At 40.1% G+C, this 50,163-nt stretch carries 43 protein-coding genes and 1 riboswitch; of the genes, 35 read left to right on the top strand and 8 right to left on the bottom strand.

Going from position 1 to position 50,163, the window contains the following annotated elements; translation table 11 throughout:
* Positions 1-121 precede the first annotated feature (121 nt).
* Complete coding sequence (locus tag BM098_RS07815; RefSeq protein ID WP_089832115.1) at positions 122-898, bottom strand: DeoR/GlpR family DNA-binding transcription regulator; 777 nt, start codon at positions 896-898, stop codon at positions 122-124.
* Positions 899-1,229: 331 nt separating this feature from the next.
* Between BM098_RS07815 and BM098_RS07820 the strand changes: the two genes are divergently transcribed.
* The 10 genes from BM098_RS07820 to thiT all read left to right on the top strand — a co-directional run bounded on the left by BM098_RS07820 (position 1,230) and on the right by thiT (position 13,057).
* Positions 1,230-1,682, top strand: a complete 453-nt coding sequence (locus BM098_RS07820) for an RpiB/LacA/LacB family sugar-phosphate isomerase (RefSeq protein ID WP_089832117.1) — start codon at positions 1,230-1,232, stop codon at positions 1,680-1,682.
* A complete protein-coding gene (gene glpX, locus BM098_RS07825; protein WP_234987451.1) occupies positions 1,675-2,643 on the top strand; it encodes a class II fructose-bisphosphatase in 969 nt (322 codons plus the stop codon). Before BM098_RS07820 ends, glpX begins: the two co-directional genes overlap by 8 nt.
* A 231-nt stretch (positions 2,644-2,874) precedes the next feature.
* A complete protein-coding gene (locus BM098_RS07830) occupies positions 2,875-3,312 on the top strand; it encodes a MarR family transcriptional regulator (RefSeq protein WP_159430146.1) in 438 nt (145 codons plus the stop codon).
* Positions 3,313-3,314: 2 nt separating this feature from the next.
* A complete protein-coding gene (locus BM098_RS07835) occupies positions 3,315-3,953 on the top strand; it encodes a nitroreductase family protein (RefSeq protein ID WP_089832120.1) in 639 nt (212 codons plus the stop codon).
* Positions 3,954-4,406: 453 nt separating this feature from the next.
* Entirely contained in the window at positions 4,407-5,135 is a 729-nt protein-coding gene (locus BM098_RS07840; protein WP_089832122.1) for a MurR/RpiR family transcriptional regulator, read from the top strand.
* A gap of 151 nt (positions 5,136-5,286) precedes the next feature.
* On the top strand, positions 5,287-7,842 hold the full coding sequence (locus tag BM098_RS07845; RefSeq protein ID WP_089832124.1) for a glycoside hydrolase family 38 N-terminal domain-containing protein: 2,556 nt from the start codon (positions 5,287-5,289) through the stop codon (positions 7,840-7,842).
* Between the two features lie 19 nt (positions 7,843-7,861).
* On the top strand, positions 7,862-9,478 hold the full coding sequence (locus BM098_RS07850) for a PTS transporter subunit EIIC (RefSeq protein ID WP_089832126.1): 1,617 nt from the start codon (positions 7,862-7,864) through the stop codon (positions 9,476-9,478).
* Between the two features lie 105 nt (positions 9,479-9,583).
* Positions 9,584-10,906 (top strand): 6-phospho-alpha-glucosidase, encoded by a 1,323-nt coding sequence (locus BM098_RS07855; RefSeq protein ID WP_089832191.1) that lies wholly within the window; start codon positions 9,584-9,586, stop codon positions 10,904-10,906.
* 70 nt (positions 10,907-10,976) lie between these two features.
* Positions 10,977-12,098: a glycerate kinase family protein gene (locus tag BM098_RS07860; RefSeq protein WP_159430147.1), complete on the top strand. Its 1,122-nt coding sequence runs from the start codon at positions 10,977-10,979 to the stop codon at positions 12,096-12,098.
* Positions 12,099-12,276: 178 nt separating this feature from the next.
* Positions 12,277-12,384, top strand: a riboswitch (TPP riboswitch).
* Positions 12,385-12,472: 88 nt separating this feature from the next.
* The gene (gene thiT / locus BM098_RS07865; protein ID WP_089832130.1) at positions 12,473-13,057 is read left to right on the top strand and encodes an energy-coupled thiamine transporter ThiT; all 585 of its coding nucleotides are present in this window, start codon (positions 12,473-12,475) and stop codon (positions 13,055-13,057) included.
* Between the two features lie 85 nt (positions 13,058-13,142).
* On the opposite strand, the gene BM098_RS07870 is transcribed toward thiT, so the two are convergent.
* On the bottom strand, positions 13,143-14,072 hold the full coding sequence (locus tag BM098_RS07870) for an LCP family glycopolymer transferase (protein WP_089832132.1): 930 nt from the start codon (positions 14,070-14,072) through the stop codon (positions 13,143-13,145).
* A 109-nt stretch (positions 14,073-14,181) separates the two neighbouring features.
* On the bottom strand, positions 14,182-14,946 hold the full coding sequence (locus tag BM098_RS07875) for a helix-turn-helix domain-containing protein (protein WP_089832134.1): 765 nt from the start codon (positions 14,944-14,946) through the stop codon (positions 14,182-14,184).
* 227 nt (positions 14,947-15,173) lie between these two features.
* On the opposite strand from BM098_RS07875, the gene BM098_RS07880 reads away from it, so the two are divergent.
* Positions 15,174-15,860: a hypothetical protein gene (locus BM098_RS07880; protein WP_143423390.1), complete on the top strand. Its 687-nt coding sequence runs from the start codon at positions 15,174-15,176 to the stop codon at positions 15,858-15,860.
* Between the two features lie 80 nt (positions 15,861-15,940).
* On the opposite strand, the gene BM098_RS07885 is transcribed toward BM098_RS07880, so the two are convergent.
* Entirely contained in the window at positions 15,941-16,489 is a 549-nt protein-coding gene (locus BM098_RS07885; protein ID WP_089832138.1) for a hypothetical protein, read from the bottom strand.
* 240 nt (positions 16,490-16,729) lie between these two features.
* Between BM098_RS07885 and lexA the strand changes: the two genes are divergently transcribed.
* The 10 genes from lexA to BM098_RS07935 all read left to right on the top strand — a co-directional run bounded on the left by lexA (position 16,730) and on the right by BM098_RS07935 (position 28,101).
* Positions 16,730-19,162, top strand: a complete 2,433-nt coding sequence (lexA, locus tag BM098_RS07890; protein ID WP_089832140.1) for a transcriptional repressor LexA — start codon at positions 16,730-16,732, stop codon at positions 19,160-19,162.
* A gap of 273 nt (positions 19,163-19,435) precedes the next feature.
* Positions 19,436-21,157, top strand: coding sequence for a methyl-accepting chemotaxis protein (locus BM098_RS07895; protein WP_089832142.1), 1,722 nt, complete (start codon positions 19,436-19,438; stop codon positions 21,155-21,157).
* A gap of 105 nt (positions 21,158-21,262) precedes the next feature.
* On the top strand, positions 21,263-21,589 hold the full coding sequence (locus tag BM098_RS07900) for a DsrE family protein (RefSeq protein WP_089832143.1): 327 nt from the start codon (positions 21,263-21,265) through the stop codon (positions 21,587-21,589).
* Between the two features lie 290 nt (positions 21,590-21,879).
* Entirely contained in the window at positions 21,880-23,853 is a 1,974-nt protein-coding gene (locus BM098_RS07905; protein WP_159430148.1) for a BglG family transcription antiterminator, read from the top strand.
* A gap of 14 nt (positions 23,854-23,867) precedes the next feature.
* Positions 23,868-24,326, top strand: a complete 459-nt coding sequence (locus tag BM098_RS07910; protein ID WP_089832147.1) for a PTS sugar transporter subunit IIA — start codon at positions 23,868-23,870, stop codon at positions 24,324-24,326.
* A gap of 16 nt (positions 24,327-24,342) precedes the next feature.
* Complete coding sequence (locus tag BM098_RS07915; RefSeq protein ID WP_089832149.1) at positions 24,343-25,689, top strand: PTS galactitol transporter subunit IIC; 1,347 nt, start codon at positions 24,343-24,345, stop codon at positions 25,687-25,689.
* Between the two features lies 1 nt (position 25,690).
* The gene (locus tag BM098_RS07920) at positions 25,691-25,972 is read left to right on the top strand and encodes a PTS sugar transporter subunit IIB (RefSeq protein ID WP_089832151.1); all 282 of its coding nucleotides are present in this window, start codon (positions 25,691-25,693) and stop codon (positions 25,970-25,972) included.
* Positions 25,973-26,032: 60 nt separating this feature from the next.
* Complete coding sequence (locus tag BM098_RS07925; RefSeq protein ID WP_089832153.1) at positions 26,033-26,878, top strand: class II fructose-bisphosphate aldolase; 846 nt, start codon at positions 26,033-26,035, stop codon at positions 26,876-26,878.
* 4 nt (positions 26,879-26,882) lie between these two features.
* Positions 26,883-27,581: a triose-phosphate isomerase gene (locus tag BM098_RS07930; protein ID WP_200795839.1), complete on the top strand. Its 699-nt coding sequence runs from the start codon at positions 26,883-26,885 to the stop codon at positions 27,579-27,581.
* A 7-nt stretch (positions 27,582-27,588) separates the two neighbouring features.
* Complete coding sequence (locus BM098_RS07935; RefSeq protein ID WP_089832155.1) at positions 27,589-28,101, top strand: YjbQ family protein; 513 nt, start codon at positions 27,589-27,591, stop codon at positions 28,099-28,101.
* 109 nt (positions 28,102-28,210) lie between these two features.
* Here the strand turns inward: BM098_RS07935 and BM098_RS07940 are convergent, their stop codons facing one another.
* Positions 28,211-28,696: a competence protein ComK gene (locus BM098_RS07940; RefSeq protein ID WP_089832158.1), complete on the bottom strand. Its 486-nt coding sequence runs from the start codon at positions 28,694-28,696 to the stop codon at positions 28,211-28,213.
* 270 nt (positions 28,697-28,966) lie between these two features.
* Between BM098_RS07940 and BM098_RS07945 the strand changes: the two genes are divergently transcribed.
* From BM098_RS07945 to BM098_RS07950, 3 genes are all read left to right on the top strand, one after another.
* Positions 28,967-30,391: a sodium/glutamate symporter gene (locus BM098_RS07945; protein ID WP_089832160.1), complete on the top strand. Its 1,425-nt coding sequence runs from the start codon at positions 28,967-28,969 to the stop codon at positions 30,389-30,391.
* Between the two features lie 232 nt (positions 30,392-30,623).
* On the top strand, positions 30,624-30,785 hold the full coding sequence (locus BM098_RS13715; RefSeq protein WP_234987452.1) for a hypothetical protein: 162 nt from the start codon (positions 30,624-30,626) through the stop codon (positions 30,783-30,785).
* Between the two features lie 90 nt (positions 30,786-30,875).
* Positions 30,876-31,688 (top strand): formate/nitrite transporter family protein, encoded by an 813-nt coding sequence (locus BM098_RS07950; protein WP_089832162.1) that lies wholly within the window; start codon positions 30,876-30,878, stop codon positions 31,686-31,688.
* 321 nt (positions 31,689-32,009) lie between these two features.
* Here the strand turns inward: BM098_RS07950 and BM098_RS07955 are convergent, their stop codons facing one another.
* Genes BM098_RS07955 through dhaS form a run of 3 tightly spaced genes read right to left on the bottom strand, consistent with a single transcriptional unit; the run spans position 32,010 to position 34,492 of the window.
* Positions 32,010-32,939 (bottom strand): alpha/beta hydrolase, encoded by a 930-nt coding sequence (locus BM098_RS07955; protein WP_089832164.1) that lies wholly within the window; start codon positions 32,937-32,939, stop codon positions 32,010-32,012.
* A gap of 12 nt (positions 32,940-32,951) precedes the next feature.
* Positions 32,952-33,935, bottom strand: a complete 984-nt coding sequence (locus tag BM098_RS07960; RefSeq protein ID WP_089832167.1) for a dihydroxyacetone kinase subunit DhaK — start codon at positions 33,933-33,935, stop codon at positions 32,952-32,954.
* Positions 33,932-34,492, bottom strand: a complete 561-nt coding sequence (gene dhaS / locus BM098_RS07965) for a dihydroxyacetone kinase transcriptional activator DhaS (RefSeq protein ID WP_089832169.1) — start codon at positions 34,490-34,492, stop codon at positions 33,932-33,934. The genes BM098_RS07960 and dhaS overlap by 4 nt, the downstream gene beginning before the upstream one ends.
* Positions 34,493-34,678: 186 nt before the next feature.
* Between dhaS and BM098_RS07970 the strand changes: the two genes are divergently transcribed.
* The 11 genes from BM098_RS07970 (at position 34,679) to BM098_RS08020 (ending at position 50,012) form a co-directional block, all read left to right on the top strand.
* The gene (locus tag BM098_RS07970; protein WP_089832170.1) at positions 34,679-35,785 is read left to right on the top strand and encodes a glycerol dehydrogenase; all 1,107 of its coding nucleotides are present in this window, start codon (positions 34,679-34,681) and stop codon (positions 35,783-35,785) included.
* A 72-nt stretch (positions 35,786-35,857) separates the two neighbouring features.
* A complete protein-coding gene (dhaK, locus tag BM098_RS07975; RefSeq protein WP_089832171.1) occupies positions 35,858-36,838 on the top strand; it encodes a dihydroxyacetone kinase subunit DhaK in 981 nt (326 codons plus the stop codon).
* A 13-nt stretch (positions 36,839-36,851) separates the two neighbouring features.
* Positions 36,852-37,436 (top strand): dihydroxyacetone kinase subunit DhaL, encoded by a 585-nt coding sequence (gene dhaL, locus BM098_RS07980; protein ID WP_089832173.1) that lies wholly within the window; start codon positions 36,852-36,854, stop codon positions 37,434-37,436.
* On the top strand, positions 37,433-37,801 hold the full coding sequence (dhaM, locus tag BM098_RS07985; RefSeq protein WP_089832175.1) for a dihydroxyacetone kinase phosphoryl donor subunit DhaM: 369 nt from the start codon (positions 37,433-37,435) through the stop codon (positions 37,799-37,801). The genes dhaL and dhaM overlap by 4 nt, the downstream gene beginning before the upstream one ends.
* A gap of 227 nt (positions 37,802-38,028) precedes the next feature.
* On the top strand, positions 38,029-39,531 hold the full coding sequence (locus BM098_RS07990) for a response regulator transcription factor (protein WP_089832177.1): 1,503 nt from the start codon (positions 38,029-38,031) through the stop codon (positions 39,529-39,531).
* On the top strand, positions 39,528-41,297 hold the full coding sequence (locus BM098_RS07995) for a sensor histidine kinase (protein ID WP_089832179.1): 1,770 nt from the start codon (positions 39,528-39,530) through the stop codon (positions 41,295-41,297). Before BM098_RS07990 ends, BM098_RS07995 begins: the two co-directional genes overlap by 4 nt.
* A 195-nt stretch (positions 41,298-41,492) precedes the next feature.
* Entirely contained in the window at positions 41,493-42,803 is a 1,311-nt protein-coding gene (locus BM098_RS08000) for an ABC transporter substrate-binding protein (protein ID WP_089832181.1), read from the top strand.
* Between the two features lie 100 nt (positions 42,804-42,903).
* Positions 42,904-43,776: a carbohydrate ABC transporter permease gene (locus BM098_RS08005; protein WP_089832183.1), complete on the top strand. Its 873-nt coding sequence runs from the start codon at positions 42,904-42,906 to the stop codon at positions 43,774-43,776.
* Complete coding sequence (locus BM098_RS08010) at positions 43,773-44,600, top strand: carbohydrate ABC transporter permease (protein ID WP_089832184.1); 828 nt, start codon at positions 43,773-43,775, stop codon at positions 44,598-44,600. Before BM098_RS08005 ends, BM098_RS08010 begins: the two co-directional genes overlap by 4 nt.
* Positions 44,601-44,682: 82 nt before the next feature.
* On the top strand, positions 44,683-46,893 hold the full coding sequence (locus tag BM098_RS08015; protein WP_089832186.1) for an alpha-galactosidase: 2,211 nt from the start codon (positions 44,683-44,685) through the stop codon (positions 46,891-46,893).
* A complete protein-coding gene (locus BM098_RS08020; RefSeq protein WP_089832187.1) occupies positions 46,893-50,012 on the top strand; it encodes a beta-galactosidase, LacZ type in 3,120 nt (1,039 codons plus the stop codon). The genes BM098_RS08015 and BM098_RS08020 overlap by 1 nt, the downstream gene beginning before the upstream one ends.
* The last annotated feature ends 151 nt before the right edge of the window (positions 50,013-50,163 follow it).

Genomic DNA, 50,163 nt, shown 5'->3' on the forward strand with positions numbered 1-50,163 from the left:
TGATGTTCAGGCGAAATGTCAATAGCCTTTACTACACTTAACATTGTAGCAAAGGCTATTTGTCGTGCCGACCTACCTTATGGATTGGCGCTTACGAAACGCCGGTTTAGCTGTTTTTATTTTAGTGATCAATTAAGTGAACATTTGCGGCTTCAATTTTCTCTGCCGCTGACTTTTCTACAACGTGATCCGTAATAATCGTATCAATCTCTTCTAACGTCGCAAAGGATGAAATAGAGTTTGTATTAAACTTTGAATGGTCTAAGAGAGCGACGACATGTTTCGCTCTTTGGACCATGTTTTTCTTTAAGTCGGTCTCATAGAAGTTAAAGTCGGTTAAGCCACTCTCACAGGAAAACCCACTTGATGAAGTAAACAATAAGTCAATGTTATTTAACATATCCATCGCTTGAATACCAACCGAACCTTCTAACGCCATCGAACCAGGTCTTAAAATCCCACCAATTAAAATTACATTAAAGTACGGGTTTTCTTTTAATTCAATCGCACTCGACATCCCGTTAGTCATAATCGTGAGTTTCATATTGAGTTGTTTCATTTCTTTTGCCAGCTCTAAGGCTGTTGTACTGGCATCAAGTAAAATGCAGCTCTTATCTTCAATCAGTGATAGGGCGCGTTTTGCGATGATTTGCTTTTCTTTTAAATTTGTCTCTGACCGCTTCTTAAAACTGCCTGTCGGTGTCGTTTGTTCTTTCATAATCGCCCCGCCATGTGTGCGTGTCAGTAAACCTTCCTTTTCCATTTCCTTTAGATCGGTGCGCAGTGTCACTTCAGAAACATCAAGTTCCTCAGAGAGTTGTTTCACTGTGACCCGTTTTCTTTCCTGAATAAGGTTATGGATATGAACACGTCGTTCTTTTGTGAATCGTTTTGTCATTTTGTCACCTCTTAAGCGCGGACCTTACGGTCCTGTGTTTGTTTATATTTATTGTAACGTCCATTAATGAAATAATAAGTCAGCTATTGTAACGGCTTGTGGTATAAATATGAGTCGTTCAAGTTATGTCCATTATACCATTGATTGTTGCTTCATGTGAAAGGTATCTGTCTTTTGCCGGTTTCAGTTTAACATGTATAGCGCTAAAAACGAAAATAATATGTCAATACCATAAGTTATCGAAAGATAACGAAAAAAATATTTACATAAACGAAATGTAATGATATATTAAAATCATAAAACGAAACCAAACGAAAGTAGGTAATAATGAATGAAGGTAGCTATCGCAAGTGATGCTGAAAGTTTTTTTATGAAACGGGAAATGAACCGCTATTTACGCCCAGCGGCGCTTCAGATAAATAATTTAGGCAGTCAGACACAAACAAAAACGTCACTCAAACAATCGCAACAAGAAATGATTGAAGCACTACAAACTGGCACCGTAGACCGTGGTATTCTTCTAGTGACATCAGATAAAGCTGTCACCTTTAACCAAGCATGTATCCGTGCGGTGCATGGTTTAGATCATGCTGCGGAAATAGTGGATGAGGATGTCAACCTATTAATCATGGTGACAGATAAAATGACTAAAAAAGCAATGGTCGAAACGATGCTTACTTTCTTAGCCGTCGCTGATTTTGATACACCGGCTAATTCTTCATTAAAACCAGCGTTTGTTAGTGAAGCGGCTGTTGATACGAACCAGGTGAGAACTTGTGATTAAAGCTCTTGCCTTAGAAATCCTACAAATTAGTGAACAAGCGGCTATTGCAAGCTTCCCTTTTATCGGAAGTGGTGATAAAAACGGCGCTGATGATGCCGCAACAACAGTGATGCGTGCCGGTTTAAATGCTTTACCGATTGATGCGAAAGTGGTGATTGGTGAAGGGGAATTAGATGAAGCACCAATGCTACAGATTAATGAACAATTAGGTCAAGGTGGCCTCTCAGTAGACATTGCGGTGGACCCGATTGAAGGGACGGTGCTGACGGTTAATAACCAAAGTAACGCCTTAACGACGTTAGCCCTCGCACCGCGCGGCACGTTACTTCATGCGCCAGATATGTATATGGAAAAACTAGCCGTTGGTCCAAACGGAAAAGAAGCTGTTGATATAAACTTATCGATTGAGACAAACCTGCAAAACTTAAGTAGCGCTTTAAATAAACCGCTAACGGCATTAAATGTCGCGATTCAAAACCGGCCGAGACATGAAGCGCTTATTAATCGCATCCGCATGTGCGGGGCCAAAGTTCAACTCTTTGATGAGGGAGATGTGACTTATGCGCTCGCTACCGCCATGGAACAGACCGGGATTGATCTCTTTATCGGCACCGGCGGTGCACCAGAAGGTGTCGTCGCAGCCGTTGGGCTCAAGTGTCTCGGTGGTAAAATGCAAGGGAAACTAAAACCGGTCTCGGATGAACAAGTGAATCGTTGTTTTTTAATGGGTGTGACTGATTTAGATAAAACACTCGAACATAGTGACTTAGTCAGTAGTGATGACTGTATCTTTGTCGGTACCGGGATCACCGATAGTATCCTTATGAAAGGCGTAAAGCTAGCTAAAGACACTGTCTATCAGACAGAATCACTGTTACTTTCAAGTCAAGACCAACATAGCCGGTTGATTAAAGCGAGCTACCTTAAAAGTGCTGTGACGTCTCTATCATTAACCTCGTAATAGATAGGCTTGTCTTTTTTTAGAATGAAAGCCATTATATAAACGGACGAAGAAAAAGCTGATGATACTCATACTGAGACTAATCAGCTTTTTTATTTATGATAATCGCGATGGTCTTTTTAACGCAAGTATATATTTAATGAACGGAAGTGCAGATGAGTTGACTTATTTATTAGAAGTTTTATAATTGACCTATCAACAGTTGACTTATCATATATGGAGGTGGATGTGATGACTCACAATCACACAGAGCTGTTCTTTTTATTAAAACAAGTGGATTTACAACTGACCCAGTTATTCGACGATAAGCTTAATATTAGTTTAACCCGCTATGAAATCATGCGTCTACTTGATCATAAAAAAGCTGTCACACAGACATACTTACAGCGTAAACTAATGATTAACCAAGCGGCGATTACTCGGCATGTGAAAGTACTTGAAGAAAAAGACTTACTAACCCGCATGCGTAATCCAGATAATAACCGGGAAGTGCTTGTGACTGTAACACCAGAAGGACAAGCTTTACTTAGTCAGTGCGAATTAAGTAAAGCGACAATGATGCAGCAACTGTTTGACAATTATACAGGTGAAGACATTGATTTTGTGATTGACTTCTTAACAACCTTAAAACGTTCATCACGTCAGATGCTTGACCAAGAGGAGGAATAATTATGACACATAACTTTGTAAACAATGATTTTTATAACATTTTAGACGGGCGCCGTTCAATCCGTGTCTATGATGAAACAGTAAAGATACCAAAAGAAGAAATGAGCGCGATGATTAAAGAAGCCGCAAAAGCGCCATCATCAGTTAATATGCAGCCGTGGCGGATGGTCGTCGTTGAAAGTGATGAAGCAAAAGCGACACTAAAACCTTTGATTCGCTTTAACACGAGACAAAACGATACCTCAAGTGCGATGATACTCATCTTTGGTGATTTGGAATGCTATAAGTACGGTGAAATGATTTATGATCAAGCGGTCAGTGAAGGGTTAATGCCTAAAGAAGTACGTGACCAACAACTTGAAACAATTGTCCCGCTTTATGAGAGCTTACCGACAAATGCCATGAACGACCTTGTAAAAGTTGATTCAAGTTTACTTGCGATGCAACTGATGTTAGTCGCGCGTGCATATGGATATGATACAAATCCTATCGGTGGATTTGAAGCTGATCAATTAGCGGAGGCTTTTGATCTCGATCCCAAACGTTATGTGCCCGTCACGATTCTTTCAATTGGTAAAGCGAAAGAATCAGGGTATGAGTCAGTTAGACTGGCGCCTGAAGTTATCACGGAGTGGAAATAATAGCTAAAGTAAGTGCACGAGTAATTGAGAGATAGATAAAGAGTCATAGAGTCAATCAAAGCGAAAAGCTTTCTTTTTAGGGAGCTTTTCGCTTTTTCGTTGAGAAATTAACTCGGTAAAACTTCGCACACCTAATAGGCTAACGTCTATTTAAGCCATAGATGTCGTAAACCAGGCTAAAGGTGTCCCGTGTTCATTTATCCAAACATGATATAAGCTATCTAAAATAATACGCTTTAGCTACCCACTTTTGATAAGCGACAGTCATGACCTGGGTCTCAATTATATAACTAGATAGATGGCGGATAAAACTAAGCAAAATAAGCGATCCATCACTTGATCGATAACACAAGCTAAAAGATATAAAACCTCATGTTCGTCTTGTCAGGTTACTAAGGAAGCGGTAATCTAGTAGATAGTATAAAAGTGACAATCGCAAAGGGAGGAACAAAAATGTACCGCGTGATTCATCAATTAAAAGAACGAAACTTTGACCGAACCATCACAAAGAGTGAAAAAGCCGTACTCGACTATTTAGAAGCGCATTTTAACCAGGTGCCAAATTACACAGTTGTTAAAATCGCCAGAGAAAGTTATACGTCTCAAGCCACGATTAATCGCACCGCTAAATTACTTGGATTTAAAGGCTTTAGTGAACTTAAGTATGCGATTAAAGAAGATGTGGATATACTCTCAAGTGAAACACACACCTATATTAGAAATACCGAATACATCCTCTCCAAAATCAATTTTTCACAAGTAGATACGCTGGTAAAACATTTGTATCAACACCGGAGAACGATTCTTATCTTTGGTTTAGGTGCTTCTAGTGTCTCTGCACAATATATGGCCAGACAATTTTTATACTTCGGGATCCCAGCGATTGTTGTCTCTGAACTTCAAATGTTGAATCAATTTAAAGGCTATACCTTACTAATCCTCTCAAGCTCCGGTGAAACGCAGCGCTGCCTTCAGATGCTTGAGAATGCTAAACGCGCTGATATGTATATTCTATCGATTACTAAAAAAGATTCCTCCATTAGTGAGAATAGTATGTATAGCTTTGTTCACGATGTCCCAGTAGATAAAATGAATAGTATCTCCCGGGAACAACAATTACATATCATTTTAATGATTAATGAAGTCATCAACAAACTTAAACTCAATGACTTTAATCATTGATTAGACATTGACTGACATAACCAAAAAGAATTCTTTCTCACAGGAAGTTAAAGAATTCTTTTTATTTTGGATAATTATCCACCTCTTTGAAACACACAAGTGAATGTAAGCGCTATACTAAGAATGTAATCAAACACATAAGGGGGACATCATGAGCCGAGATATTAAGATTTTAATGCATACACATTGGGATAGGGAGTGGTACTTTACTAAAGATGAAACGAAGGTGTTATTAAGAAATCACATGCAAGATGTTATGGACTATTTAGAAGACAATCCTGAAACGATTTATATTTTAGATGGTCAAAGTGTGATGATTGATGACTACTTAGAACTTGAACCAACTGAAGAACCACGGTTAAAACGACTGATTCAATCAGGTAACTTGCGCGTTGGACCATGGTACACCCAAACCGATCTGTTACTTGTTCATGGTGAATCTATTTTTAGAAACCTCTATTACGGAATTAAACGGGCCCGAGAATTCGGTGAACCAATGCTTGTCGGTTATGCGCCAGATACATTTGGCCATGCGAGTCAAATGCCGCAAATCTATCAACAGTTCGGGATTGAATCCACTTTCTTTTGGCGCGGATTTAGCGAGCTTAAAGCAGAGAAGTCAGACTTTTTATGGGAAGGTGTTGATGGCACACGGATTTTTGGTATCAACCTAGCAACAGGTTACCAAGGAGCCAAGTACTTAGAAAGTGATCCCAAGTTATTAAGTGAGAGAATGGCGAAGTTAATGCACGTTTTAGATACGTATTCCGCTTCTAATAGCCGACTCATTATGAATGGTCACGATCAAATGCCGCTGCAACGTGATATTAAACAGGTGATGACGGAGATAGAAAAGCTGTATCCAGAAGATAACGTCTCACTGACCGATTTTGAAGGGTACCTTCAAGGACTAAATAAAGATGAACTTGAGATTGTTAGGGGTGAGCTGACCGATAGTAAGCATGCCCGGATTCACCGAACAATCGGCTCAACGCGGATGGACATTAAATTATTAAACAATGAAATTGAAACGAAGCTGTATCACACCTTAGAGCCACTTGCCGTTATTGGTGAACGTGTTGGGATTCCTTATCCACATGGTGTCGTTGAAAGAATTGCCAAATTATTATTCGGCGCCCATGCACATGACTCGATTGGTGGTTGTAACAGTGATAGTGTCAATCAGGATATTAAACAGCGCCTGATTAACGCTAAAGAAATGGTTGATACCCAAATTGAACTGCATTTAAGATTACTCACAATGGCGAATAAAGCAACAAACAATACAATTGTCATCGTGAACCCATCACCAGAAAAGCGTGCTGGTGAAATGGTCTCACTCGAGCTGATTACCCGGACAAAGAACTTTGATCTGTATGATGAGTCAGGGCAACAGGTTGATTACGTTCTAGATCATCAACAAAGTGAAGATGCCGGTTTAATTGACCGTCAAGTGGCGGCAAGACTGAAAGATATTACCGTCTACCGCACGAACATTTATGTGAAAGTGGATGAGATGCGCGGATTATCTGCCCGTTACTTCACGTATGAAGAAGTTGAAACAAAAAGAGCTGAAGTAAAACAAACGAAAAATGCGATGATTAAAAATGATTTTGGTCAGTTGTTCATTGAAGACAATCAATTACATTACCGCCATAAGAAAACGAATCGTGTCTATCACAATGTACTCTCAATTGAAAATAGTGGCGATGCGGGTGATAGTTATGATTACTCACCACCGGTGACCGATTGGGTACTGAACACTCAGGCAGAAGCTGACTTGTCGTTTACGATTGAAAAGACAGCGCTATCAGAAGTCATCAAGCTTACACTCGCTTTTAGCGTGCCAAGTAATCAAACCGAACGAGAAAATAAACAAACAACCGCGCGTGTAGAATTTACCGGAACGTGCCGCTTATTTGAAAACGACCCAAAAGTCTACGTTGAACTGAATCACACCAATACAACCGCTGACAGTCGTTACCGACTAGTCTTTCGTACAGGTATCATCACTGATGAGGTAAAAGTTGATGGTTATTTATCTGACCAACTAAAACCGGTCTATTTATCGGAACCGTTAGCTATCTGGGAACAAGATAACTGGGTTGAAAAACCTGTCAGTATTGAAACGATGCAAAGCTACCTGTCTTTAAAAAGAGATCATCAATTCAATCTCTACACTAAAGGACTAAAAGAATATGAAGTTGTTGATGGGAACGCGTATGTTACCTTGTTTAGAACATTTTCGCATCTAGGTAAACGAAACCTTATCAATCGCCCTGGTCGCCCGTCAGGTATTGAAATCAAAACACCAGACAATCAACTAAAAGACACAAGCTTTACGTTTAACTGTGCGTTTGATTTTGAACAAATCGAGACACAAAATAAACAGGCAAACCGTTATCTTACACCACTTATTGGTTATCAGCGTAAGGAATTTAATCGCTTTAATCTTAATCCAAGACCAAAGGTGAAACTAGACGACACTGACGTGACCCTTAACTTAGGGCAATGTGTGGTCTCAGCCGTCAAATGTACCGAAGACAATCAGTTATTGATTCGGTTATATAATCCGATGGACCAACCGGATACACTAACGCTTCCTGAAGGTTCAAAGCGTGCGAATGCGATGGAAGAACCGCTTCAAGACGTCAAAGAAGTAACAGTAAAACCACAAGAAATTATGCAGTTTATTATCCATCAATAATAAGAAAAGAGGCAGTTATATGACAAACTTTAAAAAGAATTTCCAAAGCTTCGGTAAGTCGCTCTTATTCCCAATCAGTTTACTGTCATTTATGGCGATTTTCCTTGGGCTTGCCGCCGCACTACAAAATCCAAATATTATTGAGTTTATGCCATTTTTAGATAATACCTTACTACAAAACATTTTAGGAATGATTAGAAAAATATCCGCTTTACCATTCGGTTATTTACCGCTCTTATTCGCCATGTCGATTCCTTTAGGTATGGTCAAACGTGATAAAGAAGTGGCTGTGTATGCCGGTGCAGTAGGCTATATTGCGATGCTGATCGGAATGAACTACTTCCTCTCGCTTCAAGGTTATACAGCGGAGACAACATCGATTAATTACTTAATGGATACTGAAGGCTTAAGCCAAGTCGATGCGACGTTACTCAATGCCCGCTTTACGAGTACACTTGGGATCTTTGTTTATAACACCAACGTGATTGGTGGTATTATCGCTGGTTTAATGGGCGTTTTCTTACACAATAAATTTAGACAAACAGAATTACATGCGGCACTAACATTTTATAGTGGTAAACGCTTCGTCCCAATTATCTCAGCTTTAGTTATGGTTGTGGTCGGGATTGCGTTAACCTTTGTTTGGCCGGTTGTGAACGCTGGGATTGTTAGTATGGGTGAATTAATCAGTGAAACAGGACTGTTTGGTACTTTCCTTTATGGTTTCACCGAAAAAATTATTAACCCAACCGGCTTACACCATATTTTAAATCAAACGTTTAGATTTACTGCTCTTGGTGGGGTAGAAAATATTGATGGCAATTCACTTGTCGGTGCCCTACAGATTTACTTGTATCAATTAGATAACAACTTACCATTCTCAACCGATGCGACGCGTTTCTTAGCACAAGGTAAGATTCTGCACATGGTGTTTGGTATGCCAGCGGCGGTGCTTGCGATTTACCGCATGGCATTACCAGAAAAACGTGAAAAAGTTTTAAAGTTCTTCCTAGCTGGTTTAACTGCCGTTATTTTAACGGGTATTACTGAACCAATTGAATTTACCTTTATCTTTATTTCACCAGTCCTTTGGGTGGTCAATGCCATCTTTGCGGGGCTATCATTCATCGTTCCAGCCATTTTCGATGCTGGGATTGGTAATATTCAAGGGGGGATCATTGACTGGTTAGTCTTTGGTGTCTTCCAAGGACTTGAAACAAAATGGTATATCTACTTGATTGCCGGACCGATTTTCTTTGCGATGTATTACTTCAGTTATACCTTTATCATCCGTAAGTTTAACGTCTTAACGATTGGTCGCAAGAAGACTGACTTTGAAGATAATGAAGAAGATGATACAGAAGACGTGCCAGTAAAAGAACAGGACCGTAAAATGGCTGAAAACGTGATTGAAGGTTTAGGTGGTCTTTCCAATATTGTTGATGTCGATAACTGTATTAGCCGCTTACGTGTAGAAGTAAAAAATGGTGACCTTGTTAAAGAAGAGTATTTAAAGAAAACGAATCCCAATGGTATTGTGCGTCCGGATGCTAATACGGTACACGTTGTCTATGGTGGCCGGGTCTCTAAGATGCGCAACATTGTTGATAACTATATGTATGAACAAAAAGCTTAGTAATAAGCAGTAAGGCCAAAATATACATGATTTTAGTAGGTTCAAGCAGTGAATGGCTGGTTAACCCAGTCGTTCACTAATAAAAATAGAAAAGGGATGTTGATGATGAAAAAGAATAATATTGTACTCGTTGGTGGCGGTTCTACATGGACGCCAGGTATTTTAAAAGCAATGACGACACATTTAGACCAGTTTGCTCTAAACCGGGTTGTGTTATATGATGTGAACGAAGAGCGCCAAGAAGTGATTGGTGAGTTTGCGAAGATTCTCTTTAAAGAAGAAGCACCAGAAGTAGAGGTTTCTTATACAACTGACGCTGAAGTCGCTTATAAAGATGTTGATTTTGTCTTTTGCCAGATGCGTACGGGTGGCTTTGATATGCGTGAAAAAGATGAAAAGATTCCACTCGAGCACGGTGTGATTGGTCAAGAAACATGCGGACCTGGTGGCTTTAGTTACGGTCTTCGTTCGATTCGTGATATGGAAGAAATGGTACGTGACGTGCGCCGGTTAAGCCCAGATGCCTGGATTTTAAACTATACCAATCCAGCGGCGATTGTTGCCTTAGCACTCGATAAGATTTTCCCTAAAGAAGACAAGATCTTAAATATTTGTGATCAGCCGGTGAATTTACTCCGGTCGTATTCAAAACTGATTGATCATGATGTGAATAAATTAGAACCGGTTTACTTTGGTCTTAATCACTTCGGTTGGTTTACGCATATCTATGATGAAACAGGACGTGACCGTGCGCCTGAATTAAAAGAGATTATCTCAAATGGTGGTTTCCGCCCCGTTGACGCAGAACAACGCGATCAATCATGGCTTGAGACGTATGCGATGGTTGAAGATATGTTGAAAGACTTCCCTGATTATTTACCGAATACCTATTTACAATATTACCTCTATCCAGAGTATAAAGTGAAAAAACTAGATCCAAATTGGACGCGTACAGATGAGGTAAGAGCAGGGCGTGAGAAGAAAGTCTTCGCAGAATGTCGTCGTATTGTCGATAACGGAACCGCAAGTGACTCAAAAGTCGTTCATAACGATGCCCATGGTGACATGATGGTGGAAGTGGCCGCATCGATTGCCAATAATGAGCGTAAAACGTTCATCGTAATGGTAAGAAATGAAGGTATTATCGCAAATCTACCGAATGATAGTATGGTGGAAGTGGCAGCGACGCTTGGTGTGAACGGCCCACAACCGTATGCGGTTGGAGAAATTGATACCTTTTATAAAGGCTTAATTGAAAACCAACATGCGTTTGAAAAGCTTACCGTTGAAGCTTATATGGAAGGCTCATATACAAAAGCACTTCAAGCCTTAACGCTTAACCGTACGGTTGTGGATGCGAAGAAAGCTCGGATTGTACTTGATGCCTTAATTGAAGCAAACAAAGATTACTGGCCAACATTAAACTAATAGGTGAAAGAGACAAAAGAGTATGGCACACATTCGTCATACTCTTTTGATTTAGAAAGGAATGAAACATATGCGCATCTTGACAGCGATTGATTCATTTAAAGGGTCGATGACAAGTAAAGAAGCAAACAAAGTGGTGAAAGAGACTTTAACAGATCATGACGTCGTTAGTTTTACTGTTGCTGATGGTGGGGAAGGAACGGTTCAAGCGTTTGTTGAGGCTGAAGGTGGAGACTATATCAAGCGCCCAATCACCAATGTCAATGGTAAGACAGTGTTAGGAACGTGGGGCTTTGTGAAAGAAAGTCAGACAGCTGTGATTGAAGTGGCGGAAGCGGCAGGAATTATTCAAGCAGATAAAACGACGTTTCATCCACGTCATCATACGAGTTTTGGTGTCGGCGAACAAATTAGCCAAGCACTTGATTACGGAGCTAAAACGATTATTTTAGGACTCGGTGGTAGTGCCACGGTCGATGGTGGGATCGGGATGATGATGGCACTTGGCGTAGAATTTTTAGATGAAGCAAATCAAGCACTACCCATACTCCCAGTTGATTTAAGTCAGGTGAAAAAGATGCAGACAGAGGGGTTAGATTCTCGGGTGAAAGATGTTAACTGGTTAATCGCAAGTGACGTTACTAATCCGTTACTAGGTCGTAACGGGGCGACGCATGTATTTGGTCCGCAAAAAGGCTTCTCACAAGAAGAACTTATAGAACAAGAACGTGCCATGAGGCAGTTTAGCCAAGTAGTAAAAGACACATTACACGTGTCTTGTGCTGATATGCCCGGTGCAGGAGCAGCTGGTGGGATTGGGTTTAGTTGTTACAGCTTTTTCGGGGCAACGTTTCAAAGTGGTCTCAGTCTTTTAAGTGAGCGCGGGAAACTAAAAGAAAAATTGCGCGCAGTTGATTTAGTTATTACAGGTGAGGGGAAGTTTGATAGTCAGTCTCTCGCAGGGAAAGTCCCAATTGGGATCAGTCGACTAGCTAAAGAGCAAGGCATACCGACAGTAGTCTTTGCTGGTAAGATTGAACAAGGTTTAACCTCATTAAAAGAGGAAAACATTTTAGTGACATTGCCGATTGTAAACGAGCCAATGACACTTGAAACAGCCATCGTAAATGGTCCAAGCCTATTAAAAGAGGCGCTCGAAAGGTTTCAACAAATACTGCGGTTGACAATTTAGAAAATGAATAAGGAGATTATCTGCATGTTTTAATTCCTATCTGCATATAATACTGATAAAAATATGCAGATAAAAGGAATGACCTAGTAGTTTTTGTTTAGCAACGATTTTTAAGCCTCAGCTCTTGCATTTTCAGAATAGCCTGATATAATCAAACTAACAAGAAGAGTAATTGAATCAAGCCTTCAAGGGGAGCTGATAACCGTCAGCTGAGAGTAAGTATCGATACTTAGACCCTCTGAACCTGTTAGTTAATACTAGCGTAGGGATGGTGGCTTTTTTGATGGCGTTTTAAGTAATGTTAGGGTCCTCCATCAGGAAGCATCCCTTGGCATTGCTTTTTTTGTTGCACAAATTTCAAGGAGGAATGTTTGATGCAATCAAAACGTACATTATTTATCATTGAGGTCGCGATATTTTCAGCGCTGGCGCTGATTTTAGACCTCGTCCCGTTCTTATCATTTAAAGTTTGGGCCCAAGGAGGTTCGATTTCTTTTGCGATGATTCCGGTGTTCATTATGAGTTATCGCTGGGGACTTAAAGGCGGGTTACTTTCAGGCTTACTACTCGGAGTCTTACAGATTGTTTCGGGTACTGCTTGGATTGCCCATCCAATTCAAGGGCTTCTAGACTATCCGATTGCCTTTACCGTATTAGGTTTTGCGGGACTGTTTAAAAACCAAGCGGCACAGGCTTTACAGAACGGTTCAAGAGGAAGTTTTGTAAAGTGGGTCATTGTTGGCGTCTCACTTGGCAGTACGCTTCGTTTTGTCAGTCATTATTTAGCCGGCGTTGTCTTTTTTGATTCTTTGATTGATGGGATGAATATTTGGCTTTACTCATTTGTTTATAATGCGTCATATATTATTCCGTCGGCAATTATTAATATTATCGCGGTGGCGTTTCTCTTTAGTAAGCGACCATCACTCGTTAAAAAACCGATGCGTCACGCAGCTTAATGGACCCTTAGCACGTGATAACGGAAAAAGTTACAAAAAACAAACAGCGTGTCGACCGATTTTTTGGTCGACACGCTGTTTTTAATTATGATTCAATTAAATCATGGACTCTATTGATCTCGTCTTCAGTGACAATGTAATAATAAATACCGTTGATCATCGTGCCAGACCCCTGCATTTGATAGTCTTCAAAGTTTGAAGCTGTCTGGCGATAGTCTTGGAACAGTGAAGTCATATCACTAAAAGTCATATTGGTACTGACATTGTCACCAAGCACATCAAGTAAATCAGAAATGCGGGTGATGTTCTCAATTTTAGCTCCTTCAGCTACAATCCCTTCAATGACTTTACGCTGACGTTCTGTCCGGCCAAAGTCACCGCGCGGGTCTTCTTTTCTCATCCGGACAAAATTCATTGTTTCAGGCCCTGTTAAAGTAATATCCCCTAACGGGAAAGTATCGCCACCTTGTGAGAAAGCTAGCTCATTATTTACCGTAATAGGACCAACTAAGTCAACGAGTTCTGCCATCCCGTCCATATTCACTCGCGCAAAGTAATCAATATCAATATCTAAAAAGCTTTCAACTGTTTCAATCGCCATATCCGGACCACCAAACGCATGGGCATGGTTAATCTTATCTTCTTCCCCGCGACCCACAATCGTCACCCGCGTATCACGCGGAATACTGACGAGTTGAATCTTGTCTTCATTAGGGTTTAAGGTCATCACAATTATTGCGTCAGATCGGCCACTGACCGACGACTCTGAGTCAATACCGAGTAAGAGTATATTGATATTGTCTTTATTTTCGATTTTTTCTTTTGTCTTTTCGGTATCAATCACATGATCTGAAACCTGTTCATGCATATTATCATCGATGTTATTTTTGACTTCAGTATATAAATGAAAACCATAACCAACGATAGAGACTAATAAGATGAGTAAGATAATAATGGGGGTTAAAATCCACCATTTCTTTTTATTTTTTTTCTTGTTTGCATGATTCTTTTCCATATTAAAACTTCTTTCTGTGACATATTTTTCTTTCTAGTAGTAAGATTATAACAAATATTGTGTAATTCACAAGCATTATTAAGTAATTCTCATGTAACTTTCATGATTGCTAGGAAGCTGTATACTGCTTACGGTAGTCTGAGGCGGTCATATTGGTATATTTGAGAAAGTTACGGTTAAAGGTGCGTAGTGTTTCATAACCACACTGACGGGAAATCTCTGTGATGGTTAACCCACTGTGGGTGAGCTTATTTCTTGCTTGGTAAATACGGTATTGGTTTAAGTAATCCGTAAACGAGAGTGACGTCATCTGTTTAAAAACTTGCGAGATATAGGCGTAATCGTAGCCTAATAGGGTGGAGATTGCTTTTAAAGAACAAGACTTATCATAATGGTCTTCCACATATAATAAGAGCTCATGCAAGAGCGTTGTATTGACTGTCACTTGTTTTTCGGTAAAGTTTGACTGACTGATCAGTTGAGATAGTATGTCATAAAGAAAAGCTTTTTGGTGATAGATGGTCCTAAGTTCGCTTAGCTTAGGTAACATTCGATAATCAATCACAGGAGAAGTCGCCAGTCGGTCTTTATATTGCTGATCAAAGTCGCTGATTAAATCATTGGAGAATAACACAATGGTCACCGTTGTATCGTTCACTGATGTAATACGGTGCATTTGATGACTATGAATAAACAGAAGTTGTTCTTTTTTAACCGTGTAGCTTGTGTTGTTGACATCAACTTCAATCACACCATCATGAACGATTAAACATTCATATGCCGCATGAAAGTGAGAAGGAAACTGCAGGTTATGGACGTGATCATATAAAAAGGTTGCTGGATTCGTCAACCCGTGGGTTTGAAAGAAAACCATGTTAATCCCTCCCAAAAAGTTTTAAAAAAGTGTTTCTTTTCATTATACTATAGTCAGACGTTTATGGTTGAAAAAAGACAGAAAAAGAGCGAACTATTCTATTAGACGTCGACATATTCAAAAAAGTGACATGTTTTTATGAAAGAAATGTTGAGCGAAGGGCTAGGCACTTATTTGGTTAGATGGTAGTATGAATATAGGTAAAAATGAAAAAGGTGGTGGGGATGTTGAGCGTACTTGATTATATAATGGAACAAAGTGCTAGCGTCTCTCTTTTTATCCAGCTCATTATTCTTGTCATACTCGTTGTTCTGTTAAGAAAAACCACTCAATTAGTTGATTATAAATACATAGTAACGATTAATACGCTTAATGAACGATACGAACATATCCTAACAACACGTATCGCTACGATAAATAATCAAGCCAGTGACTGCTCACTTCAAGACTATCTCTTAGATAGACAACCAACGGTTTATCACGGAGAAGTTACCAACAATCAACTGGTGATTGATAAAGAGCATCGTCAATACACCTTGTCTAAACGAGAATTGGAACCGTTCTTCTTTGCGCTCAGCCAGATCAAAACAGTTATACAATCAAAAAGTCCTCATCGACGGCCGTACTTGATGTTAGAGATGCAAAATCCGCTTCTTTTAGTGTCGCTCATTGACAAAAATCAGTGGGACCAGCTTGAACACGTATTTACAAGAAAACAACTGGCACCGGTTGTCTATTTAGCCGTGCGACAGGTTGAGTTAGCCTGGGACCAACTGTTGGTCACAGATCAACTCTATGTTCGCGATGTGTTTAAAGATTATGGTCGAAGTGGTATGGAGAAATTAGCGGTCTATTTAACAAGACGTGAACGCCGGGTATTAAAAGCGTTAGAGAAAAAAATAAGAACAAACTAATACACCTGTTTCTACTAAGGTATTTAAAAAGAAACAAGCACCTCTTGGTAATGACCGTTGAGGGCTTGTTTCTTTTTGGTTTACATATTGTTAAGCTCTTCTAAACGTGCTTGTGCATCTTCGTAGTGAACATCTGAGTCAATGACTTTTTCAAACTCGATCTTAGCCATGTCATAGTATTCAATCTCAAAGAATTTTTCTCCGTCTTTAAATGCTTGACGCGAGGTGATCATTTCACTGTTATTTGTCCGCGCTTCAGCTGCTTTTTCTGGGACACCGTCAAGTTCGATGATTTCAAAATCAGTCAGGGTATTGCTGTAAGTGTTAACATCAAGGTCACCACTCATGAAACTTTCTGAGAGTGCATCCACTTCTGTGATTAACTTTTCAGCAGTCTCTGCTTTAATGGTGTCAATCTCTTCTTTTGTTAAGTCAGCGTCAGTTAAAGCTGTAAGCGCCCCGTTGATTTCAAAATAATGGCCATCTTCAATCATCGTATTAATCTCTTGTTGTTTCTCATCAGCGACCGTTACGTCTTCTGTGTTATCTGACGTTGATGCGTCATCTGTATCAGCTTGGCATCCAACAACGAGAAGTGCGACGGCAAGTAATGCGAGGAGTTTTTTCATATACTTCCCTTCTTTCTATTTTTGTCTGTTTTCTAGTATAGCATAATCGCATTGATTTATTAATGATTTAGCTAATCGTTGGAATAGTAAAAATATTGGGAGTTTTTTTATAAATCGAATAATGACTAATCGGATGTTTCAACGCTATATATTCATCAGGAAAATATATGCCAAAAAACCTACGGATATGGTAAACTAAGGGTAACGAACCTAAGTAAGGAATAGATGGAGGCATAACCAATGAAACTGAACGTCGAACAACGTAAAATTGTCGAATTAGAACCGACCGGTCACATGTCAGTCAAAGGCGTGGCTGGCTCAGGAAAAACAAGTGTCGCTATTCGACGGTTAGCTTTTCTACAAGAGCATTATTGCTTTGAACCAGATGATAAGATATTGCTTGTGACATATAATAAAACGTTACTTAATTTCATCCAGCACCAGTTTAAACAACTGGAAGAAGAAGCTGAGTATACATCATTTTTACGTGAACACGAAGCTGATATTACGATTACGACAATTGATAAGCTGATGTTTCACTATTTTAAAAAGCGAAGTGCCCGGTTAAACGTCACGCTTAAACCACTGACAAATAGGCGACAATTACTAAAGATATTAAATCAAGCCATCTTTGAGATGAAAGATGGCTTTCAAGACGTCAGTATCTTAAGTCCAAAATATCAGAACTTTTTGCATGATGAAATCCAGTGGATGAAAGCGTGTGATATTAACGATGTCGAAGTTTATCAGGACATTGACCGCATCAGCCGGGCAACGGGCAGTAAAGGGATGCCGCAAAAACTAACAAAAAACTCAGATACAAGAGCAGCCATCTTCTCCTTAAAAAACCACTATGATACGTTAATGGTTGATCACGGTTTTGTTGATTTTCCGTCATTAAATTTAATGGCCCTGCGTGAAGTAGAAGAGCACCAACCAGAACACTTCACCCATATTATTATTGATGAAAGTCAAGATTTAACGAAAGTCCAACTGATGTTTATCTCCCGGGTCCAAAACGATAAACCCCATCACTCAATCATGTTTGTCGCAGATAATACACAGAGTATTTATAACTTAAGCTGGCTCGGAAAAGGGCGCCCTTATACAACGATTGGTTATGATATGAGTGGCCGGTCACGGACATTGTCAAAGAACTACCGGACAACGACAGAAATTTCAAAGGCAGCCTATGGTTTAATTGAACATGACGAAGCGATTATGGGAAATGTTGATTTTGTTAAACCAGCGCTCATTGACCGTCATGGTCATGCGCCGATTTACCGGTACTTTAAAAATCATACGACTCACTTAGCGTTTTTAAAAGATGAGATCAATCAATTGATGGGTGATTATCACTATAAAGATATTTGTATTGTCGCCAAAGAAAAGCGCTTCTTAGAAGATATTGAACAGTATTTATCAGCTGAAGGTGTGCCGGTTCATCAGCTAAAAGTCCAGACACCTGATTTTGATAAAGATGCCGTTAAGTGCCTGACAATGCATTCGATTAAGGGGTTAGAATTTAAAGTGGTTATACTTGTTGACTTGGACGAAGGTGTGATCCCGAATTTTAAGTACACCGATATTGGTGATGAGGAGACGGTCAAGACAGAAGAGCGCAAGCTCTTTTATGTTGGCATGACCCGAGCGAATGACTTACTGTATATGACATCCGTCAAACAACCGTCCGCATTACTAAAAGAAATAAACTTGGAGCATTTGCGGATGTATCGCGATCAAAAAGTACGACCGTACCGAACCATTCAGATGATGAATTACCGCTTAACAGACCAAGTTGCTGATTTAAATAGTAAAGAAGAAAAAGTCCGCCAATGGATCATTAATGAATTAATTGGACGGTACAATTATCCAGAGCTCTTGCTGGAGCTTGAGTACCCAGTCCAACAGTTCTCAAAACAAGGTTATGTTGATGTGGCTGTTAATATCCATCATAACGGCGTGGAAAAACCATATATTTTCATTGAAACGAAAGCATTAGGAAGTGGAATTCAAGAGGGTTTAAATCAATTAAAAAGTTACCTCGGGACAAATAGTGACGTGAAGTACGGCGTTGTGACGGACGGGTTAGAACTTGTCGTGATTGATCCACGAGGTGAGAAAGTCTCAGACATTCCAAGCTGTCAGCCACAGTTCTATCCAGAAAAAGAGAATCATTATGTCTATCATAACTTTAGACAAGATAAATATTACGATGTCTTAGAAAACAAAGAAGACGAAGAATTAATGAATATTGTCGATCAAGTGACCCTACTAACCTTAAAAGAACCATTAATCAAGGTGCCAATTGTTGGTGATGTGGCAGCGGGCCTCCCAATCAGTGCAATTGAATATTATTCTGATACGTGCCGCTTACCAGCATCCTTTCTCATCCGGTCGAGTGAGACGTTTGCATTAACAGTTAAGGGTGACAGTATGATCAATGCCGGGATTGACCCAGGTGATACTGTTATTGTGCATCGTCAAGCTACAGCTGAAACGGGTGACATTGTCATTGCGGTCATTGATGATGAGGCGACAATGAAACGATATAACTCGATGGGCTCACAAGTGATTCTCCAATCAGAGAATCATGCCTACGAACCGATCTTAATGGACAGTGCAGATGTGTTGATTAACGGAAAAGTGATCGGTGTGTTAAAAGGAAAATGAGGATTAAGTATAAAGACCGCTCGTTGCCTATAAATGGGTGACGAGCGGTCTTTAATTAATTAAATGTACACAACAAGTAACGTGCATTGTTTATGAGTTTAGCTCAGTAAGTGAAAAGATGGAGACATACCGCTAGCTTTATCAGACAAAAGTTGTGAACAATTCGTGTTTTTGGTGATAAACAGGTGGAGATACCAATATATTTGTGATAAAATATACAAGGTTTTCCTAAAAAGAAGAAAAAATATCGATACTAGAAGGGGTTTTTTTACTATGCGCAGCTTAAAGCAAAAAATGTTACTGTTGTTTGGAACATTAACCTTAGTCATTTTAGTTGGAGTGATGGTCGTCAGCTATTATATGGCTTCAAACGAAATGGAAGAGATGTATTTAGATCAAGCGTTAAATGAAACGTTAAATGCATCAGAACTCTTTTTGAATGATAAATTTGGTGGGTTTGAAATTAGTCAAGGTGAATTAAAAGGGGTGATGGGCCAAGACAATGACGCGATCACGTCGACGCTTGATTTACTCAGTTTTCAATTAGAACGCGTGTTTACTTTGTTTGAATATCAAAATGATACGTTCACCCGTCAGTCAACGAGTATCATCGGTGAAGATGGCCAAAGAACGACCGGGACAGCGTTAGATAATGAAGCAGTAACTTCAACACTCCTTAATAATGAAAGTTATCTAGGGGAGTCGGTGATTGCTGGAACGGCTTATTATACGGCTTATCGCCCAGTGTTTAATCGTGATGGTGCTATCATCGGGGCGCTCTTTACCGGCGCACCAAAGGCTGAAATTGATGGGTTAATCGAGACGTATCTTTCACAGATGGGCCCTGTGTTTTTAACGGTCGGCCTGATTGCGATTACGGTTATGCTAGTCGTTGTGTATGTGTTGTCACGCTCACTCGTTGGTCCACTGAAGCAGTTGAAAATACTGGCCGCGCGACTTGGTGACAAAGACTTAACGGTTGACGTGCCAGATCAATATATGAAACGTCAAGATGAAATTGGGGCCATTGCCAGAGCCTTAATGGATACAACAACCGCACTTAAAACAATTATGCAGTCGATTCAAACCTCAGCTGCTAAAGTAAATGCATCAGCAAGTGTCGTAACAATGAATACGACGCAAACAGCCCAAGCATCAGATGATGTGGCCAATGCGATGAATGAAGTCGCAGATGGTGCCCAGTCACAAGCACAAGCAATTGAATCAGGTGCTGATAAAGGTCAATTACTTGGTGAGAAAATCAACCATAATGCGGAGATTATTACAGCGTTAACTGAATCAAATGGCGCAGTTAATACAGCAGTGAATGATGGTTTAAAAGAAATCAATGCCCTTGTATCACTATCAAAATCGAGTGAAAAAGAAACCCAAGCTATTGCCGAGAAAATTGAACAGACAAATAGTAGTGCAGAAGAAATATCAAAAGCGTCGCAAGTGATTGCGAGTATCGCTGAACAAACCAATCTGCTTGCCTTAAATGCAGCGATTGAATCAGCGCGTGCAGGCGAAGCGGGTAAAGGCTTTGCGGTTGTAGCGGATGAAATTAGAAAGCTAGCTGAGGACTCAACCACATCAACGGCGGAGATTGATCAAATTGTTGCGAATTTACAAGGTAATACGAGTGACGCGACTTTGAAAATGCGTGATGTGCTGCATAATTATCATCAACAGTCAGAAAAAATCAATCAAAATAAAGCCCAGTATGATGCGATCAATCAAGCCATTAACACGTCAAAACAACACATCAAATCACTCACTGACTCGGGTGAAGATATGGGTGTCTATAAAGATGAGATTCTTGAAGTGCTCGAGAACTTGTCAGCTATTGCCGAAGAAAATGCATCTTCAACAGAAGAAGTCTCAGCGTCAATGGAAGAACAATCCGCCTCACTGGATGAGATTAAATCACTTGGTGAGTCACTCCTAGCCTTAGCCGACGAGCTAGACCAAGAAGTGAAACAGTTTAAACTATAAATTTAATCAAGAACGGGCGCGCCTGAACAAAAAGACCAAGTACATTCATCGCATTGTCACGTGTCTCACGTTATAATGAAAAGAAAAAAGTAAGGGGGGATTTTGATGCGGCGCGTTATTTTTCATATTGATGAAGGAGAGAAATGGCCAATCACACTAAACAATGCGAGTAATATGACCGATTATGCGAGTGAAGATGTGATTATCTTAGTCAATGGACCAGCGATTGAAGGCTTGCGAAATACGAGTAAGGTAAGTGAACGAATACAAACGCTTCTCACAAAAGAAGTGAAAGTGAAAGCTTGTCTTGTCTCACTTGCAAATAAGGGTATCAGTCAAGCTGAGTTAATTGAAGGCGTGGAAATGGTCCCGTCAGGTGTTGTATATTTAAGCGATCAACAACATCACGGGGCAAGTTATATCAAACCATAACCTCAAGAACGAAAGTACAGCTAACCGTAAGGAGTGAAGTAATCACTTCTTGCGGTTTTTTAATGCCTTAAATTTGGCAACGAAAAATCTATAACCGGTATACCATATAGCGGTACAACATCAACGGAGTGTAAAGTGGTATGATGAAGAGAAGAAGGTGTGTATCCTTAGTACATTGGTTAAATAGACAGAAGTTCAGTCCTTCCACATTAATGTGGAAGAAAGATGTCATGGTTGAATGAGAAAGCGTTTACTATAATAAAAGAGTAAAAGGTAAAGGGGACATGGATATGAATAAAGCAGATGCGCGAAGATTTCAACTTTATAAGTTGTTAATGGAAGAATTAGATTACCGGCCGGCTAATTTTTTTAGTAACCAATTATCCGTCTCTACAAAAACGATTTACGATGATATTGCGTTTTTGAATAACATTATGGATGAGATAACTTGTATTGAGAAGATGCCTAGAAAGGGCTTATTGCTAATAGGTTCTGCTCAAGCAAAAGAAACTTTTGAGAAGAAATTAATCGAACTATTATCCCCCCATCATTTATCCTTTTCACCTGAAGAAAGACAGCGTGAGATTGTCAAACGCTTGTTTTTACAAAATGAACAGATGACTTACGAACAATTATCGGAAGACTATGTTGTCAGTGTGAGCTCACTAAGAAAAGATATGGAAGAAATTCAAACATTTTTAACTGGAAAAGATGTGAAATTGATATCAGACCATTTTGGTACACGTATTAGAGGAGAAGAAAAAGATATTCAACATGTGTTAAAACGTTATATCTTTTCATTGTTGGATGATACACCAATAGTAGATGTCGTCAAACGGATGTCTCTTCTAGAGCGTCTGGCAGACCAGTTTTTTTATCCGACCATCATTCAATTTGTTCATCAAGTATACGGTAATCTTGTTTCCAAAGCAGGGAGACCTTTAAGTGATTATTACAAAGATTCCATCTACATTAGTTTATTAATTTATGTGCAGCGCCTTTATATAGGCAGTCACTTCACAAAGAAAAAGCAAGTCTTTATTGAAAATGTTACCTATATGGAATCGTATTTAATCGCCGTAGAGCTTTCAGAAATGATGCATCATTCCCTGGGTTTAGTTTTAGAAAAACAAGATATTGAGTATTTATCAAGTTTATTATTTGCTCATGATATTAAACCTGGACTTGATATGCAACAAGTCAATCCGGAAAATAAGGTTATTGTTAAGAAATTGATTAGCAAAATGAGTCATATGTTAGAGGTAGACTTAAATCATGATTCACATTTATTTCATGTGCTGGTTGCCCATATGACAACGATGATTTACCGCTTGAAATTAGGCATTACGTTAACGAACCCGCTACTTGAAAGCATTAAACGCCAGTACAGTGTGCTATTTAATATTGTGTGGTATTTAATGAACGATGTCGAAGAAACGTATGATATTCAATTAAATGATCATGATATTTCTTTTCTTACCATCCATTTTCAAGTCGCCATCGAGAAAAAGATTCCAATGAATAAGATTTTGATTGTGTGTGAGAAAGCTTTAGCCACTTCAGAGTTGATTTACAATAGAATTAAACACGCACTACCAGCGACAAACATGATTGAAACGATTTCGCTCTCAGACTTTTATCAGAATAATTTAGATGAAGTAGATTTAATTATTTCATCTGTACCAATTGCTTATGAAAAGCAACCCGTTATTTATGTGTCACCATTAGTCACCGAGTCAGAAATGAAGAGTATTAGAAAGCAATATGATGAGATGAGTTTAAGTAAGATGATTCTCAAGCCAAGGTTAACCAAATCAAAAACAAAGTTAGAAAAATATCTCACAAAAGAATTTGTTTTTCTTAATAAAGCGTTTACAACAAAAGGCCAAGTTCTCGACTTTTTCTCAGCAGAAGCTTATCAACGGGGCTTAGTCACAGATGAATTTAAACAATCGCTTTATGAACGAGAAGCAATGGGGGAAACAAGCTTGTATACTGGCGTGGCGATACCGCATGCTTCGAGTCATACCTTAAGACAATCGTTTATCTCAATTGTCTCATTGACACATAAAATTCAGTGGGGGTCAAACAAAGTACAACTTATTATTTTTATTGGCGTGGCTGAGAAAGATATTAATGAGATTAAGGATGTGTTCGCAGAGCTTTATCAATTGGTTGAAAAAAAAGCCTATGTCGATCATTTAGTGTCAATCACGGATGCCAGTGACTTGCTGATGTTTATAAATGAAAATACGCTTATATAGATTGGAGTAATGACATGTTATTTGATAAGGAAATTATCATTCTACAACAAGAAAATCTTTCATCAAAAGAAGCTGTTTTAACAGAGTTAGCACAATGTTTTAAAGCAGAAGACTTAGTAACGGATCAATTTATGGATGGTGTGCTTAATCGTGAACAAAATTTCCCAACGGGTTTAATTGTTAATGATATCGGTATTGCCATTCCGCACACTGATAGTGACAAAGTGAAGCAATCACAAATCGGCTTTATGTCATTAAAAGAACCTGTAGCATTTCAAGCAATGGACGGTTCTGATAAAACTGTTCCTGTACGACTTGTGTTCATGCTTGGTTTAAAAGAATCACATGAACAGTTGGATATATTAAGTAAATTAATGGATTTAATTCAGAAACAATCCGTTTTAGAAGCGTTACTTTCTTGCACGAATAAAGCGGACTATTTCAGTATTATAAGAAAAGAAAACCTAATTTAGTGAGGGAGGAATTATTATGTTAGATGCATTACAGTGGTTTGTTGATTTAGGGGCAACAGTCGTATTACCTATCCTTATTTTTGCGTTTGGTCTTATTCTTGGAGCGAAGCCTGGAAAAGCATTTATTTCAGGTTTAAAAGTTGGGATTGGCTTTGTTGGTCTTAATCTCGTGATTGGTTTACTAGGTAATTCACTTGGACCAGCAGCACAAACAATGGTCGAACGCTTTGGACTGAGCTTGACGACGATTGATGTTGGTTGGCCAGCAGCAGCAGCAATCTCTTACGGGACGATTTTAGGAAGTTTATCTATTCCTGTTGGTATTGTCATTAATATTGTTTTATTAGTATTCGGTTTAACGAAAACATTAAACGTAGATATTTGGAATTTCTGGCATGCCGCTTTTGTTGCTTCACTTGTGTATGTCGTGACGGATAATTTCGCATTAGGTTTATTTACGACAGCGGTATACTTTGCGATGATCATTTTACTTGGAGACGTTATTGGGCCTATTATTAACAAGTTTTATGGTTTCCCAAACATTACGTTTCCTCACGGAACGTCCGCACCAGGTTTTCTGTTTGCGGTACCGATGAACTGGTTGTTTGACCGTATTCCAGGCTTTAATAAATTAGAAGCAGATCCAGAATCAATTCAAAAGAAATTTGGTATTTTCGGTGATACAACAGTAATGGGCTTAATCATTGGTTTGGTTATCGGTGTGTTAGCGGGTTACGATGTTGGTGGTGTTGGTGAACTAGGCGTAGCAACAGCTGCGGTTATGATTTTAATGCCAAGAATGGTGTCACTTTTAATGGAAGGTTTAACACCAATATCTGAATCAGCAACAGAATTTGTAAGAAAAAGATTCCCAGGAAGAGAGCTTTATATTGGGATGGACTCTGCCTTATCAGTAGGGCACCCAGCAGTCTTATCCTCTTCACTGTTACTCGTTCCGATTACGATTGCGTTAGCTATTATCTTACCAGGTAACAGTACGCTCCCATTTGGTGACTTGGCAACCATTCCATTTGTGGTCGCTTTAATGGCCGCTGTTTTTGGCGGGAACATTATTCGTACAGTTGTTGGCGGAACGTTTTATATGGCATCGATTCTTTATATCACGTCATGGGTTGCGCCATTAGTGACAGATGCTGCGATTGCTTCAAACTTCGATATGGCAGGTAACTCAAGTATTACTGCGATGGCAGAAGGTGGACTATGGACAACGTTAATGTACGTACTTGCCTCTGATCATTTAGGTTGGATTGGTATTGGAGCTATTGGTATCATCACAATTTTCGGGCTATTTTATGTTAATAAAGTAAAACCAAATCGTTCACAGGAGAAAGGGGAAGCTTAAGATGAAAAAATTATTGATCATGTGTGGAACAGGTGTTGCAACATCAACGGTCGTGACAGGTAAAATTAAAGATTGGTTAAAGGAGAATGGTTTAGACAAAGAGGTTACGTTGTATCAATCAAAAGTGGCAGATGAGATGAATAAAATTGATGATTATGATGCAGTTGTTACAACAACAGTGGTACCTGATAAAATTAAAAGTAAAGTAATTAACGGTGTTCCGCTTTTAACAGGCATCGGTGCTGAAGAAGTTTATGATGAGATTAAACGTCAATTGAGCTAAGTTTATAGTTGAATCGACACGTCGTGTGTCGGTTCTTCTTAATTACTGGAGGGATGCTAAATGCTAGTCAGTTCAAAAGAATTATTTCACATCGCAGATAAAAATAATTTCGCGATTCCAGCAACAAATTTTATTGATGGTTTAACAGCTAAAGTGTATACGGAAACAGCCGAATCTTTAGGCTTACCACTCATTCTAGCCTACGCTGAGTCACACAAAGACTATCTCGGCTTAGAAGAAGCGGCTTGGTTGGGCAAACATTATGCTGAAAAAACAAGTGTACCGATCGTTTTACATCTCGATCATGGATCGGATCCTGCCTTTATAAAAGAAGCCATTCGCTTAGGTTTCACATCCGTCATGATAGATGGTTCATCGTTGCCGCTTGAAGACAATATTCAGCTAACGAAGACGATTGTTGATTATGCCCATCAATACGGTGTCGTTGTTGAGGGTGAAATTGGACATGTTGGGTCTAATACAGTTTCATATGAAGGAGAAAGTGACGATCAGTCACAGTATACAACATTAAATGAAGCGACAGTCTTTAGCCAATCAACTGGTGTGGACTCGTTAGCTATCTCAATTGGAACAGCACACGGTGAGTACACTGGTAAACCTGAGATTAACTTTGAACGCTTAAATGAAATCAATGGTGCATTATCGGTGCCACTTGTTTTACACGGTGGCAGTTCAACAGGGGATGAAAATTTAAAACGTTGCGCTAGAGAAGGCATGCGTAAAATTAATATTTTCACTGATTTAATTGTCGCGGCCCACAAGGAAGCCCAAATAAAAACACCACATTATATGGCGTTAAGAGACAATCTTGAACGCGGATTTAAAGACGTATTAACGCATTATTACCAAGTATTTGAAACGCAGCCAATAGAGATGAAGGGATGATTCTGTGAAACAATCAACGAAAAGTCAACCATTTTTTATGATTAATCCAAAGTCGTATTTAACAGGTAAAAATGTATATGAATTAGCCATTGCAGCTGATCGCTATGCAGGTGAAGTCGATTTTGATGTGTATTTTACCGCACAATATGTTGATTTAAAATTATTAGCTGATCAAACAAAAAATCTGATTATCACAGCTCAACATATGGATGGCATTGATTTAGGAAGAGGTATGGGATTTGTCACAGGCGATGCTTTACATGAAGCAGGGGTAAGAGCCGTCATGTTAAATCATGCTGAACATCCGTTAACATTTTCAGAACTTGTTGCTTCTATTGAAAAAGCAAAAACACTGGGAATAACGACAGTTGTATGTGCTGACTCTGTTAAAGAAGCAAAAGCGATGGCGATGATTTCACCAGATATCATTTTATGCGAACCAACAGAATTAATTGGAACCGGACAGACGAGCGATACTCATTACATTGAGCAAACAAATGAAGAGATTCGGGCCATTTCTTCAGATATTCTCGTCATGCAAGCAGCAGGGATCACCTCACCAGAAGACGTCTATCAAACAATCAAAAAAGGCGCAGATGGCACAGGATGCACAAGTGGAATCGTATTAGCGGATGATCCAAGTTTAATGGTAAGAGATATGTTACAAGCCGTCACAGACGCAACAGAAATAAATAGAAAGTAGGAATATAATGGCTACTTATTATGATCAACTCATTCTCACATCAAATGGTACACGTGTTACGTATCATAATATTACTGATCAGATTCGAGAAATAGTTAAAAAAAGCAACATAACCAATGGGATTTGTGTCGTTTCTTCTCCGCACACAACTTGCTCAGTCGTATTTGAAGAATACGTTCATGACACTGATTTTAATGGTGATGAATATATTCAAGTCGACCTTAACCGGATTTTAAATAAACTGATTCCACGACAATTAACCGAATCAGATTATCAGTATCCAGGACAGGCTCATGTCGATTTTCTTCACGGCTTAGATGATCCCGATTATCCGACGGATGAAGCGACAATATTAAATGCAGATGCGCATCTTCGAGCGTCGTTATTTGGTGCGAGTGAAAACTTCGTCTTAAAAGATAACGCGTTACTTATCGGGTCTGTTGGCTATATTTATTTCATCGACTGGGATCAAAATAGAGTGCGTGACCGCAAGTGCAATATCATGATCGTTGGAGACTGAATGAATATAACTGCCAAGTAAGTGTAGTGTTATATAAAAGCGTCGCATTAAGCATAGGGCTTAATGTGGCGCTTTTTCATATACTAGTTTTAAATAAGTGCAAAAAAGCTTATACATAGAGGGTTCGTTTGATTGGGTGGGTATTTTTAAAATAAAGCTGGTATAAACTTAACAGCGCCATGATTTTTTCTACACGTGTGTTTGTCATTTGGACGTGTTTAGCTCTTCCAGAATTAAAGTGAAAAGTAATCCCGTCTGCGCAGGCGGTGTAATGAGTGAGATGAGTCGTCATAATAAAGACACAGTGGTCCATCCGCGGGGAGTGGGTTTGAAAACAGTAGAGGTCGTGGTGAGGTGAGATAGGAAAAATCGGTGTTTGATTGAGATTGAAGATTTTCTGCATGGACTTTTTTCTACCGGCGACAGTCGAACCGAAACTAAGACAAGTCTGTTCTAAAATAGTAGTCATTGGCTGAAGACAAGTGTAGCTTGCATGTGTTTCTTCGATGATGGTTTCACTGCGAGGATCGAAGCTTTGTTCAAGGTAGAGGGTTTTATGTGAGATAAGATAGTGGGGTAAAGTATTGATGTGAATTCACTCCTTTTCTAATATATTGAAGCGCTTACTTTTAAAAGTATACCGCAGAAATTTAAAAAGGCCTAGTCAAAATTGAAATTTGACGGTAAAAAAATGATCAAATTTGAAAAATGCTCACCATTGAGTCATCTACTCGGTTTTGAATGATAAAATCAGAAAATTCTCTCTTTTATAATAACCTTGCGAAATTGATACATATACAACTATAATAAGTGAGTCACTGTTTTTTTTAAACAGGTCTATTTTTTTATCTTAAGGAGGAATATTATGTCAGCTAACATGGTTGGCTTTAGCTTTTTAATGATTGGCGTCTTTTTAATTATCGGGAAAGTCGTCCGTCTTCATACAAAAGCCTTACGTGATTTGTTTTTACCAAGTTCGATTATCGCTGGATTTATCGCGTTGATTGTGGGTCCAGGTGTCGTTGGACGTATCACCCCGTTATTGTTAGAGGAGTCCTCCATGTTTTATAATGGTTTAATCCCTGCATTTATCTTAGACGTCTGGAAGACGTTACCGGGGATGTTTATTAATGTCGTCTTTGCGACTTTATTTTTAGGGAAAGCTGTCCCAAGTGTGAAAAAGATTTGGCGAATGGCTGGTCCACAAGTGATTATGGGTCAAGCGGTTTCTTGGGGACAGTATGTTATAGGTCTGTTGTTGACGTTGCTCGTATTAACCCCGTTCTTTGGGATGAATCCACTGGCAGGGGCGTTAATTGAGATAAGTTTTGTCGGGGGTCATGGTACAGCGGCGGGACTAAAAGATACCTTTGATACGTTAGGGTTTTCTGAAGGAGCTGACTTAGCCCTTGGTCTTGCGACCGTTGGGATTTTAGTTGGGGTTATTGTTGGGATTTTTATTATTAACCTTGGCTTTAAAAAAGGCATTGCTCAGCATGTGGGTGGACGTAGTCACTTTACAGATGCCGAGCGTGAACGGATTGCTGAGCGTCATGGTTATGATACCGATACAAAGGTAAAACAAGTAAAAGCGATTGAACCACTAGCCTTTCACTTGTCCCTGCTTGCGATTTCAATTGTCTTAGGTTACATCATCCAACAAGCGCTTATCGGGCTAGAAGCGCTCACATGGGGAGCTTGGACGGATGTCTATCTCTTTCCGTATGTACCGCTCTTCCCACTGGCGATGATTGGTGGAATGATTGTTCAACTTTTCTTTGATAAGCGAGATATTCATATGTACATTGATGAAGATTTGATCAGTAAAATTTCAGGTTTTGCTTTAGATGTCTTACTCGTCTCAGCACTGGCGACACTGTCTTTAGATGTTATTGGTGAGAATATTATCCCGTTCTTATTACTCGCGTTTGTCGCGATGGTATGGAACGTCTTTGCCTTTATGAAGCTTGGACCACGCATGATTCCGGAATACTGGTTTGAACGCGGATTAGGTGACTTTGGTCAAGCAACCGGGATGACCGCAACGGGTCTACTCCTTATGAAGATTGCCGATCCTGATCACCAAACACCGGCACTAGAAGCATTCGGTTATAAACAAATTCTCTTTGAACCATTTGTCGGTGGTGGATTAGTCACTGCCGCATCATTGCCGCTGATTTATCAGTTTGGACCGGTTACATTTTTAATTATTGCGACGGTTATTACCGCTTTCTTCTTAATTTTCGGGATGGTGCACTTTGGACCGAAGAAACCAAAAGGGTTAAAATAATTAAGGTTCATTGAACATACAACCACTTAATATAATAATGTCTAAAGAGCTAAAACAACTACACTTAAAAGGCGTAGTTGTTTTTTTATGGAGGTTTTTAGTGATCGTAAAAAATATCTCAACTTTCTTCACTTTTGTTAATTAGACAAATATGATTTTTTCAAAGTCGATGTGAAAAACAGATGATTATTATGAGAGTGATGCAGAACTTCTGGACTTCAATAAGTAAGCTGTGGTTGTAGAGGATAAAGATCATAACCTTAAGCATGAACTGACAGGTGAAACAGAAGTTAACATTGAAAAAGGAAAGCGTTCAACCGGTGCATTCAAGCGCCAGATTTTGGTTGAGGACGAAAAAATACCGATACATTTAAAATGTAAGCGTATACCTTGAATATATTCGTATTTTCTTCTAGACATAAGTAAAAATAAGATATATCATGTTAAGAGTATCACAAACATTTATGCAAAGGATCTGATCATGATGGGTTTTTACAATCCAGAAGAAATAGCCAATTATACGGTATCGTCTGGCTATAAAAAAGCACACTACACAAGTTTACAGTCAACAATTTTAGGTTTTGAAGCAGGGGCGTTTATCGCTCTCGGGTATTTACTCTATATTCATGTGACCGCAAATATGCCAGAAACATGGGGCGGATTTTCATCTTTTATTGGCGCGTCACTTTTTCCAATTGGCCTTATCCTAACGTTACTTGCGGGCGGAGAATTGTTGACGGGCAACTTAATGGCCGTCCCACTCTCAAGAATGGAACGAAAGATTAAGTCACGTCACGTTATAAAAAATATTATCATTATCACAGTCAGTAACTTTTTAGGGGCCATTTTTGTTGCTTATTTTTTTGGTCATGTTGTTGGTCTAACAGAAGGTATTTACTTAGAGACTACAGTACATTTAGCTGAACATAAGATAGAGGTTACGTTCTTACAAGCATTCTTATCGGGTATTGGCTGTAACTGGTTAGTCGCATCGGCTGTTTGGTTAAACTACGGTGCGAAAGATATGTCAGGTAAAATTTTAGGGATTTGGTTTCCAACAATGGCCTTTGTCGCGATTGGTTTTCAGCACGTAGTCGCGAATATGTTCCTTATTCCTGCCGCTATTTTTGCCGGTTATTTTAGTTGGGGCGCATACGTTCTTAACTTTATCCCTGTCTTTTTAGGCAATGCGGTTGGTGGCGTTATGTTTGTCGCTGGTGCTTACTGGGTTGTTTACTTAAAGAAAGAACCTGACCATTTACTTCCGATCAGACAAAAGCAGCACCGAGCGTCATAATATTCATTATATCTGATAAGCTTACACTATCTATTTAAATAGGTAGTGTAAGCTTTTTTGGTTGAGTGAAGAAAGGTCGATTTGTTTTCGAGGTAAACTAAAGACTGAGGTGATAAGTATGATACGGGTATTGTTGGTTGATAATGTCCCGATTATCATGTTGACGGTTTAGTCGCAAGAGGAAGGCGAGGTTTCTTCGAAAGCTATATCTAAAGGGTAAAGTTTTTTTATGATCATACTCATCAGAACCCGAATACAAAATAGCCATCCCTTAAACAGGTGAACGTTCAAGGGGGTGGCTATTTATAAACGCGGTAGCATTTAAGTGGAGGGGAATTGACGGTCAAAGGTGTTCGTAAGCCACTTGAAAATATCTTCTGTTACTTCCGCTCGATTTGTCTCAAACAACATCTCATGACGGCCACCCGGATAAAAATAAGTATCTACCGACTGTACCCCTGCTTGTTTATAATCAGCTGCTATTTTTTTAATCCCCTTAGAGAAATCACCAACTGGGTCATCATCGCCACTGATCAGTAAAATAGGCGTGGCTTTATTAATTTTATTTACTTCTGTTTGTTTATGCAGGCGCTCAATGCCTGTCAACATGTCATGAAAAAATTGACTGGTCGCTACATAGCCACTTAGCGGGTCTTCTTCATAAGCTTTCACGCTACTCTCATCACGTGAGAGCCAGCTGCCACGATCTTTAAACTGCTTTTGATACTGGCCAAAACTCAATGAATCAATCAACTTACTTCGGTGGGTTTTACCAAATAGTTTTGTTTCAATCAAACTGACGAGTTGGCCCGCCTTACCCTTAACGCCTTGATGATAGCCGGTACCGGTCAAAATAACCGCGTCACTTTCATTTGGATAGCGCTCAATAAAGCGTCTCACTAAAAAAGACCCCATTGAATGCCCCATCACGACTTTCGGTGTCGCTGGATAGTCTTTTTTAATCAAGTCACTGACAAGCATGAGATCATCGACCGCTTTTTCAAAGCCATTATGGTCATCATAATGACCCAGCACCCCGTTCTTTTCTGCTGTCTTTCCGTGTCCCCGGTGGTCATGCGCAAAGACGAAGATATCTCGTTCCAACAAGTAGTTGAAAAAATCTTGATACCGTCCCGCATGTTCACCCATTCCGTGCGCAAATTGAAGAATCAGTTTTGGTGTTCGTTCATTTGTATACCGGTATAAATGAAGTAATGTTTGATCTTTACTCGTTAAAAAGGTTGTGTCCATTGTTGTCTCCTCCTACCAGTGACTCACATCAACCGGTGCCTGTAGGGCGGTGGTGATTGATGGGTCTGTTATTTTTAAACATGTTAACGATAGCCCCTGCATGTTGTAAGATGATAATTGTGTGCCTGTTTTCAGAAAATCAATCACAATCTTATCAAGTGCCGCCAAGCGTCTCACGTCATTGGCAAACACATATTGTTCGAGTAACGGTGTTGCGCCGAGACCATTAATTAAAAAGGCATAATGTTCACCTGGTTTAAATTGATGTAAGTGCTTGAGTTTATTGTACAGCTCAATCGCCAGTTGTTCTGAGGATTGAAATGGTTCTTTTCGATAACCTTTCTCACCGTGAATCCCGACGCCAAAATAAACTTCATCTTTAGCTAACGTGAAAAACGGTGCTGTCTCTGGCAGTTCAGCTGAAGATAAAGCGACACCTAAAGTGAAAAGATGCGGTGAGATGTCTTGTGCAATCTTTGTTAATTCTTGTAACGACTTACCTTGTTGATTAAAAAAACCAAGGATTTTATGCATCAATACGGTACCGGCAACCCCGCGTTTACGCTTTGAATACGTTGTTTTATTGTCAATTGATACGTCATCACTGACAATCACCAGCTCGACGGTATGACCGAGTTTTTCTGCTTGTCGCTTGGCTTCAGTAAATACTTCAACGTCACTCGCAAAGTTTTTAACAATCAGACAAACACCACCGCCAGCATCCGTTAACTGAATGGCTCGTAAAATAGCATCTGGAAATGGTGGGGTGAAAAGTTCTCCACTCACACTCGCTGTAAGCATGCCCCTACCGACATAACCGAAGTGAGCCGGCTCGTGGCCACTGCCCCCACCAGAAATTAAACTCACCCCGGTTGTCTTTGGGGTGTAAATAATGTGGTGCTCGGTGTCAATCTTTACCCGCGATTGATGTTCAGCTTGATAAGCTGACAACATCGATTCGACCGCTGTTTGTTTATGATTTAAAATGTGTTTCATTGTGTTTCCTCGCTTTCGTGTGATGAAATCTTCAGTTGTTCATCAAGTAAGCCGTAGACGATGTCCCGCATGGCCTCAGGTGAAATCGTACAGCCTGATGTTAACCAGTCCTTTGTCATGCCGACAAAACCATGAGCAAAGAATTTAGCTTGATAATCAAGTTGGTCCCTTGATGTGTGATGACTGAGAGCTTTGATCACATAGGTGAATAAACCATGTAGTTCATGAAACAAGTAATCACCAAAATCATTTTGTTCGGTGATACTTAAGGCGTTTTTATAGAAGGTTTGATGGTCATAGAAATAGCGAAACAATTGATATAAAATCGTATCCCAACGCTCATAATCTAAAAAATCCGCAATCTGTTCTTTCGTATCCGATTGATAAATCCAGGCCAGAAGCTCATATTTATCCTGGAAATGATAATAAAACGTTTGCCGACGCATGTCACATTGCTTCATAATATCTGAGACCGAAATCTTTTGAAACGGTTTTAGCTTCATTAACTCTTTTAGTGCTTGTGCAATCATTTTTTGTGTAATGATTGAAGTTGTCATTGGCATCACCCTACCTATAGTGTAGCCGAAAATAACAGTCTGATAAAGAAAAAAATCAGGCTATTTTGACAAAAAAACTTTTTTGTCCGTTTTAAATGAAGCGTTTTCATTCTACAATAAGGGTATAGATTAAAGTGTTACCAAAACCAATCATCGCGATTGGAAAAATTCTTTAGGAGGATTCACATGGATAAAATTTTTGTTAGCCCGAGTCGTTACATTCAAGGAAAAGATTTACTTAATCACACGGGTCAGTATTTAACTCACTTCGGACAGAACTTACTCGTCTTAGCTGATGAATTTGTGCAAGAAATTGCGGCTGATACATTGGTTAGTAACTTAGAAAATGATTTTACGGTCACAAAAGTAACTTTTAACGGTGAATGTTCAATGAAAGAAATAAACCGCGTCTCTGATATCGGAAAAGACAAGGCTGTTGATGCCGTCATCGGTATTGGTGCTGGTAAAGCGCTTGATACTGCCAAAGCGGCGGCGAATAACTTAAATGTGCCGGTAGTTATTTTTCCAACACTCGCTTCAACTGATGCGCCAACGTCTGGCTTATCGGTTGTCTACACTGAAGCAGGGGCATTTGAACAATATTTATTCTATAAAAAGAACCCAGATCTTGTGTTAATGGATACATCAATCATCGCAAAAGCACCAAGCCGTATGCTGGCTTCTGGTATTTCTGATGCGCTTGCGACGCTTGTTGAGGCACGTGCTGTTAAACAAAAAAATGGTGAAACAATGAGTGGTGGAAAAGCAACAATCGCCGGTTACGCGATTGCGGAAAAATGTGAAGCGGTGTTATTTGATTACGCTCTTCTTGCTTATGAAGCAAATAAACAACAAATTGTTACCCCAGCACTAGATGCGATTGTTGAAGCAAATACACTTTTAAGCGGACTCGGATTTGAAGATTCAGGTCTAGCGGCAGCCCATGCGATTCACAATGGTTTTACCGCAGTTGAAGGAGATATTCACCATCTATCACACGGGGAGAAAGTGGCTTATGGTACGATGACGCAACTCGTGTTAGAAAATAAACCACAAACGGAAATCGAACGCTATCTTGATTTATATTTGGCGCTTGATTTACCGGTCACATTAGAAGCGGTACATCTAGATAAAGTGAGTGATGAAGACTTATATAACATCGGTGAACTCGCAACGAAACCAGATGAAACGATGAAGAATATGCCGTTTACGGTAACGCCAGACGATGTCGTCCAGGCGATTAAAGCAGTTGATGCTTATGCGAAAGCGTATATGAAAAAGCGCGGTGAATAATAGAAATATGTGAATTAGAAAAAACTAGCCGGGACCAATAGGTCTCGGCTGAATCATCTAGGAGGACAAACAATGAAGAAAATAATCAACGAACCGCATGCGGTTGTCGATGAGTTATTAGAAGGAATGCTACTTGCTCATAGTGACTTTCTTACGGGTATTACGGATACGCGGGTTGTGATTGAGAAAGAAAAACGAGCGACTGTTGGGTTAGTTTCAGGTGGAGGCAGTGGTCATGAACCAGCGCACGCCGGATTTGTAGGCGATGGCATGTTACGTGCAGCGGTACTCGGTGAAATGTTCACCTCACCGACACCTGATCAAATCTTTGAAGCGATTAAAGCGAGTGACACTGGACACGGGGTGTTACTGATTGTTAAAAACTACACGGGTGACGTGATGAACTTTGATATGGCGAAAGAAATGGCCGAAATGGAAGACATCGCCGTTGAGTCAGTGCTTGTTGATGACGATATTGCGGTTGAAGATAGTACGTATACCGCGGGTAAACGTGGCGTCGCAGGGACCGTTCTTGTTCATAAAATTTTAGGCCACTATGCCCGCGAAGGAAAAACGCTCACGGAATTAAAAGAATTAGGTGAAAGACTCACTGCTCATATCGATACGCTCGGTGTTGCTTTAACCGGTGCAACGGTGCCTGAAGTTGGTAAACCAGGCTTCACACTAGCAGAGAATGAAATGGAATATGGTGTTGGGATTCACGGTGAGCCGGGGTATCGCCGGAGTGAATTAAAACAAAGTCGTGCGATCGCAAATGAATTGGTCACGAAGTTAATGGAAACAAAAACAGACACGAAGAAGATTGGTTTGTTGGTGAATGGGCTCGGTGCGACCCCACTTCAAGAGCTGTATGTCTTTTACCGGGATGTTGTCCATGAACTGAAAAATTATGACGTTGAGATTGTGTTTCAAAAGATTGGTGATTTTATGACGTCCATTGATATGGCTGGGTTATCACTAACGGTGATTGACTTAGACAGTGACACATATCAAGCCGCACTCACTTCACCGGTCGATGTCTTGAATTGGTAAGGAGGAAATAAAAATGGAATTAACACATGAACAAGCAAAAAGGTGGCTATTAAACTTTCATCAGAAAGTGACGGACAATAAAGCCTACTTAAGTGAACTAGACCAAGCGATTGGGGACGGGGACCATGGCTCTAATATGGCCCGTGGGACAGAAGCAGTAAAAGACAAGCTCGGGAGTGTTACAGAGGATAGTCTCGAGGCGGTATTAAAACAAGCGGCGATGGCACTGATTAGTAAAGTCGGTGGTGCCTCGGGTCCATTGTACGGCTCAGCTTTTATGGCAATGGCCAAAACCGCAAAAGAAACAAGTGAGTTAAGCACGTTAATTGAGGCGGGTCTTGACGGAATTAAACACCGGGGGAAAGCAGATGTTGGTGATAAGACAATGATTGATATGTGGCAACCCGTCACATCGGCCTTACATGAAGATGACTTAACTGAGGTCACCATTGACCAAGCGCTAGAAGATGTTAAACCACTTAAAGCGAAAAAAGGCCGGGCATCCTATGTCGGTGAGCGCTCAATGGGTGCACTTGACCCAGGAGCTGTCTCAAGCGGCTATCTCTTTACTGCCCTGATTGAGGAGGTGCTCGCATGACTTTAGGCATTGTTGTAGCATCACACGTCGACCACATCGCTGAAGGTGTTCACCGGTTACTAAAAGAAAGTGCGCCAGATGTGTCAATCACTTATGCTGGTGGGACTGATGACGGCGAGGTTGGTTCGAGTTATGCGTTAATTGAAGCCGCAATTGAACAAAATGACAGTGATACGTTGTATTGTTTCTATGACTTAGGTAGTGCCAAGATGACACTCGAGATGGTCAGTGAAATGACCGATAAAGATGTGACTATTATCGATGCTGCCTTCATAGAAGGAGCCTACACAGCTTGTGCCTTGATTCAAGGGGGCTATAAACAAGCAGAGATTGACGACCAGCTTGAGCCGTTAAAAGTTAAGTGACACCTGTTTTTAAATAGTAAGCTAGCAAGGCGAAGGGAACGCTCACCTTCGCTTTTTCACTGTATCAACATCACCCAATCACCTGAGTAGTATGGTAGAAAAAAGGAGGAAATGGTGGGGGCTGGGTGACGAGAAACCAATGATCTGAAAACGCATCTTTAGTATGCTGGTCATGTAAAAATCGTGCTATACTAGAAAAGAGTTTTTGTATACGGGGAGGCGTTATTATGCATGAGTCACTGACAAAAGTATTGATAGTCGACGATGAACGGTTAATCAGACAAGGCATCTTGCATTATATTAACTGGCAAAAAGAAGGATTTGAAGTCATCGGTGAAGCTTCAAATGGTGAGGAAGCACGCGTCTTGATTGATGAGTTAGAACCCGATATTGTCATCACCGATATTGTGATGCCGGTCATGAATGGGACAGAACTAATTAAAGCGATTAAAGCTGAGTACCCAACCATTGAAGTAATTGTCTTAAGCAGTTATGCCGATTTTGATTATGTAAGAGATACCTTTAAACATGGTGTGAGTGATTATATATTAAAGCCTAAACTTGATGGTGAGGTGTTGTTAGAGACATTAAAGCGGGTAGAAAAAACAGTGGCCTTAAAAGGCCATGCATCAAAACCAGATAAACCAGATGTTTCACTTAAGGAAAAAATAGAAAAGGTCTTAAAAAAGTATCACCATGAGTCAGACATAGCTGAGCTTGATCTATACTTAGCTGGAAGAGACTTTATGTTTGTTGAAGTGAGGCGGTCAGATTTTTCAAATGAAATGCCGCTGCAATCAATTGAGCGTCTCACAGCGCTAGATTCAATTGAATTAGAACAAGATGACCACCATACGCTTTATCTCGTTTATGGTGACGCTATCGTGTTAAATGAAGCAATATCAAAAGCTACTGAAGCGATGGACGTAAGCGCAATGAGTTTACTTCAGTCCACAAACAGTGACCAGGCAGGTAACCTCGCACGTTTATATGACGAAATTAAATTATTACGCCGCTATCATTTCTTTTTATCTGAACAAGTGCGTCTTCAATTTGAGGATTTGCCACCACACGAACCGTGTGAGAAGCCATTTGATTTGAGTATCTTCTTGACGCTCTTTAAACAAGAAAAATTCGACGTCACCTTGCGCTATCTTGATGACTATTTAATGCGGGTAAAACACGCCTATCAATCAGAACCGAATGAAGTCAAGAATTTACTCGGTAATATTGTTTTCAATATGGTTGTCGTTCTTACTGAAACGGCTGGAAATCACGATCACTTCGAACAGAAAAAGTATCAATACTTTAATGCGATTAATCATAGTGCAACACTTATTGAAGCGTCTTTTCATTTCCAACAGTTTTACAATGAATTGACTGAAGCCTTATCTGTTACTACAAAAGAAGAGGATCATTTAACCCAACTCCTCGCCTATATTGATAACCATTACAGTGAACCATTGTCACTAACTGATTTAAGTGCCCATTTTCATTTTAATCCGTCGTACTTATCCAGTTATTTTTCTCAGCACTTAAATAAAGGCTTTAGTGACTACTTAACCGATGTTAGAATCGCTAAGGCAAAAGAACTGTTAGAAAGTCCTGATTTAACGATTGCGGACGTCGGTAGTATGGTCGGTTATCACGACCATAGCTATTTCTGTAAGGTATTTAAAAAGAAAACAAAGCAATCACCTAGTCGCTACCGGAAAGAAGCTAAGCGATGAGTACGCTATTATTTAATTTAAAAGATTGGCTCTACCGGAATGGGTTATTTCTTAAAGTGTTCGGGGTGACGTTACTTAGTGTGATTTTAGTCGCGATTTTGATTAGTGTCAGTACGCTTAGAATTTCAACGACGTACTTTATGGATACATTCAGTCTCACAAATGAACGCATTATCTCAGAATCAAAGCGCCGATTTGATGACTATACGTCTGCTGTTGTTAGTGCACTTCAGGATGTAGAGAGTTCAGGTACAATCAAGCGTGTGTTAGCAATTGACGAGACTTCTTCGATTAATCATGCCCAAAATGCTTATGACATTGTCACAGAAATTCGCCGCATCTACGAGCGGATTCAGCCAGAAGGGGCGAATTTGATGGTACTTGGTCCATATGAGGATTTATATAATATGAATTACTCCTACTGGCCAGTGACTTATGACCAATTATCAAGCTGGTCGTTCAACAACAAATTAACAACTGAACCAAATAGTATCCATTATGCGATGGTAGAAACAGACAATGAGCCACTCATTGTTGCCGGTAAAGCGCTCACCAACCAGTTTACCTCAGGCACTTATGGCTTTAGTTATGTCGCAATTAAAGAAAAAGAACTACGAACCTTTTATGAAGGCTATACGACAAAAGAAAACTCGATGGTCCTACTGAATAAAGAAGGCGTCGTGTTATCAAGTAATCAATCCAGTTGGGTAGGGAACAAACTTGACCAGTTAAAAATAATGATTGAACGTGATCCACTGACGAGTGAACTGACAGAGAGCGTGTCGATTTACGGGACAGACTATCATGTATTAATGGCCTATATTACGGGTCTTGATATGTATTTAGTCAATCTAATCGACCAAGAGACGATTGTTGGTAATCTGATCAACACAAAAGAACTTGTGCTGATTATGACCGGGATTGTTTTGGTTGCTACGATCTTATCGTGGCTGATTTCTCGTCACATTACCTTATCACTGACCCGGTTAGTGAGACAGATTGCAAAGTTAAATAAACATAACTTTACCAGAAGATTAAAAGAAGAAGGTGGCTATGAGTCGACCCAAATCGCGCGAGCGTTTAACTATACGCTCGATGAGCTCGACCAATACGTGACGGTCGTTGTAGAATCTCAAAAGAAGCAGCGTGACGCTGAACTCCGGGCGCTCCAACACCAAATCAATCCGCACTTTTTATACAATACACTGACGACAGTCAAGTTTATGGTGCGCCATGAACAGACAGATGAAGCAATTGAGACAATCCATGCCTTAATTAATTTGCTTCAAAATACGTTAGGTGAAGTCGGTGAAACGGTCACGGTTGAACAAGAGTTAGATAATATGAAGCATTACGTAAAAATCAATCAAGCCCGTTACGGTGACCAAATCAGGGTGAATTTCTTTGTGGCGCCGGATGTTTATCAGTATCACTTACCTAAGCTCGTGTTACAGCCGTTTATTGAAAATGCCTTTTTCCATGCTTTTAATGAAAAGAAAACAGGGTTTATTCAAATCATGATCCGAAAACAAGGCGAGGATCTTTACTGTGAAGTGACAGATGATGGCGACGGGATGACCCTCTCAAAAGAACAATTCCCTTATGTTGTGAACCATAAGAGACAAATGTTTTCTGGGATCGGCATGAAAAATGTTCAAGAGCGGATTCATTTACTGTACGGGAATCAGTACGACGTTACCGTCAAGAGTGAACCCGGCCAGGGCACACGTGTGATTGTCACCTTACCGCTACTTAAAAAAACGTGAAACGAATCACGTGATATAAAAATAGTCCAACTTCTAAAGAAAAGACAAGTAAGGAAGAAAAAAGACTGTCGTACTATCTAAAAATTCGACTAAGTGTTATCTAAAGATCGTGCTAACGGTCTTTTTTCTTTGGCGTTATACTAAGGATGTAGCGAAAAAGAAAACGCTTACACAAATTATGAGGAGGGTTTACTTATGAAAAAGTTTTTAGCTTTACTACTTATTTTAATGCTTGGCGTTCTTGCGGCGTGTGGTGGGGATGACACATCAAGTGATGACACAGGTGATACTGAATCAGATTCAGGAGAAACATCAGACGGTGTTCAATCGGTTACTGCTTGGGCATGGGATCCAAACTTTAATATCCGCGCACTTGAACTTGCGAATCAAGCGTATGATGGTGACAGTGAGATGTATGTTGAAATTATTGAAAACGCACAAGATGATATTATCCAGCGCCTAAATACTGGGTTATCATCAGGAACAACACAAGGTATGCCAAACATTGTGTTAATTGAAGATTATCGCGCCCAAAGTTTCTTACAGTCGTATCCGGATGCGTTTTATCCAATCACAGATTATATCAATTCAGATGATTTCGTTCAATATAAAATTGAAGCAACAAGCTTCGATGGTGACATTTACGGCTTACCGTTTGATACAGGTGTAAGCGGTTTATATGTTAGAACAGATTACTTAGAAGAAGCCGGTTATACGTTAGAAGATGTGACAAATATTACTTGGAAAGAATATATTGAGATCGGTAAAGCTGTAAAAGAAGCAACTGGAAAAGACATGATCACCCTTGACCCGAATGACTTTGGTCTAGGCCGAATGATGTTACAATCGGCTGGCGAATGGTATTTTGAAGAAGATGGTAATACACCAGACTTAGCGGACAATCCAGCCCTTGAAGAAACCTTTGTCTTATACAAAGAGATGATGGATGCGGATATCGTGAAGTTAAACTCTGACTGGAGTCAATTTGTTAGTGCCTTCAACAGTGGTGATGTCGCAACAGTACCAACAGGTAACTGGATTACACCAAGTGTTAAAGCAGAAGCAAGTCAATCAGGTAACTGGGCTGTTGCACCACTTCCACGCTTAGAAATTGAAGGTGCTACGAATACATCAAACCTTGGTGGTAGCTCATGGTATGTATTAAACCAAGACGGTAAAGAACTTGCGGCTGAATTTTTAGCGAATACGTTCGGTTCAAATGAACAATTCTATACAGATTTAGTGACTGAAATCGGTGCCCTTGGTACGTACATTCCAGGTACAAAAGGTGAAGCTTTTGAACAAGAAGATCCATTCTTCGGTGGACAGGCGATTATCCAAGACTTTGCGACTTGGTCAGAACAAATCCCACCGGTCAACTACGGTATGCATACGTATGCTGTTGATGATATCTTAATAGTTGAAATGCAAAACTACTTGAATGGTTCCGATGTTAATGACGCATTAAATAACGCACAATCTCAAGCTGAAACACAATTACGTTAAGACATAAATGATTAAGTCTTAAATAAGAATGCTCGAAAGCCGCAGGGAAAAGAGATAAATAATCCTTGTGGCTTTTGTTTAAAAAAGGAGTTAGATAACGATGAAGCAGCTCACAAATAAAAATAGTATCGGTTGGTTATTTGTTCTTATATCTGTCGTAGCTATAACCTTATTTTATTTTTACCCAATGTTCGATGCCTTACTATTATCATTCCAATCGGGAATGGGCGCCAATTTAGAATATGTTGGATTTGATAACTGGAGCCGGTTACTGAATGACCCAACCTTAAAACAAGCGCTGATTAATACGATGACGTATTTAATGATTCAAGTGCCACTGATGATTGTCCTCGCTTTATTTTTCTCAGTCATCTTGAATGACCCAAATTTAAAATTCCGTGGTTTCTTTAGAACCGCCATCTTTTTACCAGCAGTAACTTCACTTGTTGCCTACTCAGTTATTTTTAAATATATGTTTAGTGTTGACGGGATTGTCAATCAATTATTAATTAACTTAAACCTTATTAGTGAACCGATTGCCTTTATTTCAGATCCAGTTTGGGCAAAAGTTGTTATTATCCTTGCGATTACGTGGCGATGGACAGGCTATAATATGATTTTTTATCTATCCGCCCTTCAAAATATTGATCGATCGATTTATGAAGCAGCCCGGATTGATGGGGCTAACAGCTTTCAACAATTTATTCAGATCACGATTCCAATGCTTAAACCTATTATTCTCTTTACCACGATCACGTCAACGATTGGGACACTTCAACTATTTGATGAAGTTGTCAATATTACCAGTGGTGGCCCGGGGATTCAAACGATTTCAATTTCGCAATATATTTATGACTTATCGTTTAAGTACACACCAAATTTCGGCTATGCTGCGACGGTGTCATACGTGATTGTGATTCTCGTTGTCATTCTTTCTATAATTCAATTTAAAGTGGCAGGTGAAAAAGAATGAAAAAACTGAAAAAAACACTTATCTATCTTTTCTTATCCATCGCAACGATTATCTCAATCTATCCATTCTTTTGGATGATTGTGAGTATGACAAATAAATCGGTCGATGTCACCCAGGGGCGACAACTACCAGGCACATATTTATTTGAGAATTTACGTCAATTATTTGACCAAGTTGATATAGTAACCGCCCTGACTAATAGTGCGATTATTGCTGTTCTATCAACATTCTTTACCCTGTTTATTGCCTCACTCGCCGGTTATGGCTTTCAAATGTACCGCAGTAAAGGAAAAGATATTGTCTTTAACATCTTACTGTTATCGATGATGATTCCTTTCGCATCCATTATGATTCCACTTTACCGGTTATTCGGCCGGATCTCACAGACGGCACCGATCATAGGGATCGATACATTAGCAGCAGCATTCTTACCGACTGTTACGACAGCGTTCTTTATCTTCTTCTTTAGACAAAACACGAAGATGTTTCCAAAAGATTTAATTGAAGCGGGTCGGATTGATGGTCTCAGTGAAATTGGGATTTTCTTTAGAATTTTTGTCCCAACGATGAAAACAACATACGCAGCGGCTGCGATTATTGCCTTTATGAATAGCTGGAATAACTTCCTCTGGCCACTCGTTGTCTTGCAGTCACCAAGTAATCAAACAATCCCGTTATTGATTTCAAACTTAGGTTCAAGTTATGCGCCTGATTACGGGATGATTATGTCAGCGATTACGATTGCGACGTTACCGACAGCGCTTGTGTTCTTCTTTATGCAGAAACACTTTGTTGCGGGTATGATGGGATCTGTTAAAGGGTAAGTAGCATCAACTAAAAAAAGGAATAAATGAAACGATACTTTACACTTTTAGATAAATAATTAGAGCTAAGGGAGGAAATTTGATGGCCATTTATGTTAATGAAAAGACGCTCACATTCCATTTAACAAACCGGGATGTGAGTTATCTTTTTAACGTCTTACCAAATGGAGAACTCGCGCAGTTGTATTACGGAAAAAGCTTACGCCATGTCGATGATTTTAGTCAGTTATTTTATACCGAAGTGAAAGATAACAGTTGCACCGAAGCGGACTTTGCGTTATCAATGGACGTCATCAGACAAGAGTATCCGAGCTTTTCTCGGAGTGATTTTCGTTTACCGGCCCTGCAGTTAACAACACCTGAGGGGAGTCGGGTGAGTAAGTTTACTTATACCGGCTATGACATACTAGCTGGCAAAGAGAAGTTACCAGGACTTCCTGCCACCTATGTTGAATCGAGTGATGAGGCAGACACTCTGGTTATAACCTTAACAGATGAGGTGATTCAATCAAGCTTACGTCTGACGTATACGATTTATAAAGACGCACCTGTCATCACTAGACATGCTACTATAGAAAATCACGGCGAGGCACCTGTTGAGATTAATCAGTTGATGAGTGCAGCTATTGATTTTAATCAATCTAACATGGACTGGTTGGAACTCGCCGGTTCTTGGGCGCGTGAGCGCCATATTAAACGCACCCCACTTCATTTAGGTGTGCAAAACATCCAGTCAACTCGGGGGGCGAGTTCACCGCAACACAATCCGTTTATCGCATTAGTACAACCTGAGACAACGGAACATCGCGGTGCGGCATACGGGTTTAGCCTCGTCTATAGTGGCAACTTTTTAGCACAAATGGAAGTCGATCATTACGATACGACCCGGGTGATGATTGGTATTAATCCATTTGATTTTAACTGGCAACTGAAACCAGAAGAGACTTTCACCACCCCAGAAGCGGTGCTGGTCTACTCAGATAAAGGTCTCAATAAATTAAGTCAAACGTATCATAAACTGTATCGCACCCGCTTAGCCCGCGGGGCTTGGCGGGACCGCTTACGGCCAGTGTTAATCAATAACTGGGAAGCAACTTACTTTAACTTTAATGAACAGAAGCTACTTAAGATGGCAAAGGAAGCAAAACAGTTAGGGGTAGATTTATTTGTCTTAGATGATGGTTGGTTTAAAGGACGTAACAGTGATACGACCTCACTTGGCGATTGGTTTGTCGATCACGACAAGTTACCGGCTGGGTTAACGTCACTATCAGATAAAATCCATGACCTCGGCCTGCTATTTGGTCTTTGGATTGAACCAGAAATGGTCTCTCCAGCGTCAGACTTGTTTCGCACCCATCCCGACTGGGTTGTTGGGGTATCGAATCATCCAAAGAGCCTTGGCCGAAATCAATACGTGTTAGACTTCGCGAATCATGAAGTAGTTGATTATATTTATGCGTTAATCAAAGCCCGCCTCACAGAAGCAAATGTCGATTATGTGAAGTGGGACATGAACCGGTTTATTACTGAAGCAGGTTCCACAACGCTCAGCGCAGATGATCAGGCATCATTTAGGCACCGCTATATCCTCGGTGTGTACCGGTTATATGCGTTACTGACAGAAGCTTTCCCTAAGGTGTTATTTGAATCATGTGCTGCGGGCGGGGCCCGGTTTGACCCGGGGATGTTGTACTACGCACCACAAGCCTGGACGAGTGATGATACCGATGCATTAGAGCGCGTCAAGATTCAATACGGCACCTCACTTGTCTATCCAGCATCAATGATGGGGGCCCATGTCTCAGCGGTACCAAACCACCAAACCGGACGCATCACGCCACTTGATACAAGAGGTGTGGTTAGTTTTAGCGGGATGCTTGGGTATGAGCTCGACCCGAGTCAATTAACTGAAGAGGAAAAAGCAGTTATTCGTAAGCAAATTAGTACGTACAAAAACATTCAAGCGATGGTCCAGTTCGGTAAAATGACGCGCCTCATTAGCCCGTTTAGCGACCCAATACATGCGAGTTGGCAATTCACTTCTGAAAGCGGGACGGACGTCATCGTCACCTATATTCAAAAAAAAGCAGTGCCAAACCCAGGCTTTAGACAACTGAAACTAGCAGATTTACAACCAGATAGACGCTACAATTTAGTCGGTACTGATCATACTTTTTACGGCGATCAGCTGATGTATCATGGTATCGAACTCGACCGTCATATTGACCGGAGCGATGCCGGTGATTCCCGCGCCTATCTCTTACACTTTAATTTAATGGAGGAAGCATAATGAAACGTTATCCCAAATATAGCTATACACCACCAGTAAACGGGTATCCCGAGTGGAACAATAACCCTGATATTTTCCAGTTAAACCGTCGTACGTTAACGGCTGACCATATGCCGTTTGATTCAGAACAAGCTGCCCTAAAAAGTGAGAAAGAACAATCAAATCGCTATTTATCACTTAGCGGTGAGTGGGATTTCTACTGGGTCAAAAATCCGAGTGAGAAACTCGACAGTTTTTATCAGCCAGACTATGACCCGTCGGCATTTAAACCGATTACTGTTCCAAGTCACTGGCAATTAGAAGGCTATGATTACCCGCAATATAGCAATACGACCTATCCTTGGGTTGAACACGAAGATATAAAAGCGCCGTTTGCGCCAACAAACTATAACCCTGTCGGTCATTACCGTAAAACAATCACCTTATCCGACGACTTTATGAATGAACCGGTCTATTTCCGACTAGAAGGAGTGGAGTCAGCCTTTTACTTATGGATCAATGGTGATTTCGTCGGCTACAGTGAAGATACGTTTACCGCAAGTGAATTTGATGTGACCCCTTACTTACAAGCAGGAGAGAACTTATTTGCATTAGAAGTGTATCGTTGGTCTGATGCGAGCTGGCTAGAAGACCAAGATTTTTGGCGCTTAAGTGGGATTTTCCGTGACCTGTACCTTTATCGTCAACCGGTTGTTCATATTGATAACACATTCATTAAGCCCGAGCTTGACGAGCATTATCAAAATGGAATGTTTAATATTGATGTGACCCTTAGAAATTATAGCGATGAAAAACGTACGGTAACGTGTCTTGTAAATCTCTATGACGGGGATGTCCCCGTTTTTGACGCGCCACTTGAGAAGACTGTGACGATATCAGAAGGTACAGAAACTGTGACACTCCAATCCGCTGTTGATGCGCCGAAGAAATGGTCAGCGGAACATCCGTATCTTTATACGGTGACAGTCAGTTTAAAAGAACCGGAAAAGGATGTATACGTATCAGAGAAGCACCTAGCGGGTTTTCGTACGTTTGAATTAAAAGACGGCTTGATGAAAATTAACGGTGAACGGATTGTCTTTAAAGGCGTGAACCGTCATGAATTTCATTATGATGTCGGTCGTGCAGTCACAAAAGAATACATGCTTGAAGATATCTTAACGATGAAACGAGCTAATATTAATGCGGTCAGAACCTCGCACTACCCGAATCATCCGTATTGGTACCATCTATGTGATGTGTACGGTCTATATGTCATTGATGAAGTGAACTTAGAAACACACGGCTCATGGTACTACGGCCAACAAACACTAGAAGATACCGTCCCAGGCAGTCGCCCAGAATGGACCGAAAACGTTCTAGACCGAGCGGAAAGTATGTTAGAGCGGGATAAAAATCACCCATCGATCATAATTTACTCACTCGGTAATGAATCGTTCGGTGGTGATAACTTTATTAAGATGCACGATTACTTTAAAGCAAAAGACCCATCTCGTCTCGTTCATTATGAAGGGGTATTCCATTACCGCGACTCTGAGAAGGCGAGTGATGTCGAGAGTACGATGTATATTTCGCCAGAGGGTATTAAACAATATGCCGAAAGTGATGCGCCAAATAAAAAGCCGTATATTCTCTGTGAATATTCGCATGCGATGGGGAATTCACTCGGTAACTTTAATCAGTATCAAGACTTGTTTTATCAGTATGATATTCTACAAGGCGGGTTTATTTGGGACTTTAAAGACCAAGCGTTACAGCACTACAGTGCAGACGGCACACCATTTCTTGCCTATGGCGGAGACTTTGGTGAGTCGCCACATGATGGTAACTTTAGCGGGAATGGGATTGTGTTTGCGGATGGGCGCCCAACACCAAAACTCGCAGAAGTAAAACGTCAATATCAACCGGTTCAGTTTACGTTAGTAGATACTGTTAAGGGTGAAATGACGCTGGAAAATCGGTTCTTATTTACGAACTTAAAAGACTATAGCCTAAGATTTGATTGGTTAGTCGACGGAGATATTGTAAAAACAGAGACGACGACCGTTGACTGTGCACCGGGTGAACAAATCACCGTGACATTTGATCCAACCTTACCAGAACATATGAAAGAGAGCTATCATATAAATGTATCCATGCGTTATCAAGAAGCAACTGCTTTTGCGGCTAAAGGTGATTGTGTTGCCTATGATCAGTTTGGGTTACCACATCAGCTAATGCCAGTTGTGAGAGAAATAATAGAAACAGACATGTCGCCTTTATCAGTAAGTGAAACAGCAGAAACGATGGTGATTCAGAATGAGGCCATCGCCATCACACTTTCAACTGAGACAGGTTTGATTACTGAGCTATCAAGAAACGGACAAAACATTCTAACAAGCCCAGTAAAACCGAACTTCTGGCGCGCGATGACAGATAATGACCGGGGGAATGGTTTAGATAAGCGAAGTGCATGTTTTAAAGACGCAACCGACACGATGACGTTACAATCCATTACTTGTGACACGACAAAAACAGCAGTCAATGTCACCATCACACACCGCTATAAAGCACTGCTTGATAGTGAGACAAGTCTGCACTTAAATATTCGAGCGGACGGGACAATCGCGATGGATTACCGGTTTACACCGAATCGTGCGTTACCTGAAATACCAGCAGTTGGACTTGTCTTTGGCCTAACAAAAGACTATCAAACATTAGACTATCTTGGTCGCGGACCAGAAGAGTCGTATATTGACCGCTACACGTCTCAGTTATTTGGTCATTATACCGGACATGTTAAAGACCAAATCGTGCCGTATTTAAAACCACAGGCATGCGGCAATAAAATCGATGTCCGCCGTATCAACGTTACAAATAACGCATCAGACGTGATAGTCACAAGCGAAACACCGTTTGAAGTGAGTGTTTTACCGTACCGAAGTGACCAACTAGAACGAGCAACGCATCACCACCTGTTACCTGAAGTGACTGAAACGGTGATGACAGTTAATGCCTGTCAGATGGGAATTGGAGGCGATGATTCATGGGGGCAAAAAACACATCCTGAATTTACACTCTACCCAACGCATACGTATCGGTTGTCCGCTACATTCATAGTGGCAGAATCCAGTCATTAAGTTAAGGCAAATAAAATGAAAGGAAAAAAGACACGCATTTTGGGTGTCTTTTTTCATAGTATAGGAAAGTATAAAATTTTCGTTGATATACCAAGGGTTGGAACGTTATGAAGAGTTGAAATTTATTGAGGAAAAGGGTTAAGATAATAGT

It is taken from the genome of Halolactibacillus halophilus, from assembly GCF_900115605.1.
Lineage (GTDB): Bacteria > Bacillota > Bacilli > Bacillales > Amphibacillaceae > Halolactibacillus > Halolactibacillus halophilus.

What these genes read in the sequence shown, in the direction of transcription:
- BM098_RS07850 (WP_089832126.1), top strand. Translation starts at nt 7,862, where the DNA reads ATGACAAACTTTAAAAAGAATTTCCAAAGCTTCGGTAAGTCGCTCTTA.
- BM098_RS07915 (WP_089832149.1), top strand. Translation starts at nt 24,343, where the DNA reads ATGTTAGATGCATTACAGTGGTTTGTTGATTTAGGGGCAACAGTCGTA.
- BM098_RS07845 (WP_089832124.1), top strand. Translation starts at nt 5,287, where the DNA reads ATGAGCCGAGATATTAAGATTTTAATGCATACACATTGGGATAGGGAG.
- BM098_RS08005 (WP_089832183.1), top strand. Translation starts at nt 42,904, where the DNA reads ATGAAGCAGCTCACAAATAAAAATAGTATCGGTTGGTTATTTGTTCTT.
- BM098_RS07910 (WP_089832147.1), top strand. Translation starts at nt 23,868, where the DNA reads ATGTTATTTGATAAGGAAATTATCATTCTACAACAAGAAAATCTTTCA.
- thiT (WP_089832130.1), top strand. Translation starts at nt 12,473, where the DNA reads ATGCAATCAAAACGTACATTATTTATCATTGAGGTCGCGATATTTTCA.
- BM098_RS07950 (WP_089832162.1), top strand. Translation starts at nt 30,876, where the DNA reads ATGGGTTTTTACAATCCAGAAGAAATAGCCAATTATACGGTATCGTCT.
- dhaK (WP_089832171.1), top strand. Translation starts at nt 35,858, where the DNA reads ATGAAGAAAATAATCAACGAACCGCATGCGGTTGTCGATGAGTTATTA.
- dhaL (WP_089832173.1), top strand. Translation starts at nt 36,852, where the DNA reads ATGGAATTAACACATGAACAAGCAAAAAGGTGGCTATTAAACTTTCAT.
- BM098_RS07920 (WP_089832151.1), top strand. Translation starts at nt 25,691, where the DNA reads ATGAAAAAATTATTGATCATGTGTGGAACAGGTGTTGCAACATCAACG.
- BM098_RS08010 (WP_089832184.1), top strand. Translation starts at nt 43,773, where the DNA reads ATGAAAAAACTGAAAAAAACACTTATCTATCTTTTCTTATCCATCGCA.
- BM098_RS08015 (WP_089832186.1), top strand. Translation starts at nt 44,683, where the DNA reads ATGGCCATTTATGTTAATGAAAAGACGCTCACATTCCATTTAACAAAC.
- BM098_RS07875 (WP_089832134.1), bottom strand. Translation starts at nt 14,946, where the DNA reads ATGGTTTTCTTTCAAACCCACGGGTTGACGAATCCAGCAACCTTTTTA.
- BM098_RS07815 (WP_089832115.1), bottom strand. Translation starts at nt 898, where the DNA reads ATGACAAAACGATTCACAAAAGAACGACGTGTTCATATCCATAACCTT.
- BM098_RS07900 (WP_089832143.1), top strand. Translation starts at nt 21,263, where the DNA reads ATGCGGCGCGTTATTTTTCATATTGATGAAGGAGAGAAATGGCCAATC.
- BM098_RS07840 (WP_089832122.1), top strand. Translation starts at nt 4,407, where the DNA reads ATGTACCGCGTGATTCATCAATTAAAAGAACGAAACTTTGACCGAACC.
- BM098_RS07830 (WP_159430146.1), top strand. Translation starts at nt 2,875, where the DNA reads ATGACTCACAATCACACAGAGCTGTTCTTTTTATTAAAACAAGTGGAT.
- BM098_RS07905 (WP_159430148.1), top strand. Translation starts at nt 21,880, where the DNA reads ATGAATAAAGCAGATGCGCGAAGATTTCAACTTTATAAGTTGTTAATG.
- BM098_RS07835 (WP_089832120.1), top strand. Translation starts at nt 3,315, where the DNA reads ATGACACATAACTTTGTAAACAATGATTTTTATAACATTTTAGACGGG.
- lexA (WP_089832140.1), top strand. Translation starts at nt 16,730, where the DNA reads ATGAAACTGAACGTCGAACAACGTAAAATTGTCGAATTAGAACCGACC.
- BM098_RS07995 (WP_089832179.1), top strand. Translation starts at nt 39,528, where the DNA reads ATGAGTACGCTATTATTTAATTTAAAAGATTGGCTCTACCGGAATGGG.
- BM098_RS08000 (WP_089832181.1), top strand. Translation starts at nt 41,493, where the DNA reads ATGAAAAAGTTTTTAGCTTTACTACTTATTTTAATGCTTGGCGTTCTT.
- dhaM (WP_089832175.1), top strand. Translation starts at nt 37,433, where the DNA reads ATGACTTTAGGCATTGTTGTAGCATCACACGTCGACCACATCGCTGAA.
- BM098_RS07925 (WP_089832153.1), top strand. Translation starts at nt 26,033, where the DNA reads ATGCTAGTCAGTTCAAAAGAATTATTTCACATCGCAGATAAAAATAAT.
- BM098_RS07860 (WP_159430147.1), top strand. Translation starts at nt 10,977, where the DNA reads ATGCGCATCTTGACAGCGATTGATTCATTTAAAGGGTCGATGACAAGT.
- BM098_RS07855 (WP_089832191.1), top strand. Translation starts at nt 9,584, where the DNA reads ATGAAAAAGAATAATATTGTACTCGTTGGTGGCGGTTCTACATGGACG.
- BM098_RS08020 (WP_089832187.1), top strand. Translation starts at nt 46,893, where the DNA reads ATGAAACGTTATCCCAAATATAGCTATACACCACCAGTAAACGGGTAT.
- BM098_RS07945 (WP_089832160.1), top strand. Translation starts at nt 28,967, where the DNA reads ATGTCAGCTAACATGGTTGGCTTTAGCTTTTTAATGATTGGCGTCTTT.
- BM098_RS07990 (WP_089832177.1), top strand. Translation starts at nt 38,029, where the DNA reads ATGCATGAGTCACTGACAAAAGTATTGATAGTCGACGATGAACGGTTA.
- BM098_RS07870 (WP_089832132.1), bottom strand. Translation starts at nt 14,072, where the DNA reads ATGGAAAAGAATCATGCAAACAAGAAAAAAAATAAAAAGAAATGGTGG.
- BM098_RS07885 (WP_089832138.1), bottom strand. Translation starts at nt 16,489, where the DNA reads ATGAAAAAACTCCTCGCATTACTTGCCGTCGCACTTCTCGTTGTTGGA.
- BM098_RS07955 (WP_089832164.1), bottom strand. Translation starts at nt 32,939, where the DNA reads ATGGACACAACCTTTTTAACGAGTAAAGATCAAACATTACTTCATTTA.
- BM098_RS07960 (WP_089832167.1), bottom strand. Translation starts at nt 33,935, where the DNA reads ATGAAACACATTTTAAATCATAAACAAACAGCGGTCGAATCGATGTTG.
- BM098_RS07970 (WP_089832170.1), top strand. Translation starts at nt 34,679, where the DNA reads ATGGATAAAATTTTTGTTAGCCCGAGTCGTTACATTCAAGGAAAAGAT.
- BM098_RS07820 (WP_089832117.1), top strand. Translation starts at nt 1,230, where the DNA reads ATGAAGGTAGCTATCGCAAGTGATGCTGAAAGTTTTTTTATGAAACGG.
- BM098_RS07895 (WP_089832142.1), top strand. Translation starts at nt 19,436, where the DNA reads ATGCGCAGCTTAAAGCAAAAAATGTTACTGTTGTTTGGAACATTAACC.
- dhaS (WP_089832169.1), bottom strand. Translation starts at nt 34,492, where the DNA reads ATGACAACTTCAATCATTACACAAAAAATGATTGCACAAGCACTAAAA.
- BM098_RS07935 (WP_089832155.1), top strand. Translation starts at nt 27,589, where the DNA reads ATGGCTACTTATTATGATCAACTCATTCTCACATCAAATGGTACACGT.